The organism is Bradyrhizobium sp. CCGUVB1N3, assembly GCF_024199925.1.
Lineage (GTDB): Bacteria > Pseudomonadota > Alphaproteobacteria > Rhizobiales > Xanthobacteraceae > Bradyrhizobium.
Window position 1 is genome coordinate 4,489,173 of record NZ_JANADR010000001.1, and the last position, 56,528, is coordinate 4,545,700.

Genomic DNA, 56,528 nt, shown 5'->3' on the forward strand with positions numbered 1-56,528 from the left:
CCATGTTCCAGTCGGAAATCACGAGCCCGTACTTCTTGCCGCGCATCTTGTTCAGCGCCGCCGAGCCGTCGCTGGCGTCGTCGATATTCTCGAAGCCAAGCTGCTTCAGCAGATTCCGAATGATACGGATCATGGTGCTGTAGTCATCCACCACCAGAACCGGCATCGACAAATCAACCGCCATCTCGACTCCCCCAAACGCAACAGGAAAATATTAACGATCGAACTGCCGGGCCCGACGCCCCACAGTTCCATGTCAAAGGACTAGCACCAAGGCGTTAAACAGCGCGTTAATTGGGTCTTGCCGGAAACCCCGGAAATGCCGAGCAATGCGGCCGCATCCCCCGCTTGACTTCGCCTGGCGCGTCACGTCACGGTCCCGGGCCGACCCGCCCGCCCCAGAGAATTCCCCTGATGGCTCCGCATTTTACTGTTATCCGCGATTCCACGCCGGCTCATGCAATCCCAAGGGGTGCCGTGGTCGCCATGGGAAATTTCGACGGCGTTCATCTCGGCCATCGTGCGGTGATTGCGGCTGCGCTGGAAATGGGCCGGACCCATGACCGGCCGGCTTTTGCGCTGACCTTCGAGCCGCATCCGCGACGGTTTTTCAGCCCCAATACCCCGCAATTCCGCCTCACGGATGAGCGGGCCAAGCTGCGGCTGCTGGCCGGCACCGGACTTGCCGGGGCCGTGGTCATGACCTTCGACAAGACCCGCGCCGGGACATCAGCGCAGGATTTCATTCACCATGACCTGATCGGCCGGCTCGGGGTCAGTGGAATAGCGGTCGGCTACGACTTTCATTTCGGCAAGGGCCGGGTCGGCTCGCCGAGCCTGCTCGTCAATGAGGCGCCCCGGCTCGGTATCGAGGTCGATGTCCAGCCGCATGTCGATATCGACGAGCGGCCGGTCTCCTCCAGCGCGATCCGCACCGCGCTCGCCGAAGGCCAGCTCATTGAGGCCGCGACCATGCTGGGCGCGCCCTGGTTCGTGACCGGCGAGGTCATCCACGGCGAGAAGCGCGGCCGCGACCTCGGCTATCCCACCGCCAATATCCGCCTCGACGCCAATTGCGCCCTCAAGCACGGCATCTACGCAGTTCGGGTCGGCCGTGGGGCTGAGCGGCTGGAGGGGGTGGCGAGCTTCGGCCGGCGTCCGACATTCGATAATGGCGCGCCGCTGCTCGAAATCTTCCTGTTCGACTTCAAAGGCGACCTCTACGGGCACGAGCTCGATTGCGCGTTCGTCGGCTTCATTCGCGAGGAACTGAAGTTCGACGGCATCGAGGCGCTGATCCGCCAGATGGACGAGGATTCCGCCCGTGCGAGGGTCCTGCTGGCGGCCGCCCCCAACGCCTTCCCGAAGCTGGGAAGCATCGACTGAGGTCCAAAACGGCCCCTCCCGGCCCTTTGCGATTTGGCCGCCCGGCTGCTAAGGAGAGCCCATGTTTGCGCGGCGCATCATAGGGATTAGCGGCCCGGCTTCCGTCTGAGCTTTGGCTCGACGCAAGACCGGGATTTTGTCGTTTCACCCCCGCGATTCCAGTCGCCATCTGTTTCCGCGCCCTTCCGAGCCAGTCAGCCTCATGTCCGAAAAGCCCCAAAAGTCCGAAGCCAAAGACTATTCCAAAACCCTGTTCCTGCCGCAGACGGAATTCCCGATGCGCGCCGGCCTGCCGCAGCGCGAGCCGGAGATCCTCAAGCGCTGGTACGAGATCGGCCTCTACGAGAAGCTGCGCGAGACCGCGAAGGGCCGCGACAAGTTCGTGCTGCATGACGGCCCGCCCTACGCCAACGGCAACATCCACATCGGCACGGCGCTCAACAAGATCCTCAAGGATCTCGTCACCAAGAGCGAGCAGATGCTCGGCTTCGATTCCAACTACGTGCCCGGCTGGGACTGCCACGGCCTGCCGATCGAGTGGAAGGTCGAAGAGGAGCACTATCGCAAGAAGGGCAAGCAGAAGCCGGACTTCCGCGACTCTGCGGCGATGGTCGACTTCCGCAAGGAATGCCGCGCCTATGCGACGCACTGGCTCAACGTGCAGCGCGAGGAGTTCAAGCGTCTCGGCGTGATCGGCGACTGGGCCCATCCCTACGCCACCATGAGCTATCCGGCGGAAGCCCAGATCGCACGCGAATTGATGAAGTTCGCCGCCAACGGCACGCTTTATCGCGGCTCCAAGCCGGTGATGTGGAGCGTAGTCGAGAAGACCGCGCTTGCGGAAGCCGAGGTCGAATATGAGGACTACACCTCGGACATGGTCTGGGTGAAGTTTCCGGTCACCTCGCCCGCGCATGGCGCGCTGGCTTCCGCGAGCGTCGTGATCTGGACCACCACGCCGTGGACCATTCCCGGCAACCGCGCCATCTCGTTCTCGCCGAAGATCGCCTACGGCCTCTATGAGGTCACGGACGCGCCGGCGGACAATTGGGCCAAGACCGGCGATCTCCTGATCCTCGCCGATGCGCTCGCCGAAGAGGTATTCAGGCAGGCTCGCGTCACCGCCTTCAAGAAGGTGCGCGACATCCCCGGCGACACGATGGACGCGATCGAGTGTGCCCATCCGTTGAAGGGGCTTAGCGGCGGCTACGGTTTCACCGTACCGCTCTTGCCCGGCGATCACGTCACCGACGACACCGGTACCGGCTTCGTGCACACCGCGCCCAGCCACGGCCGCGAGGATTTTGACGTCTGGACGGCGCACACGCGCGAGCTGGATGCGCGCGGCATTCCGACCGCGATCCCCTACACCGTCGACGAGAACGGTGCCTATACCGACCAGGCACCGGGTCTTGCCGGCAAGCGCGTCATCAACGACAAGGGCGAGAAGGGCGACGCCAACGACGCCGTGATCAAGGCGCTGGTTGACGCCGGCAAGCTGCTCGCGCGCGGCCGGCTGAAGCATCAATATCCGCACTCCTGGCGCTCGAAGAAGCCGGTGATCTTCCGCAACACGCCGCAATGGTTCATCGCGATGGATAAACCTATTGTGGACGCCCCGGGCAGGCCCGGGGCTACGGACATTGCGGTGGGCGGCAAGACCAAGTCCGGCGACACGCTGCGCGCCCGCGCACTGCATGCGATCTCGGTGACTCAATGGGTGCCGCCGTCGGGCGAGAACCGCATCAACGGCATGATCGAGGCGCGCCCCGACTGGGTGATCTCGCGCCAGCGCGCCTGGGGCGTGCCGATCGCCGTGTTCGTGCGCGAGAAGGGTGACGGCTCGGCCGAAATCCTTCAGGACGAGGCCGTCAACACGCGCATCGGCGACGCCTTCGAGAAGGAGGGCGCCGATGCCTGGTATATGGACGGCGCGCGCGAGCGCTTCCTCGGAAGCCGCGCCAATGAGGACTGGAAGAAGGTCGACGACATCCTCGACGTCTGGTTCGATTCCGGCTCGACGCATGCCTTCGTGTTGGAAGACCCCGTGCACTTCCCGGGCCTTGCCGGCATCAAGCGCAAGGTCGACGGCGGCACCGACACGGTGATGTATCTGGAGGGCTCGGACCAGCATCGCGGCTGGTTCCATTCCTCGCTGCTGGAGAGCTGCGGCACCCGCGGACGGGCGCCCTACGACATCGTGCTGACCCACGGCTTCACCCAGGCCGAGGACGGCCGCAAGATGTCGAAGTCGCTCGGCAACACCATCGAGCCGCAGGCCGTCATCAAGGAATCCGGCGCCGACATCCTCCGACTCTGGGTCGCGGCCTCCGACTACACCGACGACCAGCGCATCGGCCCGGAGATCCTGAAGAACACGGTCGAGACCTATCGCAAGCTGCGCAACACCGTCCGCTGGATGCTCGGCACGCTGCATCACCACAAGCCGGCCGACGCGATCGCGCCCGCCGACATGCCCGAGCTCGAGCGGCTGATGCTGCACGAGCTCGCGGTGCGCGCCGAGATGATCCGCAAGGCTTATGAAGCCTTCGACTTCAAGAACGTGGTCGCGACGCTGTCGGCGTTCCTCAACAGCGAGCTGTCGGCGTTCTACTTCGACATCCGCAAGGACACGCTCTATTGCGATCCGCCCTCCTCGCTGACGCGCAAGGCGGCGCTGACCACGATCGATATGCTCTGCAACGCGATCCTGAAATGGCTGGCGCCGGTGTTGAGCTTCACCGCCGAGGAGGCGTGGCGCATGTACCGGCCGGACGCCGAACCCTCGGTGCATCTGACGCTGTTCCCCGTAGGTCTCGAAAACTTCCGCGACGACAAGCTCGCCGCGAAATGGGACATCATCCGCAACGTGCGCCGCGTCGTCACCGGTGCACTGGAGCTCGAGCGTGCGGCCAAGAACATCGGCTCGTCGCTCGAAGCATCACCGGTGATCTATATCGCTGACCGGAACACGCAGATGACGCTGTTCGACGTGGATCTCGCCGAGGTCTGCATCACCTCGAATTACGAGGTGCGCGAGGGCGAGGCGCCGGCGGCTGCGTTCCGTCTCGATGCCGTTCCGGGCGTCGCCGTCGTGGTCGAGAAGGCGGTGGGCATCAAATGCGCCCGCTCCTGGAAGATCCTGCCGACGGTCGGCGAGGACGCGGACTATCCCGACGTCACCCCGCGCGATGCCAAGGCGCTGCGCGAGTGGAATGCGTTGGGAGTTCGCGTCTAATTTTATGTCGTCCCGGCGAAGGCCGGGACCCATCATCCCCGCCGTCAATTGCAGCGAAGGCAGATGACCACGAGTCTTTCAAACGATAACCGCCTGGGGTTATGGGTCCCGGCCTTCGCCGGGACGACAGCGGAATTCGTTGTGGCGCCGGAGCACATCTCGAAATGACCCCTCTCCGCGCCGGTATTCTGTCTGCCGTGGTTTCGCTCGTGCTCGACCAGGCCTCGAAGCTCTGGCTGCTCAACGTGTTCGACCTCAACCGTCGCGGCGGGCTGAGGTTGACGTCGTTCTTCGACCTGATGCCGGCTTGGAACAAGGGCATCAGCTATGGCTGGCTGCAGACCGAAGGCGCCGCCGGGCAGATCGCGCTGATGGCGGTCAAGGCCGCTGCGGTGGTCCTGCTGGCGGTTTGGATGACCCGTGCGCAGACCCGACTGGCAACGGTGGCGCTGGGGCTGATCATCGGCGGCGCCATCGGGAATGCCATCGACCGTCTGGCCTATGGCGCCGTGTTCGATTTCGCGCTGTTTCACGTCGAAATCGCCGGAAATACCTACAATTGGTACGTGTTTAACCTCGCTGACGTGGCCATCGTTGCTGGGGTGGCGGCCCTATTGTATGATTCCTTCCTGGGGACACCCGCCGTAAAAGCGCCCTGATCCCGGCCGATAGGGGCCCGGAGGATGGAACCTTGCTTGCGAGGGCAGGCCCGCGCACGGCGCGGCGATCTAGCGAAACAGAACAGGTACAGCGATGCGCGAAAGCGAGCCGAAAGGTTGGATGATGCGAAGCCCGAGGCACGGGCTGTTGCGTTCGCTGAAGCTCACTTCCGTTGCACTCGGCATCGGTCTCGTGATGGTGGCCGGCGCCGCCCGTGCCGGCGATGACGACGAAGAAGACGACCGGACGTTCGAGGAAAAGATCATCGACAATCTGATGTCCGGCCTCGGCGCCCAAGGCGGCAGGAGCCTGGAGAGGCCCGGTATCGAATACCGCGAACGTTCGCCGCTGGTGGTCCCGCCGAAGCTCGACCTGCCTCCGCCTGCGTCGTCTGCCGAGGCGGCCGCGCCGAACTGGCCGAAGGATCCGGACGAAAGGCGCCGCAAGGAGCTTGCTGCAGCAAGAAAGAAATCCGGCACCAAGCTCCAGCAGCCGTGGGAAGCCGCCCGGCCGCTGACGCCAGCCGAGCTGAACGCTGGCAAGACGAACGGCCCCAGCCGTACCACCAGCAACGAACCGGGCCAGCCCACTCAGAACAATCCGACCTTGAGTCCGGCCCAGCTCGGCTACACCGGCGGCCTGTTCAAACTCTTCAAGGGCGGCAGCAACGAAACCGCGGAATTCAAGTCCGAGCCGCCGCGGGGATCCCTGACCGAGCCGCCGGCCGGTTACCAGACGCCCTCGCCGAACTACGCCTATGGCTCGGGGGGGCCGGACAAAACCAAGAAGACGTATTACGACGTGCAGAGCGGCAAGGAAAAAGAGCAATAGCGCTCCTGCCGGCCTTTCCTGCTCATTGAGGAACTGCCGCAATCGTCCGGTGTAGGCCTGCTGCGGCACATGACCTATCTTTAACTTCACGATGACGACGTTCTCTGCTTCGTGACGCAAAGCGCTAGGCCGCACGGTGTATCATGCCGTGCTTTCGCGCCCGGACATTTGGGTCCGGGCTTCCACAAGGATTGTGATGTCCTCATACCGATCGGCTGCCTGCCTCCTCGCCGCGTTGCTCTCGACTTGTGCTCTTTCAACCGGCGGCGCATTCGCCCAGACAACGGTAACATCCGCACCACCCAGCAGCTTCACGCTCGGTAACGGCCTCCAGGTCGTGGTGATCCCCGACCACCGCACGCCCGTGGTCACGGAGATGATCTGGTACAAGGTCGGCTCGGCCGACGAGACGCCCGGCAAATCGGGGCTCGCCCATTTCCTCGAGCACCTGATGTTCAAGGGCACGGAGAAACATCCGGTCGGCGAATTCTCCCAGACCGTGCTGCGCGTCGGCGGCAACGAGAACGCCTCCACCTCGGTCGACTACACCAACTACTATCAGCGCGTGCCGCGCGAGCAACTGCCGACCATGATGGAGTTCGAAGCTGATCGCATGACCGGGCTCGTGCTCAAGGACGAGAACGTACTGCCCGAGCGCGACGTCGTGCTCGAGGAATACAACATGCGCGTCGCCAACAGTCCCGAGGCGCGGCTGAACGAGCAGGTCATGGCCGCGCTCTATCTCAACCACCCCTACGGCCGGCCGGTGATCGGCTGGCACCAGGAGATCGAGAAGCTCAATCGCGAGGATGCGCTGGCGTTCTACCGCCGCTTCTATGCGCCGAACAACGCGATCCTGGTGATCGCCGGCGACGTCGAGGTCGCCGACGTGCGCCCGCTGGTCGAGCGCAATTTCGGCCCGATTCCGGCACAGCCGGCGATCCCCGCGCAACGCATCCGTCCGCAGGAGCCGGAGCCGGCCGCTCCGCGCACCGTCACGCTGTCCGATCCGCGCGTCGAGCAGCCCGGCGTGCGCCGCTATTACCTCGTACCGTCGGCAACCACGGCGGCGGCCGGCGAGAGCGCTGCGCTCGACGTGCTCGCGCAACTGATGGGCAGCGGCAGCAACTCCTATCTCTACCGCGCGCTCGTCGTCGACAAGCCGCTCGCGGTCTCCGCCAGTGCGAGCTATTCGAGCACCTCGCTCGACCCGAGCCAGTTCGCGATCTCGGCCTCGCCAAAGCAGGGCGTCAGCTTCGCCGAGGTCGAGCAGGTCATCGACGGCGTGATCGCCGACATCGTGCAGAATCCGATCCGCGCCGAGGATCTCGAGCGGGTCAAGACCCAGCTCATCGCCGAAGCAATCTACGCCCAGGACAATCAGGCCGTGCTGGCGCGCTGGTATGGCGGCGCGCTGACGACGGGCCTGTCCATCGAGGACATCCGTAGCTGGCCCGATCGCATCCGCGCCGTCACCGCCGAACAGGTGCGCGCCGCCGCGCAGAAATGGCTCGAGAAGAAGCGCTCGGTCACCGGCTACCTGATCAAGGACACCACCACCGCCAAGCGCGAGGAGAAGCGTTCGTGACCTATCCTTTCCTCCGCATACGCGACATCGCGCTCTCCGTCGTCACCTCGGTGACGCTCTCTTTGGCGTCCATCTCGCCATCGCAGGCCGCGGCCAAGATCCAGCACCTGACCTCGCCCGGCGGCATCGAAGCCTGGTTCGTGCAGGACGCGACCGTGCCGCTGATCGCGATGGAGTATTCCTTTGCCGGTGGCGCATCGCAGGACCCCAAGGACAAGCCGGGCGTCGCCAACCTCGTCGGCGACCTCCTCGACGAAGGCTCCGGCGATCTCGATTCCAAGACCTTCCACGAGCGGCTCGATCGCCGCGCCATCGAGCTCTCCTTCAGCGCTGGCCGCGACACGTTCCGCGGCAGCCTGCGTATGCTCCGCGACAACAAGGACGAGGCTTTCGACCTGTTGCGGATGGCGCTGACCTCGCCGCATTTCGACACCGCCGACGTCGAGCGCATCCGTTCCCAGGTCATCTCGGGGCTGCGCCGCGACACCACCAATCCGACCGCGCTTGCCAGCCGCAAGTTCCTGGAGATCGCCTACGGCGATCATCCCTACGGGCGGCAGACCAGCGGGACGCTGGAAAGCGTGCCGACCATCACGGTCGCCGACATGAAGGATTATGTCGGCCGCATCCTCGCCAGGGACACGCTGAAGGTCGCTGTCGTCGGCGACGTCGACCCGGCAACCCTCGGCAAGCTGCTCGACAAGACCTTTGGCAGCCTGCCGGCCAAGGCGAACCTCACCCCGGTCGCCGACGTCGAGGCAGCCGCGCCGCCGCAGCGCGCCTTCGTGCCGCTCGACGTGCCGCAGACCGTGATCACCTTCGGCGGCCCCGGCGTGAAGCGCAGCGATCCGACCTTCATGGCCGCCTACGTCGTCAACCACATCCTGGGCGGCGGCGGATTATCCTCGCGGCTCTATCGCGAGGTGCGCGAGAAGCGCGGGCTCGCCTATTCGGTGTTTGAATCGCTGTTGTGGATGGAGCATTCGGCCGTCTTCATCGGCAACACCGGCACGCGCGCCGACCGCGCCGGTGACACCATCGATGCGATCGAGAAGGAGGTGCGCCGCATCGCCGAGGACGGACCGACGCAGAAGGAGCTCGACGAGGCGAAGTCCTACCTCAAGGGCTCGCAGATGCTCGCCCTCGACACCTCCTCCAAGCTCGCGCAGGCGCTGCTGCAATATCAGCAGGACAAGCTGCCGATCGACTACATCGAGAGGCGCAACGCGATCGTCGATGCGGTGACGCTGGACGATGCCAAGCAGGCCGCGAAGCGCCTCTGGGGCCAGGGCCTTCTGACCGTCATCGTCGGCCGCGCCCCCCAGGCGGCCGCGCAGCCCGCCGCAGCGGCCGCGCCGAAGTCGAACTGAACTTTCCGTTCTCCGCATTGAATGGCCGGGCTTGCCCCGGCCATTCGCATTTTCCATCATGCAGCATTGCCAAATGAGGGTGCCCGCGATAGGTCGAGGCATCACGAATGGTGCCATCATGCTGCGGATTTCCCGCGATCTCGTCATCGACGAAGACGACATCGAGATCGGCTTCGTCCGCGCCTCCGGCCCGGGCGGACAGAACGTCAACAAGGTCGCGACCTCGGCGCAACTGCGCTTCGACACGCGCAAGCTGACCCTGCCGGAGGACGCTGCCCTGCGCCTTGCGCGCCTCGCCGGCCAGCGCATGACCAAGGACGGTGTCATCGTGATCCAGGCGCAGCGTTTCCGTACCCAGGAGCGCAACCGCCAGGATGCGATCGACCGTCTGCTCGAGATGCTGCGCGAAGCCATGGTGCGGCCGACGCCACGCCGCGCGACGCGGCCGACCTTCGCCTCCAAGCAGCGCCGGCTCGACAGCAAGAAGCGCCGCGGTGACGTCAAGGCCAGGCGCGGTAGCGGTTTCGACGATTGAGCCATCAAAAAACCTCCGGCCGCAGGGCGACCGGAGGTTTGCCGTTTCGCGTCTCTGCGTTAGTAGCGCTTGCCGGTGGCCGCACCGCCCGACGTGGAATCGTCGACCTTCCCTTTATGCGTCGCGCTCCCGGTGGTGCCGACCGTGCCCTTCGTCCCCTTGGTCGACTTCATGCCCACCTTCTCGCCCGCAGCTCCCCCCTGCGCACCCAAATCCTCATCTTCGCTGCCGGACAGGCCGCCCTGCATGGGCTTGCTTTGCACGGTGCCGCGCGTCTTGGCGTCGGTTGACGCACCTTGTGCAAGAACGGGCGTCGCAATCAGGGCCGAGAGGGCACATGCGATCACGGAGGTCTTCACCAACTTCATCCATTTCTCCTGGATCTTGTTTCGCGATGAACGTCCCGGCGCTTCTCCACGCCGTTCGCCAGCACCGAGCCATGTCATCGCGGAAAGAGCGCGAACGGCGCGGTGGCCATGCAATCCACCTCGTGTGGTCATCGTTGAGGGATTTCGGGGCCATTTCGCGGAATTGATCACCGCATATGCGGCAGCTCGGAAGCCCACGACCCGCGCCGATCTCGATCTGGTATGTGGAAGCTTGGACTTAGCCCATGCATTTGCGTTCCGGCGGGGATAAACTGCGACCCTCATCGAGTGAGCCATGCCCGTCCGCCAGCTTCCAGAGCAAGTCGTCAACCGCATCGCCGCCGGCGAGGTGGTCGAGCGTCCGGCGAGCGTGGTCAAGGAACTCGTCGAGAATGCGATCGATGCCGGCGCGAGCCGCATCGATGTCTTCACCGATGGCGGTGGGCGCCGCCGCATCGGCATCACCGACGACGGCAGTGGGATGACCGCGAAGGACCTGTCGCTCGCGGTCGAACGCCACGCCACCTCGAAGCTCGACGATGAAGACCTGCTGCAAATCCGCACGCTCGGGTTCCGCGGCGAGGCGCTGCCTTCGATCGGCTCTGTCGCGCGCCTCTCCATCACCACGCGCCACGCCAGTGAGCCCCATGCCTGGGCGCTGTCGGTCGAAGGCGGCGAGAAGTCCGAGATCATGCCGGCAGCGCTTGCGCATGGCACGCGCGTCGAGGTCAACGACCTCTTCTATGCGACGCCGGCACGGCTGAAATTCCTGAAGACCGACCGCACCGAGGCCGAGGCGATCCGCGAGGTGGTGCGGCGGCTGGCGATGGCGCGACCCGACATCGCCTTCACGCTCGCCGGTGAGGAGCGCGCGCCGGTGACCTGGGCCGCAGCCCTGCCCGGCACCGCTGGCCGGCTGACGCGGCTCGGTGACATCTTGGGAGCGGAATTTCGCAGCCACGCCATCGAGATTCATGCCGAGCGCGACGGCGTCGTTGTCGCGGGTTACGCGGCTGCCCCCGCACTGACAAAGGCGAATGCGCTTGGGCAGTATCTGTTCGTCAACGGGCGGCCCGTGCGCGACAAGCTGATCCTGGGCGCGGTGCGCGCAGCCTATTCCGACTATCTGCCACGCGATCGCCATCCGGTGCTGGCGCTGTTCGTCACGCTCGACCCGCGCGAGGTCGACGCCAACGTGCATCCCGCCAAGACCGAGGTTCGCTTCCGCAATGCGGGCCTCGTGCGTGCGCTGATCGTGCACGGATTGAAGGAAGGTCTTGCGCGCGAGGGCCGGCGTACCGCCGCCAACAGCGGCGGCAACGCGCTGTCGTCATTCCGCCCCGCGTTCACGCCGCGCCCCGGCAACTGGGACTGGCGGCAGTCGCCATCCGCCCCGACGGCACCGCTGCCGTCCTTCGAGGGCACCGCTGCACCCGCATTCGCGGAGCGCGCGCAGGCCGCCTTCGACGTCGGCGCGCCGACCGCCGACGTGCGGATCGAGAGCCAGCCCGTCGGCGATCTCGTCGATCGCCCGCTCGGCGCTGCGCGCACGCAGATCCACGAGACCTACATCGTGTCGCAGACCCGGGACGGCCTCATCATCGTCGATCAGCACGCCGCCCATGAGCGCATCGTCTATGAGCGGCTGAAGGCATCGCTGGCGAAGAACGGCGTGCAGCGGCAGATCCTCTTGATCCCCGAGATCGTCGAGATGGACGAGGCGACGGTGGAGCGACTGCTCGCGCGCGGCGACGAGCTGGCTTCGTTCGGTCTCGCGATCGAATCCTTCGGCCCCGGCGCCGTCGCGGTGCGCGAGACGCCGTCGCTGCTCGGAAAGACCAATGCAGGCGGCCTCTTGCGCGATCTCGCCGAGCATATGGCCGAGTGGGACGAGGCGCTGCCGCTTGAGCGCCGTCTGATGCACGTCGCCGCCACCATGGCCTGCCACGGCTCGGTGCGCGCGGGCCGCCGGCTCAGACCTGAGGAGATGAACGCACTGCTCCGCGAGATGGAGGAGACGCCGAACTCCGGCCAGTGCAATCACGGCCGGCCGACGTATGTCGAATTGAAGCTTGCGGATGTGGAGAAGCTGTTCGGGAGACGGTGATCTCGTAGTCGTAGGGTGGGCAAAGGCGCAACGCGCCGTGCCCACCATCTTTCCATGATAGCGGTAGAAGTGGTGGGCACGCTTCGCTTTGCCCACCCTACGACAGCGAAGCTATGGCAGCTTCAAAAACACGAATTCCGTGTCGTCATAGGCGCGCCGCTCCAATTCCTCGAAGCCTTCAGGCGCGGCGAATTGCGCGGCCTTCGCCTCCTCGACGACGAGCAGCGCACCGGACGTCAGCCAGCCGCCATCGCGCAATGAGGCCAACGCCATGTCTGCGAGGCCCTTGCCATAGGGCGGATCGAGGAACACCAGCGAGAACGGCTCGACCGGATGCGCGGGTCCAAGATCGGTTGCGTCGCGACGATAGACCTTCGTCACACCGCCCAAGCCCAGCGCCTCGACATTGTTACGGAGTAGCGCACGCGCCTCGGCGCCGTTGTCGACGAACAGCGTGAATTTCGCGCCGCGCGAGGCCGCCTCGATGCCAAGCGCGCCGGTTCCGGCGAAAAGATCGAGCACGCGCGCGTCCTCAATCGGATCGTCATAGGCGTGCACGAGGATGTTGAACACGGACTCGCGTAAACGATCCGCCGTGGGACGGATGTCGCGCGAGGACGGCGAGGCGAGATTGCGCCCCTTCAATCGTCCGCCGACGACGCGCATTTACTCGTCTTTCGGCCTGAGATCGCGCTTGCCGTGATAGCCGCGCTTGGGACGGCGCGGCGGGCCGTAGCCGGCAGCTTCCATCTCGTTGCGCTCGCGCGCCTCCTCGCTGCCGGTGCGCTGCACCAGCACGCGGCGGCCCTTGCGGTCGTTGATCACGGCGCGCTTCATCGGCTTCTGCTCGTGCGCAGCATCGTCGTCACGGGAGGCGGATTTCGAGGGCACATCGAACTGCGCGCCCGACTTCTCGATCACCTTGTCGCCGAGCTGCTCGCGCAGCACGCGTGACTTGATCTCGTCGACCTGGCCTTCGGGGACCTCGCCGAGCTGGAACGGGCCGTAGGACACGCGGATCAGCCGGTTCACCTCGAGCCCGAGATGGGCGCAGACGTTGCGGACCTCGCGGTTCTTGCCTTCGCGGATTGCGAACACCAGCCAGACATTGGCGCCCTGGTCGCGCTCGAGCGTGGCATCGATCGGGCCGTATTTGACGCCCTCAACCTCGATGCCGTTCTTGAGCTCGTCGAGCTGAGCCTGCGTGACGTCGCCATGGGCGCGGACACGGTAGCGGCGGAGCCAACCGGTGTCGGGCAATTCGAGCGTACGCGCGAGGCCGCCATCGTTGGTGAGCAGCAACAGGCCTTCGGTGTTGAAGTCGAGCCGGCCGACACTGATCAGCCGCGGCAGACCTTCCGGCAGGTTGTCGAACACGGTCGGACGCCCCTCGGGGTCGTCATGCGTCGTCATCAACCCGCGCGGCTTGTGATAGAGGAACAGCCGCGTGCGCTCGCGCGGCGGCAAAGGCTTGCCGTCGACGGCAACGACGTCGTTCTGTGTCACGTCGAGCGCGGGCGAGTTGATGACGCGGCCGTTGACGGTGACGCGCCCCTGCGTGACCATTTCCTCAGCGTCGCGGCGAGAGGCAAGCCCCGCACGCGCCAGTACCTTGGCGATGCGCTCGCCGGCCTTCTTCGGCTTCGGCTCTTCCTCACGACGCGGCCGCCGGTCGAAATCACGATCGCGCTCGCGATAGGCGCCGCGGCCGCCGAAGGCCGGACGCCTGGTGAATATCTGGCTGTCGTCCTCATTGTCACGGCGCGGCCGGTCGCCAAACCGACCTTCGCTGCGCGGATGCTCGTGCCAATCGGAACGTCCTTCCGAGCGCTGGCGCGGACGATCGAATTTCGGGCGGTCGCCGCCGCGCCCACCGCGTTCGCCATCGCTGTCGCGACGGGGCCGATCGAATTTTGGACGATCCTCGCGCGGGCGATCGAACTTGGGCCGATCAGATTTGGGCCGCTCGCGGAACGGACGATCACCCGATGCACGATCGTCGCGCGAACGCGAGAACCGCGGACGGTCCTCGCCGCCGCGGCCGCCCTCACGCTTCTGCCAAGGCTTCTCGTCGCCGCGGTCGCGGCCGCCAAAATCCTTGTCGAAATTCTTGCGCGGACGATCGCCGCGCGGTCCCGCGTCACGCTTCTGCCAGGGCTTGGAATCGCCGCGCTCGCCATGATCGCGCGGGCGGTCGTCAAAATTGCGCTTGCGATCGCCGAAATCGCGCGGACGATCCCCGCGGTCAGAGCCGCCCCGCGAAAACTTCCTTTCACCGTCGAACTTGCGTTCCGGACGCTCGCCACGCGGCGCGTAGGGTCGCTTGTCGCCAAACTTCCTGTCGCCCGACCGACCGGCAGGGCGGGAGTCGTCACGATCGAATTTCGGGCGATCGCCACGCGGCTTGAACGGGCGGTCGCCACGCGGCTTGAAGCTGCGCTCGCCGCGGTCCTCGCCACCGCGATCGTCGCGCTTGAAGCGCGGCCGGTCGCCATAGTCGCGGCGCGGTGCATCGCCGTCCTCGCGGCGGCGGAACGGGCGACTGTCGCGGTCGCCGCGGGAGGGCCGCTCGTCGCGATCGCCCTTGCCGGCAAAGCCGCGCTTGGCGAACTTCTTCTCGGGGCCGCGCGGCTTGCCGGTGCGGCCCTTAGGCGGGCCTCGATCACGCCGGCCGCGGGAATCGTTGTCTTTGTCGCTGTCGCGGGGCATGAATAATCTCGCTTAGGGGTGGCCAGAAAGCATTGTGCGCGCTCGTTCCGAGCCGCATGCTCAGGCAAAATCGGTATCCACTCTTGCTGAAGGCGGAGCTAGTAGCAGGTTTCTGGCAATGATACGAGGCATGAAAGCCCCTTCTTTCATGGATTTGGCGCTCAAAACGGCCGAAAATGCCGGAAAGTCGGGCGAAGTTCCGATCGGATGCGTCGTGGTGCGCAATTACGAGGTCATCGCGACCGCCGCCAACCGGACGCTGACCGACCATGACCCCACGGCCCATGCCGAGATCATCGCGCTGCGCGAAGCCGCCAGGAAGATCGGCAGCGAGCGGCTGGTTGATTGCGACCTCTACGTGACGCTCGAACCCTGCACCATGTGTGCGGGCGCGATCTCCTTTGCAAGGGTCAGGCGGCTCTATTACGGCGCGGCCGACCCCAAGGGTGGCGCGGTCGAGTCCGGGGTACGGTTCTTCGCCTCCCCGACCTGCCATCACGTCCCGGATGTCTATTCCGGGGTCGGCGAAAGCGAGGCGGCGCGGCTCTTGCGCGAGTTCTTTCGGGAGCGGCGCTAGCTCGCCAGGAAAAATTCGCGTAGCGCCTTTGCGGTCACGTCGGGGTTTTCCTCAGTGAGGAAGTGCCCGGAATCCACCGGCATACCCTCGACATTGGTCGCCCATTGCTTCCAGGTGTCGAACGGCGTGGCGGCGGCCTGGGCGACGCCGGCATTGCCCCAGAGCGCCAGCATCGGGATCGTGATCCTCTTGCCGGCCGCAAAATCGGCCTTGTCGAGCTCGTAGTCGAAATAGGCACCGGCGCGATAGTCCTCGCACATCGCATGCACGCGGGCGGGGTCGCGGAACGGGGCGATGTAATGCTCGAGCGCGCGCTTGTCGATCGCGTCCAGCGTCTTCGACTTGGTCTGGCTCGCCATCTTGAAGCGCAGGAAGAACTCGCCATTGCTCGCGATCAGCGTTTCCGGCAGCGGCGCGGGCTGCGCCAGGAAGGTCCAGTGATAGATCTGCAGCGCATACTGCCGGTTCATCCGCTCCCAGTAGTCATAGGTCGGCAGGATATCGAGCACGGCGAGCCGCGACAGCCGGCCGGGATGATCGAGCGCGAGGCGATAGGAGACGCGCCCGCCGCGGTCGTGGCCGGCGAGCGCAAAATGTACATGGCCCAGCTGCTCCATCGCCTCGACCATGCTCTTGGCCATCGCGCGTTTGCTGTAGGGCGTATGTTGCGCATCGCTGTCGGGCATGTCCGACCAGCCATAGCCCGGCAGGTCGGCGATGATCAGTGTGAAGCGGTCGGCAAGCTGCGGTGCGACGCGGTGCCACATCACATGGGTCTCGGAGAAGCCGTGCAGCAGCAGGAGCGGCGGCCCCTTGCCGCCGACACGCGCGAAGATGCGGCCCGAGGAAGTGTTGATCCATTCGGAGGCGAAGCCGGGGTAGAGGTCGGCGAGATCGGACATGAGTTCCATCCCCTCGAACGTCTTTTCTGGCCCCCTTTTGGGAGCGGCCACGGCGCCCCAAACCAAAATGACGAAAACAACCCCATGCAAAGTAGCACGGCAGTCGCCCGCAAGCGCGCTTCCGATGCGTGCGTTCCGGAAAAATGCCAGTTAGATCTTGGCCTTCTCCGCCTCCACCGCCTGCCAGCCGATGTCGCGGCGGCAAAAGCCGTCCGGCCAGCGGATGCGGTCGACGGCCTGGTAGGCGCGCGCCTGCGCCTCGGTCACAGTCTTGCCGAGCGCACAGACGTTGAGCACGCGGCCGCCATTGGCGAGGATCGCGCCGTCCTTCGAAACCGTGCCGGCGTGGAAGATCTCGACGGTGTCGATCGCAGCGGCCTCGTCGAGCCCCTCGATACGCGTGCCCTTCTGGTAGTCGCCGGGATAGCCGTTCGCGGCCATCACGACGGTGAGCGCCGATTCCGGATACCAGCGCAGATCGAAGTTCTTGAGCTGCCCGTCGCAGGAGGCGAGCAGCGCCGGCACGATGTCCGACATCATGCGCAGCATCAGCACCTGGCACTCGGGGTCGCCGAAACGGACGTTGAACTCGAACAGCTTCGGGCCCTGCGTCGTCAGCATGATCCCGGCATAGAGCACACCGCTGAACGGCGTGCCGCGCTGCTTCATGCCGGCGACTGTCGGCAGGATAATTCTTGCCATGATCGCGTCGTGGATCGCCGGCGTGACCAGCGGCGTCGGCGAATAGGCGCCCATGCCGCCGGTGTTCGGGCCGACGTCATGGTCGAACACGCGCTTGTGGTCCTGCGCGGAGGCCAGCGGAATAGCGGTCTCGCCGTCGCACAGCGCAAAGAAGCTGATCTCGCGGCCCGGCAAGAACTCCTCGATCACCACCTCGGCGCCAGCCTCGCCAAACGCGCCGTCGAACATCATGGCGATGGCGTCCTCGGCCTCGCGCAGGGTCTTGGCGACCACGACGCCCTTTCCGGCGGCAAGGCCGTCGGCCTTGACCACGATCGGCGCGCCCTGGGTGTGGATGTAGGCGAGTGCGTCGGCTGCCTTGGTGAAGCGCTTGTAGGCGCCAGTGGGAATGCCGAACTCGGAGCACAGCGCCTTGGTAAAACCCTTGGAGCTTTCAAGCTGGGCGGCAGCCTTGCTCGGTCCGAACGCCTTGATGCCGGCGGCTGCGAGATCATCGACGATGCCGGCCGCAAGCGGCGTCTCCGGGCCGACCACGACGAGCTCGACAGCATTCTTCCTGCAGAACTCGATGACCGCGGCGTGGTTGGCGACATCGAGCGCCACGCACTCCGCCTCGCGGGCGATCCCGGCATTGCCCGGTGCGCACCAGAATTTGGTCACCAGAGGAGACGCCGCGATCTTCCATGCGAGAGCATGTTCGCGGCCGCCGGAACCGAGCAGGAGAATGTGCATGCGAGTCTCAAAACGGGGATGTGCTGGGCGCGTCGGTCGCACGAATCCGCGCTGGCCTCAAGGGGGTGCCAGCCCCAACTCCCCCGTCATTCCGGGGCGGGCTTGCTCCGCTGCCGTCCCTTCTCCCCTTGCGGGAGAAGGTGGCGTAGGCGGCCTTCGGCCGCCGTCTCTAAGAGACGCCGATGCTTCGCATCGGCTACGGCGCCGGATGAGGGGTCTCCATCCGCGGAGACAGACCCCTCACCCGAACGAGTCCGAGGCTGTCAGCGATCATGCCCTCTCCCGCAAGGGGAGAGGGGACGACAATCAGCAGCGCGATGTGCGGCAAGCCTCTCTTGGTGCGAGCCCGGAATGACGACTTGGCTAGCCCTGCCTCCCCGCAATGATCTCCTGCAACGTCGCCACATGCCTTGCGAACGCGCCGCGCCCTGCGGCGGTAGCGGTGACGGTGGTCTGCGGCTTCTTGCCGACAAAGGCCTTGTCCACCGAGACGTAGCCAGCTTTGGCCAATGTTTCGATATGCGCGCCCAAATTACCGTCGGTGGCGCCGGTCAGCTTCTTGAGGCGGGAGAATTCCAGGCCTGTCGCCCCCGGCAGCGCGTTCAGCGCCGCCATGATCTTGAGCCGCAGCGGCTGGTGGATGATGTCGTCAAGCTCGGCCATGGCATTAGCTCCGCCGCATCCAGAGGCCGCCGAGGATCAGGCCGCCGCCGTTGACGAAGGCCATCCACAGCGGAAAGGCCTCGCCGATGTAGAAATAGCCGATCAGCGTCAGCGCGGTGATACCGACTCCGATCGCGACGAAGGCGTTGCCGAACCAGAGGCCCGCCAGCGCGTAGAACAGCATGAAATAGATCGTCCAGAACGCGCCCTGTTGGCGCGGCGTAAAGTGCCCGAGCACCAGCGAGCAAAAATAGCCGAAGGCGACGAGCAGCAGGAAGGCAATGAACGTCCTGAAATTGAAGCTGCGGACGCCTGTCCTGGCCCTATTGGACGCGCTGATGGCAACCGATCCGGCGATGCCGAGAACATAGACCGCGAACCAGATGTAATAGCCCTGGCGCGGCCAGAGGAAGGTTGCGACGTTCGCCGCGAACACAAGCCCTCCCCAGAGGATCATCATCAGGCTGGCGAGATCGTAGATCCGCGACTGCCGCACGCGCTGGACGATGTCGTCGATCTCGGCCAGTGCCTCAGAAGCCTGCTTGCTGTCGATCATGACTGGCCGGCTCCGCGTGTTGCCACATCTTCGGCGATCACCGAGACCGCCTTCGGATTGGTGACGATGCCCATGTGGTTGATGCCTTCGAGGACCTTGACGTCGACCGAGGGCTTCACCGCCTGCACGGCGTCAGCATATTTGTCCGAGATCATCATCTCATCGTCGGCGGCGCCAAAGATCGTCAGCGGGTGCGTCGCGTTGGGCAGGTCGATGCGATAGCCGCGAGTGGCGAAGTTGCGCATCAGGCGGTCGGAATAGGTAGAGACGAGGATCTTCTCGTAATTCGGTGGCACAGCGAAGGCGAGCACCGGAAGCTGCGAGCAGCAGTCGATGCCAAGCTTGCGCAGAGCCGCGAGTCCGAAGAAGCGCGGCCGGTCGGCATTGGCCCAGCCACCGGAATGCGGCTTGTTGGTGGGTGCGTCATAGCCGAGGTAGGGCGCCAGCAGCACCGTGCGCACGAACATGTCCTGCATGATCGGCGTCGCGGCGACGCGCAGCGAGAAGCCGCCGCCGGCGGAATGGCCGATCAAAGTGAGCGGCAGGTCCGGCGCGGTCTTGCGAACGAGTGCGACGAAATCGACGAGGTCGTCCTCGAGCTGGCCGACATAGCCGATATCGCCGCGTGTGCCGGAGCCGCCGTGACCGCGCATGTCGAGCGCCCACGTCTCCACTCCGCGCGCGGCGAGCGCCGCCGTCAGCGCGTGATTGACGGTGCCGCTTGAGCCGGAGGAGCCGTGGATGAAGACCGCGCCGCGGCCCGTCGCCTGCCCCTTCGGCACGTAATGCCGGTAGCCCAGCCAGGTACCGTCGCGGGCCTGAAAGCGCTCCAGCGCCGGCATCGTGGACCAGTCGATACCCTTGGCGGAGTCCGAGACGGAGCGCATCTCGGGCGGCCGCTCCAGCGGGTTCGCAATCATCGCGGTCAGCAGCAGCGCGAGGGCGCCGACCGCACACAGGCTCCATTTCAGCAGGCTCAAAGCACCTCGCAGCACCGGATCGTCATGGCCGAAACTCCGTCGACTTTACCATTGATAGAGAACTCTATATTCCAGAGTACTCTTTCAGTCAATTCCCCGATTGGCGCTGGGATGCGAAAATCCCTAGTTTGAGTTTCGATCCCCAAATGCCGAATCGTTTGCCGATGCCTTCAGCGGAACCCCTGCTCAACACACCCGAATTCACCGTCTCCGAGCTCTCGCTGTCCCTGAAGCGGACGGTGGAGGACACCTATGGCCACGTCCGGGTCCGCGGCGAGATCTCCGGCTTTCGCGGCGCGCATTCCTCCGGGCACTGCTATTTCGCGCTCAAGGACGAGAGCGCCAAGATCGAGGCGGTGATCTGGAAGGGCGTCCACGGGCGGATGCGCTTCAAGCCGCAGGAGGGGCTCGAGGTCATCGCGACCGGCAAGCTCACCACCTATCCCGGCTCCTCGAAGTACCAGATCGTGATCGAGGCGCTGGAGCCGGCCGGCATCGGCGCGCTGATGGCGCTGATGGAGGAGCGCAAGAAGAAGCTCGCCGCCGAAGGCCTGTTCGACGAGGCGCGCAAGCAGCTGCTGCCCTGGCTGCCGGAGGTGATCGGCGTCGTCACATCGCCGACCGGCGCCGTGATCCGCGACATCCTGCATCGCCTCGAGGACCGCTTTCCCCGCCGCGTGCTGGTGTGGCCGGTCAAGGTGCAGGGCGAAGGCTCGGCCGAGCAGATCGCGGCTGCGATCCGCGGCTTCAACGCGCTGCCGGAGGGCGGCAAGATTCCGCGGCCGGACGTCTTGATCGTGGCGCGCGGCGGCGGCTCGCTCGAGGATCTCTGGTCGTTCAACGAGGAGATCGTGGTGCGGGCGGCCGCCGAGAGCATGATCCCGCTGATCTCGGCCGTCGGCCACGAGACCGACATCACGCTGATCGATTTCGCCGCCGACAAGCGCGCGCCGACACCGACGGCGGCGGCCGAGATGGCCGTGCCGGTGCGCAGCGATCTGTTCGTCGAGGTCGCCGATCTCGCCCGCCGCACCCGCGCCTGCTGGCAACGCGGCCAGGAAAGCCGCCGCAACGAGCTGCGCGCCGCGGCGCGCGCCCTGCCCGCGGCAAGCGACCTCCTGGCGATCCCGCGGCAGCGACTGGACTCCGCAGGCGCCGCGCTGCCCCGCGGGCTCAAGGCCAACACGCATGCGCATTTCCGCCGTTTCGCCGCGGCCGGCGCGCGACTGACATTGCGGGTGCTACATGGCCAGATCGCACAGGCCGATCATCGCCTCACGGTGTGCGGCGAACGGCTCGGCCTGTCCGCGCGATCCTTGTTACGACGGCGGCGCGACCGCTTTGCCGGGCTCGAGGTTCGCTTGCGTGCCTCAAAGCTCTCCAACGCGCAGGCGCAGCGCAATGCGATTGCCCGCCAGCGCGAGCGCACCCATCGCCTTTCCGAGCGCGCGAGCCGCGCGCTGACGACGCTGTTGCAGCGGCTCGATGCGCGTGTGGAAAACAGCGGCAAGCTGCTCTCCGCGCTGTCCTACCGCGGCGTGCTCGCCCGCGGCTTTGCGCTGGTGCGCGATGAGGCCGGACATCCCGTGCACGCCGCGGATGCGATCGGCCCGGCGGCGCGGCTCGAGATCGAGTTCGCGGATGGACGGGTTGGTGCGACGGCGGATGAAGATCGGCCGGCGCCTGAGGCACACGCCCAGCCCAAGGCGGCGCCGCGTGAGGCGAAGCCCGCGCCGAAGCGCGTGGCCAAGCCGGTGGATCAGGGCAGTTTGTTTTAGCAGTGGGCTCCGTATGGCCCCGTCATCCTGAGGTGCGAGCAGCGCAGTGCTCATGCACTGCGCTGAGAGCCTCGAAGGATGAACGGCCCGGGATGCAGCCGGGCCGTCGCCCTTCGAGGCCTCCGCTGCGCTCCGGCACCTCAGGGTGACGGTGATGGTTGGTCGCGCGTGGCTGCTTCCGCGTCGTGCGCGTAGCCTCGGCGCAGCCCCGCCTACCGGCAGGACAGGCCCGCATCCATCGTGGTCCAGAAGCCGCAATGTTCCGGTGCGGCCGTCGGTGCGCCGGCGTGGGCCTCAAAGAGCAGGATCGCGATGCTGAAGACGACCAGTGCGGAGGAGAACAGGAAGAAGCGGTTCATCATGATGAATGGCGTTCAGCTGACATCATGGTCGAACTATGACCGGCGGCGCTGAATGAAGCCTGAAACCGGCGCCTTGCGCGAATCGTAGCTCTTGCTGTCGGCCATCACGACCTGTGCAGGGCGGTGGTCGATGCGGGGCTGTCTGCTCCTTGTTCCTCGGGCGGCCCCGCTTGGGAACCAGCACGCACCCTCACCGCGCCAGCCACTCCGCGACCTGCTTCTGCGAATCCTCGCGGGCCTCGGTGTCGGTGCCGACATGGCCGCGATCGGGCGTTGCCACGTCGGGGGTCGTGGCCGGCGCATGCAGTGGCAGGTTGGCGCGGTCGAAATCGTGATAGGCGCCGGGATAGACCACGATGCGCGCCAGCGCGCTGCGGCCGTAGGCCCCGTCCACCATCTGGCGGCAGGCCGGCGGCGAGGAGATGTCGTCCTTGCCGCCGATCAGGAGCAGCGTCGGTACGCGCGTGCTCCAGCCGAGCCCCGCCGAGATGCGGCAGTCCGGATAGAACGCAATCGCGGCGCGAAAGTCCGGCGCGCCGTCGCGGCCGGCGTTCTGCGGACGCACGGCCCAGAGCAGCGCGCTGGCACCATTGGCCCAGCCGATCAGGCTGACGCGATCACGCGCCACCCAAGGCTGCTTCATCAGCCAGGTGCGCGCCGCAGCGATGTCGGCGACGCGCTCGCGCCGCGCCTTGACGCGCACGTCCTTGACGCGACATTGCGGTCCCGCTTCGCGCGAGCCGTAGCTGTCGGGCCACAGCACTGCATTGCCGGCCTTGAGCAGTTGCTCGGCCCAGTCGCGGTAACGCGGCAGCACGGGATCGGAATGGCTGCCGAGACCGCCGCAGCCATGCAGCGCGATCACGGTCGGAAACGGGCCCTCGCCGTCAGGCTTGTAGAGCTGCGCGTGCAGTGTCCCTGAGCCAAGCGGAATCTCGATCGCCTGCGGCGCGGGCGCGGCGCGCGCGGCCGACATCAGGAGCATTGCGAAGAGAACGGTGAATCGAAGGCGCATCGGATACTGCCAGGTCATGAGCGGACCGGGACCAACGATCCTTCGCCGCAGAGTTATCATGCGGAAATGCCCGCAAAACATCACAAATCGGTGGGTTTAACGAGCGGACAAGCGACCCTATCTATGCTAGATCGAAATCCACCAAATCACGCCCTCACGCGGGCTTCCATGGAGACGATCGACCGTGCTGAACAAGTTCGGCCCCTCGGGCCATGGCGAAGCGCAGGTGCAATATCTGGACGGCGATTTCCGCGTGATCTCGCCGGGGACTTACGTGCGCTGCGCCGTGACCGACACGCGGATTCCGCTCGACGAGCTGAAATACTGGAGCGTCGACCTGCAAGAGGCCTACGCCCAACCGACCGCCGTGCTGCAACGGCATTTTCCGCGCGCGCTGAAATCGCAAACTTGATCCTGCCGTAGGGTGGGCAAAGGCGCGCAGCGCCGTGCCCACCATGTCTCCACGACCGCGACAAAAGTGGTGGGCACGCTTCGCTTTGCCCACCCTACAGCACCGACGTCGCGGCGCAGCCGTTCTGGATCTGCGCTTACTGCTCCGCACTTTCCATCCCCACGCAACTCTTCACGAAATTCTTCCTGGGCTCGCCGACGACCTTCTGATCGATCGCCTGCTTGAGGCAGTCGAGGCGCGCCTGCGCCATGCAAAGCTGCATCTGGTCGCGCTTGTCCTGGCCCTTCAGGCTCTGCGTCGTGGCGAGGCATGTGACACGCTTGGTCGCCGGAACCGGCACCGTGCTCGTCTGGCTGCTCGGCGCAGCCGCCTGCGGCGATGACGTCTGCGCGGATACGGACGCAACGATCAGACATGCAAGACCGGCGGCAACGGTGACGGACGACGGTTTCACGCGAATTCTCCTGTTCGAGCGCAAACCGATAGGAGCCCCGCGATGAATGTCGCGTGAATGGTCCTCTTGCGGGTGGGCGCGGCGCAAGGGCGCCTTTGACCACCCTGCGGCATCTCCCCCTGTGACAGCGTCTTCGCGCATGACGGGCGGCGGCGGCTCGGCTAGATTAATCGAACAAGAACAAGACGGATTGTCCGGGAGGACAGGCGTGCATCAAGGGCGTGTCGTTTTCGGCGCGATCGAGGAGGTCGTGTTCGGCCATCCGGCCGCGGGCGCCATCCTGGCGCAGATGGATCGGTTGAAGGCGAACCGCGCCTTCCTGATGGTCTCGGGCACGCTCAACCGGCAGACCGACGAAATCCAGAAGATTGCGCAGGCGCTGGGCGCGCGCTGTGCGGGCCTGTTCGACGCCATGCCGGCGCACACGCCGCGCGAGGCGGTGATCGCGGCCGCCAATGCGGCGCGAGACGTGAGGGCGGACCTGATCGTGACCGTCGGCGGCGGCTCGATCACCGACGGCGCCAAGGCGGTGCAGCTCTGCCTTGCCAACGACATCGACAGCACCGCTGACATCGAGCGCATCCGCGTCCGCAAGGGCGTCGCGCCGGAGATGAACGCCCCGACGGTGCGCCAGGTCAGCGTGCCGACCACGATCGCCGGCGGCGAGTTCAGCGCGATCGCGGGGGTCACCGATCGCAGCACCCATGTGAAGCAGATGCTGCGCCATCCGCTGGTGGTGCCGCGCGCAACCATCCTCGATCCCGCCATCACCGTGCATACACCGGAATGGCTATTCCTCTCGACCGGCATCCGTGCCGTCGACCATTGCGTCGAGGCGATCTGCTCGCGCGAGACGCATCCCTATGCCGACGCGCAATCGGTGAAGGGGCTTGCGATGCTCGCGGACGCGCTGCCGCGGGTGAAGGCCAATCCTTCAGATCTCGACGCGCGGATGGATGCGCAGATCGGTACCTGGCTGTCGATGGGCGCGCTTGCGGCCGGCGTTCCCATGGGCGCGAGCCACGGCATCGGTTACGTGCTGGGCGCGGCCTACGACGTGCCTCATGGCTACACCTCCTGCATCATGCTGCCGGCAGTGATGCGCTGGAACGCGCCTGATAATGCCGAGCGCCAGATGATCGTCGCAGCCGCCATGGGCTTTCCCGGCAGAGATGCCGCCGACGTGCTGGATGCCTTCATCCGCTCGCTGGGCATGCCGCGCAGCCTTTCCGAGATGCGCGTCTTGCCGGAGCATTTTGAGGCCATCGCCGAGCAGGCGATGCGCACGCCCTGGGTGCCGCGCAACCCGCGCAAGATCGATACACCCGCGCAAGTGCGCGAAATCCTGCTTCTCGCCGCATAATCCCGATCGGAGGACTGATGTACACAGGTACGCATGCCCGCCTACGCCCGCTGCAGCCCGCCTTCATCATGGCCGGCACGGGCGAGACCGTCACCTATCGCGAGCTCGATGCGCGCAGCAACCGGCTGGCGCATCTGTTTCGCAAGCAAGGCTTGAAGCGGCTCGACCACTACGCGATCTTCATGGAGAACAATGCGCGCTATCTCGAAGCCTGCAGCGCGGGCGAGCGGTCGGGACTTTATTTTACTTGCGTCAATTCGTTCCTCACGCCGAGCGAGCTCGCCTACATCCTCACCAACAGCCAGTCGCGCATTCTCATCACCTCGGCGGCCAAGCTCGACATCGCGCGCGAAGCGCTGAAGGACTGCCCGAAGGTCGAGCTCTGCGTCGTCGCCGATGGACCCGGCGAGAGCGACCGTATCGTTGGGCTGGAGCAGGCGACGGCAGGCCTGCCGAAGACGCCGATCGCCGACGAATGGCTGGGCACGGCGATGCTCTATTCGTCAGGCACGACGGGACGGCCGAAGGGCATCTTGCGGCCACTGGCGGAGGAGCCGCCGCGGCACAATATGCCGCTGTTCGATTTTCTCACGAAGCTTTGGCACTACCGCGAGGGCATGGTCTATCTGTCGCCGGCGCCGCTCTATCACTCGGCGCCGCAGGCCGCGGTCAATCTCACGATCCGCATGGGCGGCACCGTGATCATCATGGAGAGTTTTGACCCCGAGCGTTACCTCCAGCTCGTGGAGCAATGGGGCATCACCCATACCCAGCTCGTGCCGACGATGTTCTCGCGCCTGCTGAAGCTGCCGGAGGAGGTGCGCGCCCGCCACGACCTGTCCTCGCTCGAGATCGCGATCCATGCCGCGGCGCCCTGCCCGGCGCTGGTGAAGGACGACATGATCAAATGGTGGGGCCCGATCATCCACGAATATTACGGCGCGACCGAAGGTCTCGGCTTCACCGCCTGCAATACCGAAGAGTGGCTCGCCCATCGCGGCACCGTCGGCAAGGTGCTCCTCGGCGACCTGCATATTCTCGACGAGAACATGAAGGAGTGCCCGACCGGAACTGCCGGCACGGTGTGGTTCAAGACGGCCTCGGCCTTTGAATATTTCAACGATCCCGAGAAGACAAAGGAAGCGCGCTCGGCCGATGGTAGCATGAGCACGGTCGGCGACGTCGGCTATGTCGACGAGGACCGCTTCCTCTATCTCACCGACCGCGCCACCTTCATGATCATCTCGGGCGGCGTGAACATCTATCCGCAGGAATGCGAGAATCTGCTGATCACCCATCCGAAGGTCGCGGACGCCGCGGTGTTCGGCGTCCCCCATGCCGATCTTGGCGAAGAGGTGAAGGCGGTGGTGCAGCCGATGCCCGGCGTGGTGCCAGGGCCTGCGCTCTCCGAGGAACTGATCACGTTCTGCGCCAAATCGCTGTCGCGGCAAAAGGTGCCGCGCTCGGTCGATTTCGAAAAGGAATTGCCGCGCCTGCCGACCGGAAAACTCTACAAGCGGCTGCTGCGGGACCGGTACTGGGGAAACAAGACGTCGCGGATTGTGTGAGGGCTTCGCCTCCGCGCCGTGCCTAGATTCTGACAAGCGCACACCACAAACCCGGTGTCGTCCCGGCGAAGGCCGGGACCCATAACCCCAGGGAGTAGTTGTGGCGCGAGCTGGCAATTCCGAGTCTTCGCCAAACCCCTTCCTGGGGTTATGGGTCCCGGGCTCGCGCTTCGCGCGCCCCGGGACGACGGCTGAATGTGTTGATGCGACCTACCCCAGCATCTGCGTGTCGCCGCAGATCGAGATCGCCTGGCCCGAGATCGTGCGGCCGCGCGGGCTCGCCATGAACAGGATCTGGTCGGCGATCTGCTCAGGCGTCACGTAGTCCTTGATCGAGGTGTAGGAGAACGCGATGCGCTCCATCTCGGCGTAGGAGATGCCGCGCTGCTGTGCCTTCGCTTCCAGCACGCGGCGCTGGCGGTCGCCGGCGACGAGACCAGGCAGGATCGCGTTGACGCGGATCTTGTCGGGGCCGAGCTCGATCGCGAGCGATTTGGTCAGGCCGATGACGCCCCACTTCGCCGCCGCATATGGCGTGCGCATGGCGAAGCCGACCTTTCCGGCAGCGGACGAGATGTTGACGATCGAGGCGTTCCTGCTCTCGCGCAGCAGCGGCACCGCGAGCCGCGTGCAGTTGAACTGGCCGGTGAGGCAGACCTCGACGCAGCGGTCCCAGTCCTCCGGGTTCATCTCCTCGACCTTCGCGGTCGGGCCGGCGATGCCGGCGTTGTTGACGAGCACATCCAGCCCGCCGAGCGCGCGGACCGCCTCGTCGAACATCGCCTTCACCGCGGCGCGATCAGAGACGTCGCATTGCGAGCGCGTGATGGCGGGATCGCTGTTCGCAAGCGCGGCAAGCGCCATCTCGTCGACATCGCAGACATGCACCTTTGCGCCTTCGGCGAGGAAGCGACGGGCAATTGCAAGCCCTATGCCGCCCGCTCCCGCGGTCACCAATACGCGCAACCCCTTGATGTCGAGATCCATGATGGCTCCGGTCGTGTCTTGATGCTAAGCGTGACGGTAGATCACAGCCGCCTCGGAGTTGCAAACCCATGGCTAGCAAAGTATTGGGCCGCAAAGTCATCATCACCTGCGCCGTCACCGGCGCGATCCACACACCGTCGATGTCCCCTGCCCTGCCGGTGACGCCGCAGGAGATCGCGGACGCGGCGGTGGAAGCCGCCGAAGCGGGTGCGGCGATCGTGCATCTGCACGCGCGCAACCCCGAGACGGGCCAGCCGGACCAATCGCCGGAGGCCTTTGCGCCGTTCCTCAAGATCATCAAGCAGCGCTCCAACGCCGTGATCAACCTCACCACCGGCGGCTCGCCGACCATGACGGTGGACGAGCGCGTGCGGCCCGCCGCGGTCTACAAGCCGGAAGTGGCCTCGCTGAACATGGGCTCGATGAATTTCGGCTTCTTCGGCATGCTCAACCGCTTCAAGACCTTCAAGCATGAATGGGAACGCAAGCATGTCGAGAACAAGGACATCGTGTTCCGCAACACCTTCCAGGACATCGAGTTCGTGCTGAAGACGCTGTCGGAGACCGGAACCCGCTTCGAGTTCGAATGCTACGACACCGCGCACCTTTATAATCTCCAGTACTTCCTCGATCAGGGCCTGGTGAAGCCGCCGCTGTTCGTTCAGACCGTGTTCGGCCTGCAGGGCGGCATCGGCCCGCATCCCGAGGACGTGCTGCACATGAAGCGCACCGCGGAGCGGCTGTTCGGCGACAAGTTCATCTGGTCGGTGCTGGGCGCCGGACGGCATCAGCTTCCGATCGCGGCGATGGCCGCCGCCATGGGCGGCAACATCCGCGTCGGCCTCGAGGACTCGCTGTGGGCCGCGCCCGGCCGCATGGCCTCGTCGAATGCCGAGCAGGTCCGCCTCGCCCGCAAGATCATCGAGGGCCTCGGCCTCGAGGTCGCCAGCTCCGACGAGGCACGCGAGATGCTGCATCTGAAGGGCGGCGACACGCTGCAGGTGTGATCCGCCGCTCTCCGAGTTTTGATTTCACCAGGATGTTGTCACCCGTCGTCCCCGCGACCGCGGTCCTGTATGCTCGGCACAAGGCGTTGACAGGAGCCTCCATGCTCGCCGCGTTTCTCTTCGTTGCCGGCCTTCTTGCCATCCTGGTCCTGTGCGGCCGCTGCACTGCGAAATTCGCGGCGGAGAAGGGACGTTCGTGGGGGGTCTGGTTCGTCCTTGGTGCGCTGTTCTTTCCGCTGCCCTCGATCGCCCTGGCGCTGCTGCCATCCCGCGCGCAGGCGCAGCCGTAGCGCCAATCCGGTTCCGATCACCGAAAGGATGACATCGGCTCCTCTCACATCGTGGGAGAACGAGGCGACGTGCGGCTTTACGTCATCCGAATTGCCAAGGCCGCAACAGGCCTTGGCCGTTGCCTGCCCTCGCGTGCATGGCTATCGTCGCCATCAAACAGGCTGCTGAAGGCCTTGAGGCTCGAGGGAGAGAAGCATGCGGAGCGTGATTGCGCTCGCCGCGATGGCGGCGCTATCTGTGCTGACGATCTCAACCACCACCTTTGCCGACGAGGGCAAGCAGGGCGGCATCCTGCGGATCTATCACCGCGACAGTCCCGCCAACGCCTCGATCCACGAAGGCGCGACCTATTCGGTCAACATTCCCTTCATGCCGGTCTTCAACAATCTCGTCATCTACAAGCAGGACGTACCGCAGAACAGCATGGACGATATCGTCCCCGAGCTCGCCGAGAGCTGGGCCTGGGCGAGCGACAACAAGACGCTGACCTTCAAGCTGCGCCAGGGCGTCAAATGGCACGACGGCAAGCCGTTCACCTCGGCCGACGTCAAATGCACCTTCGACATGCTGATGGGCAAGTCGCAGCAGAAGTTCCGACAAAATCCGCGCAAGGCCTGGTACAACGAGGTCAATGATGTCTCGACCAATGGCGATTTCGAGGTCTCGTTCAACCTGAAGCGGCCTCAGCCCTCGCTGCTGGCGCTGCTCGCCTCCGGCTATACGCCGGTCTATCCCTGCCACGTCTCGCCGGGTGACATGCGCACCCATCCGATCGGCACCGGGCCGTTCAAGTTCGTCGAGTTCAAGGCCAATGAATCGATCAAGCTGACCCGCAATCCCGACTATTGGAAGAAGGGCCGGCCCTATCTCGACGGCATCGAGTTCACCATCATCCCGAACCGCTCGACCGCGATCCTCGCTTTCGTCGCCGGCAAGTTCGACATGACCTTCCCGACGCACGTCTCGATCCCGCTGGTGAAGGACGTCAAGTCGCAGGCGCCGAATGCAGTCTGCGAGGTCGCGTCGACCAACGTCTCGACCAACATTATCGTCAATTCGACGGCGCCGCCGTTCGACAACATCGACATCCGCCGTGCCATGGCGCTTGCGCTGGATCGCAAGGCCTTCATCTCCATCATGTTCGAGGGACAGGGCGACATCGGCGGCACCATGCTGCCTCCGCCGGCAGGCGTCTGGGGCATGCCCAAGGAGATGCTCGAGACCATTCCCGGCTACGGCCCCGACGTGAACGCCAATCGCGAGGAAGCGAAGAAGCTGATGCAGAAGGCGGGCTATGGTCCGGACAAGCACCTCCCGGTCAAGGTCTCGACCCGCAACATCAATGACTATCGTGACCCTGCCGTTATCCTCATCGATCAGCTCAAGAGCATCTACATCGACGGCGAACTCGATGTGGTGGAGACCGCCAACTGGTTTCCGAAGGTCGCGCGCAAGGACTACATGCTCGGACTCAATCTCACCGGCAATGCCGTCGACGACCCCGACCAGGCCTTCTACGAAAACTATTCCTGCGGGTCGGAGCGCAACTACACCAACTACTGCAACAAGGAGATCGAAAAGCTGTTCGACGAGCAGTCGGTGGAGACCGACCTGAACAAGCGCAAGAAGCTGGTCTGGAACATCGACAAGAAGCTGCAGGAGGACGTCGCCCGGCCCATCATCTACCACAGCCGCTTGGGCACCTGCTGGCAGCCTTACGTCAAGGGCGTTACCATCATGGTGAATAGCTCCTATAATGGCTATCGCTACGAAGACGTATGGCTGGACAAATAGCGCGACAGGAGACGGCTCGGCGGGAGGGCGAAGATGTTTGCCTATCTGGTGCAGCGCCTGTTCCTGATGCTCGTGACCCTGTTCGGGATCTCGGTCGTCATCTTCTTCCTGCTGCGCATCGTGCCCGGCAACATCGTCGACATCCTCTTTGCCGCAGCCGGTTACGTCGATCCCGCCGACAAGGCCAATCTGGAAAAGGAGCTCGGCATCGACCAGCCGCTGGTCGTGCAGTATCTGCACTGGATCGGCGGCCTTCTGCGCGGCGATTTTGGTTACTCCTATGTCTCGGAGAAGCCGGCGCTTCAGGAGATCCTGCCGCGCATTCCGATCACGGCGCGGCTTGCCGGACTTGCACTATTGTTCTCTGCCTCGATCGGCATTCCCTTGGGCGTGATCAGCGCGGTGAAGCAGGGAACGAAGCTCGACTACGCGTTGCGTGTCGTCAGCCTCAGCGGACTGTCGCTGCCCTCGTTCTGGCTCGGGCTTTTGATCCTGACCGCATCGGTCGCGATGTTCGGCCAGATGCCGATCTTCAATCCCAATCCGCAGACCTATTTGGAAGCGTTTGCGACCTATGCGGTGCCGGCTGCCGCGGTCGGCTTCCGCAGCGCCGCGCTCACCATGCGCATCACGCGCTCCTCGATGCTGGAGGTGCTGCGGCAGGACTACATCCGCACCGCGCGCGCCAAGGGCGCCTCCGACGCCGCCGTGAACTATCAGCACGCGCTGAAGAACGCGATCTTGCCCGTGATTACCGTGATCGGCATCGAGGCCGCGTTCCTGATCGGCGGCCTCATCGTCACCGAGACCGTGTTCAACATCCCCGGCGTCGCGCGCTTCCTGGTCGAGGCGATCCGCTGGCGGGATTATCCGATCGTGCAGAACCTCGTGATGTTCATCGCGGTCGTGGTGGTGTTCGCGAACTTCACCGTCGACATGCTCTACGCCGTGTTCGACCCCCGCATCCGGTTTACAGATTGACGGCATGAACTCAACATCGCTCCAGCGCGTTCCTCTTCACCTCGCCCCGCTTGCGGGGAGAGGTCGAAATTCGCGCGAAGCGGGAATTTCGGGTGAGGGGGACTCTCCGCGGACTCCTCTCTCACCGTCCTCGCTGAAACAGCCCCTCACCCCGCCCCTCTCCCCGCGAAGAGCGGGGAGAGGGAGAAGATAGGAGATCTGCTTGGCCGCGATCGACTATGACCTCGAACTGAAGCGTGCCGGCGCCGGCGCGACGGGGGGCTGGCGGCATGTGCTGTTCCTGGCGCAGCGGCATGTGCTGGGCGCGGCCGGGCTGATCATCATGACCCTGTTCGTGTTCACCGCGATCTTCGCCAACGTCCTCGCCCGCTTCGACCCCCTCACCGTCGATGCCGCACATGCGCTCGCGCGCCCGAGCGCGCTGCACTTGATGGGCACGGATTCGTTCGGCCGCGACGTCTTCAGCCGCATCATCCACGGCGCGCGGATTTCGCTTGCGGTCGGGCTCGGCTCGACCGCGCTTGGCGCGTCGATCGGCGTCATCGTCGGCCTCACCTCGGGTTATCTCTCCGGCTGGGTCGATCTCGTGTTTCAGCGCGTCTCCGACATCCTCCAGGCGTTGCCGCTTCTGGTGCTGGCACTGGTCATGACGGCCGCGCTCGGGCCGTCGCTGCCGAACGTCATCATCGCGATCGCCATTCCGCTGATCCCGACGGTGGCGCGCGTCATCCGCGCCAACACGCTGGCGCTGCGCGAGCAGCCGTTCGTCGAAGCCGCCAAGTCGATCGGCATGAGCGAGGTGCGGATCGCGCTCCGCCACGTGCTGCCGAACACGCTGGCGCCGCTGATCGTGCTCGCCACCGCACAGCTCGGCTCGACCATTTTGACCGAAGCCTCGCTCTCCTTCCTCGGCCTCGGCATTCCCGAGCCCTACCCGTCCTGGGGACGCATGCTGTCAGAATCCGCGGCCGAATATGTCCGCACCGCGCCGTGGCTGGTCATCTTCCCGGGCATTGCCATCAGCCTCGCCGTGTTCGGCACCAATCTGTTCGGCGACGCGCTGCGCGACATCCTCGATCCGAGGCAGCGCGGCTGATGAGCGATGCTCCCGATCTCGTGCTCGATGTCAAAAACCTGAAAACGGTATTCTTCACCAATTCAGGGCTCTTCAAGGCGGTCGACGACGTCTCATTCCATGTGCGGCGCGGCGAGACACTGGCGATCGTCGGCGAATCCGGCTGCGGCAAGAGCGTGACCGCGCTCTCCCTGATGCGGCTTGTACCCGATCCTCCCGGCCGCATCGTCGGCGGCGCCGTCATGCTCGAAGGCACCGATTTGCTCGCGCTGGATGATGCAAAGATGCGCGCGATCCGCGGCAACCGCATCTCCATGATTTTCCAGGAGCCGATGACCTCGCTCAATCCCGTGATGCGGATCGGCGACCAGATCACGGAGGCGGTGCGGCTGCACAGGAGGATCTCCACCAGGGAGGCCCACGACATCGCGGTCGAGATGCTGCGGCTGGTACGTATTCCGGAACCGGCGCGGCGAGCAAAAGAATATCCGCATCAGCTCTCCGGCGGCATGCGACAGCGCGCGATGATCGCGATGGCGCTGGCGTGCCGGCCGGCGCTGCTGATCGCGGACGAGCCAACCACCGCCCTCGACGTCACCATCCAGGCGCAGATCCTGGCGCTGATCCTCGACCTTCAGAAGGAGCTCGGCACCGGCCTCGTGCTGATCACGCATGATCTCGGCGTCGTCGCGCAGACCGCGCAGCGCGTCATCGTGATGTATGCGGGCAAGAAGGTCGAGGAAGCCAGTGTCGAGGCGTTGTTCGCAGCGCCAAAGCATCCCTATACGCGCGGGTTGATGGCTTCGATCCCGGCCGTGCCGGCGCCCGGTGTCGCGGCGCAGGCGCGACTGAACGAAATTCCCGGCACCGTGCCGTCGCTGGTGCGGCTGCCGAAAGGTTGCGCTTTCGCACCGCGCTGCAAGCTCGCGGTCAAGCGCTGCGAGGCAGAATATCCGCCGCTTCAGGATTGGGGCGGCGGCCATCTCGCGGCGTGCTGGCGCGCGGCCGAAGTCGCGGAGGAGGTGGCATGAGCGAGGCGCTGCTCGAGGTCACCGAGCTGACCAAGCACTATCCGGTGCGGGCCGGCGTGCTGCGGCGGCAGGTCGGCACCGTGCATGCGGTCGATGGCGTCAGCTTCTCGCTCGGCACGGGCGAGACGCTGGGCCTCGTTGGCGAATCCGGCTGTGGCAAGTCGACGGTGGCGCGCAGCGTGCTGCGGCTGGTCGAGCCGACCTCGGGCCAGATTCGCCTTGACGGCGAGGACATCACGCATCTCTCCAAGTCCGAGCTGCGGCCGCATCGCCGTTCGATGCAGATCGTGTTCCAGGACCCGTTTGCATCGCTCAATCCGCGCATGACCGCGGGCGACATCGTCGGCGAGCCGCTCGCGGTGCATGGCCTCGCCAGAGGCAAAGCGCTGGAGGCGCGCGTCGCAAGACTGTTCGAGCAGGTTGGCCTGCGGCCCGACCAGATGCGCAATTTCCCGCACCAGTTCTCCGGCGGCCAGCGCCAGCGCATCTGCATCGCGCGGGCGCTGGCGCTTGAGCCGCGGCTGATCGTCTGCGACGAGCCGGTCTCGGCGCTCGACGTCTCGATCCAGGCGCAGGTGATCAACCTTTTGATCGACCTGCAACGCCAGCACGGCTTCTCCTATCTCTTCATCGCGCATGATCTGGCCGTGGTCGCCCATATCAGCCACCGCGTTGCGGTGATGTATCTCGGCCGCATCGTCGAGATCGCCGACAAGGACGAGCTGTTCAGGAATCCGCGCCATCCCTACACGCAAGCCCTGCTCGCCTCGGTCCCGATCGCCAACCCGCATGCGAAGCGGCTCGCGCCGCTGGTCGACGGCGACGTGCCAAGCCCCGTCAATCCGCCGTCGGGATGCGCCTTCCACACCCGCTGCCGCTTTGCGATGGAGCGGTGCAAGGCGGAGCGGCCGGCGCTGGTGGACGCCGGCGACGGACATCAGGTGGCGTGTTTGCTCAATGAGGGGACGGGGCGAGCCCAGTAGGATCGTAGGGTGGGTTAGCGAAGCGTAACCCACCTCTTTTTGTTTCCACGTCGGGAGAAGTGGTGGGTTACGCCTTCGGCTAACCCACCCTACGATTGCGGCGTTTGCCGCGCTAATCCGCCCCAATCTCCACCACGATCTTCCCCGTCGTCACCTGCTCACCCTCGGCGACGTCGATCGCCGCGACCACGCCGTCGATGCCGGCCTTGTGGACGTGCTCCATCTTCATCGCTTCCAGCGTCATCACCGGCTGGCCGGCGGTGACGCGGTCGCCCGGCTTGACCAGAACGGCGACGACGCGGCCGTTCATGGCGGCACGCACCTTGCCGTCGCCGCCATTGCTTGCGGCGGCCTTCGGCGCGGCGTGGGTGAGATCGGTCGCCGCGAGCGGGATACCGCGGTGCTGGAGGTAGAGTCGATCGCCATCACGCAGGAATTTTGTAGTGTCCATGAGGCTGTTGTGGCGGAAGCGAATGGCGTCGGGATCGAGTTGATCGATCTCGAACTTGTGGCTTTGGCTATCGAGCACGACCATGTACCCGCCACCGCGTTCGCGCGTGACCTCGAGCTCGTGCGTGTGACCGTCCACCTCGATCTTCGCAGGGAGCGGAAACGTTGCCGCCAGACTCCGTCCGGCCCGCCATGGTGGGGCATGCGGGTTGGTGACGTAGAGCAACAGGCCCGCCAGCGCCGTCTCGAACGCACCGTCCTTGCGCGGCGCCAGCAATTCGTCGTGATGCGCGCCGATGAAGGCCGTCGTCGCCTCGCCTCTGGCGAAGCCGGGATGACGCAGGCACGACATCAGGAACGCCTGGTTGGTAATGACGCCGAAAGCGGTGAGCTGCTCCAGGCCGCAGATCAGGCGACCGCGCGCTTCCTCGCGGCTCGCGCCGCGGCTGATGACCTTGGCGATCATGGAATCGTAGAATGGCGGGATTTCCGTGCCCGATTGCAGCGCGTGCTCGACACGCAAGCCGTCCGGCACCTGCCAGCACGCCATGCGGCCGGACTGCGGCATGAAGTCGTGCGCGGCATCCTCCGAGCACAGCCGAACCTCAATGGCGTGGCCCGAAAACCTGATGTCCTGCTGCTTCACCGGCAGCGGCTCGCCGCGGGCGACGCGCAGTTGCAGCTCGACGAGGTCGAGCCCGGTGATCGCCTCGGTGACGGGATGCTCGACCTGAAGACGGGTGTTCATCTCCATGAAGTAGAAGGCGCCGCTTGCGTCGAGCAAAAACTCCAGCGTGCCGGCGCCCTCGTAGCGCAGCGCCCTCACTGCGGCGACCGCGACCTCGCCCATTTTCGCACGCAGCTCCGGCGTCACCGCCGGCGAGGGCGCCTCCTCGATCAGCTTCTGGTGTCGGCGCTGCACCGAGCAGTCGCGCTCGCCGAGATGGATGGCATTTCCGTAGGAGTCGCCGAATACCTGAATCTCGATATGCCGTGGATTCTGGATCGCGCGCTCGAGGATGACTGTGGGATCGCCGAAGGCGGCCTTGGCCTCGGAGCGCGCGCTGCGCAGCGCATCGGGAAAGGATGCGGCCTCGGTCACGAGCCGCATACCGCGGCCGCCGCCGCCGGCGACCGCCTTGATCATCACGGGGAAGCCGATGTTGTTGGCCTCCGCGAGCATGGCCTCGTCACTCTGATCGGCACCCTGATAGCCCGGCACGATAGGCACGCCGGCCTTCTTCATGATCTCCTTGGCGCCAGCCTTGTTGCCCATCGCCTCGATCGCCTGCGGCGACGGGCCGATGAAGACGAGGCCGGCATCCTTGCAGGCTTGCGCAAACGCCTCGTTCTCGGCGAGGAAGCCGTAGCCGGGATGCACGGCGTCCGCGCCGCTCGCTTTCGCAGCGGCGATGATGGCGGGGATGTTGAGATAGGATTGCGCGGGCAAGGCTTCGCCGATCCGCACTGCCTGGTCGGCCTGCCGCACGTGCAACGCGTCTCGATCCGCATCCGAATAGACCGCGACGACGCCCAAACCCAGCCGCCGCGCGCTGCGCATCACCCGCAGCGCGATCTCGCCGCGGTTGGCGACCAGGACCTTGAAGAACGTCTGGTGCGGCACTGATCCGTTCCTCATGGGCGGGCCACCGAGAATTGCATGCGCTGCGGCACGCGTGCGTCACCCTCGCGGCAGATCGCGAGCACTTCCGAGAGAACCGCGCGGGTGTCGCGCGGATCGATCACGCCGTCGTCGAGCACGCGGGCGCTGGTCGAGAACACATCCATTTGGCCGTCGAACACGCCGATGATCTGCGCCTTCATGGCCTCGAGCTTGTCCTTCTCTATCGCTTTGCCGCGCCGCGCAGCAGCCGCTTCCGTCACGATCGCCATGGTCTCGGCGGCCTGCTCGCCGCCCATCACCGCGGTCTTGGCATTGGGCCAGGAAAAGCAGAAGCGCGGATGGAAGCCGCGGCCGCACATGCCGTAATTGCCGGCGCCGAAGGAGGCGCCGCAATAGATCGTGATCTGCGGCACCGTCGCCGACGTCACCGCCTGGATCATCTTCGAGCCGTGCTTGATCATGCCGGCCTCTTCGTAGGACTTGCCGACCATGTACCCGGTGGTGTTGTTCAGATACAGCAGAGGCGTGCGGGTCTGGCAGCAGGCCTGGATGAAGTGCGTCGCCTTGTTGGCGCCGGCCGGGTCGAGCGGGCCGTTGTTGGTGATGATGCCGATCGCCTGGCCCTCGATGCGGGCATGGCCGCAGAGGGTGGCCGGGCCATAGTTCGGTGCCATCTCGGTGAAATCGGAATCGTCGACGATGCGTGCGATGACCTGCTTCATGTCGACCGGGCGCTTGTGGTCCATCGGCATGATGCCGAGCAGCTCGTCCTGGTCGTAGCGCGGCGGCTTGTACTGCGCGGCAGCGCGACCCGGCCGCTCCCATTCCAGCACCGCCATGATCTCGCGCGCGATGCGCAGGGCGTCGCGGTCGTCCTCGGCGAGGTAGTCGCCGAGACCGGAGATCTGGGTATGCATCTCGGCGCCGCCGAGCTCTTCTTCGGTCGCGATCTCGCCGGTTGCAGCCTTGAGCAGCGGCGGCCCCGCGAGAAACGCACGCGTGCGGCCACGCACCATGACGATGTAGTCGGACAGACCCGTCTGATAGGCCCCACCCGCGGTCGATGAGCCATGCGTCACGGTGACGACGGGAAGGCCTGCCGCCGAGAGCCGCGCGAGGTTGCGAAAGATGTTGCCGCCGCGAACGAAGTCCTCGACGCGATAGCGCAAGAGGTTGGCGCCGGCGCTTTCGACAAGCTGCACGTAAGGCAGCTTGTTCTCCAGCGCGAGCTCCTGCACGCGCAGCGTCTTGTCGAGACCATAAGGTTGCAGCGCGCCGGCATCGATGCCGGCGTCGCTGGCGCTGACCATGCAGCGGATGCCCGAGACGAAGCCGATCCCGGCGATGACGCCGCCGCCCGGCACGCTCTTGTTGGGATCTGATACGTCGAACATGTAGCCCGCGAGCGTGGAGAGCTCGATGAAGGGCGCGCCGGGATCGAGCACCAGCGCGACGCGCTCGCGCGGCAGCAGCTGACCGCGCTTGTGGAAGCGGTCCTTCGCGGCGGCGGACGCCGCGCGCGTGCGCTCTTCCAGCGCACGCATGCGGTCGATCAGCGCCAACATGCCGTCACGATTGGCGTGGTAGGCGGCGCTGCCGGGGGAAATGGTGTTTTCGATGATGGACACAGTTCAACTTGCTCCGTCATTCCGGGGCGATGCGTCAGCATCGAACCCGGAATCTCGAGATTCCACAATTCGCAATTGCGAATTGGGGTTCACGCTTCGCGTGCCCCGGAATGACAGGGTAGATACCTATCGATTCGTCCCAAAAATCTTCCGCGCCTCGGCCGGGCTCGCGATCTCGCGGCCGGCGCGACGCGCGCAGGCGGCCACCGCCTCGATCAACTGCCCATTCGACGTCACCTTCCTGCCGTCGGCGAGATAGAAGGTGTCCTCGAGGCCGGTCCTCAGGTGCCCACCGAGATCGGCGCAGCGCTGGTGCAGCGGCCAGATTTCCTCGCGGCCGATTGCCGTGACCTGCCAATGCGCCTCGGGGCGCTTCAGCTTGAGCAGGATCGGAAGCAGTTCGGGATCGGCGGGCATGCCGGAGGCAACGCCCATGACGAAATTGTATTCGAGCGGTCCCTTGTACATGCCGACTTCGGCATACATGCCGACGCAGCGGACGATGCCGACGTCAAAGCATTCGAACTCGGGGATGGTGCCCGCCGCGTTCATGACGTCGAGATAGTCCTTCACTTTCTCGACCGCGTTGTCGAACATCATCGGGGGCCAGGCCCAGGTATGATCGGCCTTCACCTTCAGATAGTTCAGCGAGCCGGCGTTGCACGCGGCGATCTCCGGCTTGGTCTCGCGGATGCAATCGAGCGCGCCGCTGTAGTTCGGCCCCGACACGCCCGATGTGTGATTGATGATCGCGCCGGGACAGGCCTCGCGGATCGCCTGCTGGATCTCGCGCGAAACGCTGACATCCCAGGATGGCAGGTGCCCCTTGTTCGGCGCCTGCTGGCGCAGATGGATGTGCATGATGCTGGCGCCGGCATCGAACGCAGCCCTGGCCTCGCGCGCCATCTCTTCGGGCGTCACCGGCACGTGGTGCTGCCGGGGATCGGTGAGCACGCCATTCAGCGCGCAGGTGATGACGGCCTTGTCGCTCATGCCTTGGACATCCCGCAGGTTGAGAATGCAACGCTGCGATCATGTGACGCGGGAAGTCTGGCTTCTTGCGCGGAGAAGCTAGGCGAAGCCGCTGTAACAACCATTAAACGCCGAGGGGCTCTTCAGTCCACGGCGTTTCCCGTTGCACGACGGTGTTGGCGTATGTTCATCGCACGGCGAACCGGCTCTCGCGCGCCTTGAACAGGCGCTCGCTGACGAAACGGCGCAGGCTTGCCGGATCATCGAATTCCAGCGTGACGGCGAACGGCACGATGTCGGCGGCAAGGCCCGCCATGCCACGCAGGCGCGCGAGATCCTTCTCGGTGGTGACGAGCGTGAGCTGCTCGCGTCCTGCCTCATCGACCATCGCATCGATCTCGGCCTTCGAGAACATGTGATGATCGGCGAAAGGACGCGTGCGTGCGACGTCGATGCCGCTGGCGCGCAGCGTGCGGAAGAAGCGTTCGGGATCGCCGATGCCGGCAAAGGCCAGCACCGATTTGCCGAACAGCTGCGCGACCGACGCGGCCTCAGGCTTCAGGCGCGCGCGCAGCACCGGTTTGCCGCGCGCCGTGATCTCGGCGGCGATGCCGTCCGCGGCCTGTCCGTCGCCGATCAGAACAAGCGCGTCGGTGCGCGACATCTGCATTGTCAGCGGCGCGCGTAGGGGACCTGCGGGAAACACCCTGCCGTTGCCGATGCCGCGCGCGCCGTCGATCACGATGAGCGAGGCATCCTTCTGGAGGCGCGGGTTCTGAAAGCCGTCATCCATCAGGATCACGGTCGCGCCCTGCGACCTCGCAAGCGCGACGCCACTGATGCGGTCGCGCGCCACCGCAACCGGGACCTCGCGCACCATCATCAGCGGCTCGTCGCCGACATCGGCCGCGCTGTGACGCTCGCGATCGACCATCACGGGGCCCTGCAAGTGCCCGCCATAGCCGCGGCTGAGCACGACCGGGGTCTCGCCGAGCGAGCGCAGCAATTTGGTCAGGGCCAGCACGGTCGGCGTCTTGCCGGCGCCGCCGACATGATAATTGCCGACGCAGAGCACGGGAATGCCGGCATCAAGGCCCTTGCGCATCATGCGGCGCTCGGCGATCGCGCCGTAGAGCGCGCCGAGCGGCCGTAAAAGATGCGACTTGAACGAACGTGGCCGGTACCAGAAGGCCGGCTCACGCATTGGCGGCTCCCATTTCGAGCCGGAGCTGAAGCAGATAGGGCTCGAGCGCCACGAGCGTGCGATCCAGCGCGCCGCCGAGCTGCTCGACCACGCCATGGCCGGCGCGCTGCATCTTGTCGCGCACGGCGGGATCGGCGAGCAACTGGCCGAGCTGCTTCACCAGCGCCTCCTGGCTGTCAGCGGTGCGCGCGCCGCCGCTCTGGTCGAGTGCCTCGTAGAGTTCGCTGAAGTTGGAGACGTTCGGCCCGTGCACGATCGCAGCGCCGAGCTTGATCGCCTCGATCGGATTCTGGCCGCCATGCCCGACCAAGGATTTGCCCATGAACACGATCGGCGACAGGCGGTAGAACAGGCCGAGCTCGCCCATGGTGTCGGCGACATAGATGTCGGTCGCAGCCGTCGGCAGCTCCTCGCGCGAGCGCTGGCCCGGCTTCAGGCCCGAGGCCGAGATCAGTCCCGATATCGACGAGCCGCGATCCGGATGACGCGGCACGATCACGGTCAGCAGCGAGGGAAAGAAGCCGGTGAGCGTGCGATGCGCCGAGATCAGCATCTCGTCCTCGCCCGGATGGGTCGAGGCCGCGACGATGATGGGACGCCCCCGCGTCACCGCCATCAGCCGCTCGAGTTTCGCGGGATCGGCGGGCGGGGCCGGCACGTCGAGCTTGAGGTTGCCCGTGATCGCGACGTTCTGGCTGCCGAGCGCGGAAAAGCGCTCGGCGTCGGTCTTCGACTGCGCGAGGCAAATGTCGAACCTGGAGAGCAGCGCCGAGATCGTGCCCTGCACCCGCCGCCAGCGCGGGAAGGAGCGCGGCGACATCCGCCCGTTGATCAGGACCATCGGCACGCGCCGCGCGGCGCCCGCCAAGATCAGGTTCGGCCACAGATCGGATTCGATGAACAGCGCGAGCGACGGCTGCCAGTGATCGAGGAAGCGCGCGACATAACGCGGCGAGTCGTACGGCACGTATTGATGGATGACATCGGGCGGAAAGCGCTTTGCCACCATCGCGGCCGAGGTCACCGTGCCTGAGGTCAGCAGGATGCGCAAATTGAGGTCGCGCAGCCGTTCGACGAGCGCGGCTGCGGCCAGCACCTCGCCGACGCTTGCGCCGTGGATCCAGACCAGCGGGCCGTGCGGCCGCACGTCATCGCTGAGGCCGCGCCGCTCGCCGACGCGGGCCGGATCTTCCTTGCCCTGCTTGAGCCGGCGCTTGATCAGCGCAGGCGCGAGCGGCACCAGGCCGGACGACAGCCGCTGGTACATCCGCAGCGTCATCGGCAGCGAATTAGGCATGGTCCGGTTCCGGGCGGCCGAGTTGGGCATAGGCGCGGCGGGTCGCTTCGTTCAACGTCTCCTCCAGCTCCTGTCGCAGCGCCTCCATGGTGGCGGCGTCGGCATCCGGCGGGACGTTGATTTCCTTGATGCCCACCAATGCGCCTCGTCCAAATGGCAAATTGATGGTGGTGCGATCCCAGTTCTTCAGCCGGATGAAGCGGCTGGTCGCCATCGCGAAAGGCATGATCGGCCGCCCCGATTCCCGTGCCAGCATGATGATGCCGAGCCCGACTATGCGCGCGCGCTTCGGGACATCCGCGGTGAGAGCCACATTATAGTTGTCCTGGAGCGCCTGCACCATTTCCCTGAAGGCCCCGACGCCACCTTTACGGTGGAAGGCGCCGCCATGGTCACCGGAGCCGCGGATGGTGCCGATGCCGAGCCGCTCCACCGCGATGGCGTTGAACTCGCCGTCGCGATGCCGGGAGATCAGGACCTTGGCCCGGTAGGACTCCTTGTTCTTGATGAACGGGGTCAGGAAATGCTGGCCGTGCCAAAAGGCGAATATCGCCGGGATCCGCGGCTCGACCTGGCCGTAGACGTCCGGCGGATCGAACGTGAACTTGTTGGTCCGCCAGACCAGACGCAGATATTCGGCCGCCAGGAAACCGACGGCACGCTGAACGAAGCTGCTTCGCAGCGTATTGCGAAGCAGTCTTTTCAACGCGCCGGCTTCGGTTCTTGACCCGGGTCGAGCAGCCGGTGGAGATGGACGATGAAATAGCGCATCTGGGCGTTGTCGACGGTCATCTGCGCCTTGGCGCGCCAGGCGGCGTGAGCGGTCGCATAATTCGGATAGAGGCCGACGATCTCGACGTCGTCCAGGTTCTTGAAGGTGTTGTGCTCGAGATCGAGCAGCTCACCGCCGATGACGAGATGGAGCAGTTGTTGCGGGGCATTATCTGGCATGAGTTCTCTTCCTAACGGACTGCCCGGCAAGCAGTGATCGATAAGCACAACGGACGCGCTCAGGGCAAGGGGCGCTTTCGGAAATGCGCGACAATGTTCGCATGACGATCGCGGCCCGCGGCCACCAGCACCCCGTGAGCCACTTCCCGGCGATTATAGAGGAGGGGATCTCCGGAGAGGTCGCTCATCCTACCACCCGCTTCCTGCACGATCAAATCGGCCGCCGCAAGATCCCAATCATGGCTGTTGCCCCCCGCAAAAGCCGCATCGAGCTCGCCATGGGCGACCCGGCAGAGGCGGAGCGCCAGCGAGCCGATTCGCGGATGCAGCGTGATCTCGCCCAGTGACGGCTTGAGGCGCTCGACCAGCGGCTTCGGTCCGGCAACCCGGGAGAAATCGAGCTCTGCCCCTTCCGTCGCCCGCACCGGCACATCGTTCAAGGTCGTGCCCTGCCCGCGCGCGGCGAAGAAGAACTCGCCGGTCGTCGGCGCAAAGACTGCAGCGAGAACAGGCGATGCATTCTCGACCAGCGCCACGCTGACGCACCAGTCGTCATGGCCATTGAGATAGTTACGCGTGCCGTCGATGGGATCGACGACCCAGGCCCGCCGCCGCTCCAGCCGCGTTTCGTCGTCGGCGCTCTCCTCCGATAGCCAGCCATAGTCCGGTGTCGCACCGCGCAGGCGCGCTTCGAGGAGATCGTTGACGGCGATGTCGGCTTCGGAGACCGGCGAGGAGGCGCCCTTGATCCACTTCTTCAGTTCGGTGCGGAACATCGCATGAGCGAGGTTGCCTGCTTCCCGCACCGTATCCTTCAGCAACGCCGCGTCGCGTGTCAGGATGGTCTGGTCGATCGAGCTCGCGTCAGCGTCCGCCAAGCGTCAAACCCTCGATGCGCACCGTGGGCGCATTGATGCCGTAGCGGAACTGGAGATCGTTCGCCGGCTGCATCGACTTGAAGATCTCGAACAGATGGCCCGCGATCGTGACCTCGCTGACGGGATAGGTGGTCTTGCCGTTCTCGATCCAGAAGCCCGAGGCGCCGCGGCTGTAGTCGCCGGTGACGCCGTTGACGCCGGAGCCGATCAGGTCGGTGACGTAGAAGCCCTGGGCGATGTCCGAGATCAGCTCGGCCGGCGTTGGCGTTCCGGCTTCGAGATGCAGATTGTACGGCCCCGGCGAAGGCGACGAGGAGACGCCGCGATGGGCGTGGCCGGTGGTCTGAAGCCCGAGTTCGCGCGCGGTTGCGCAATCGAGCAGCCACGTCGTCAGCACGCCCTCGTCGACCAGCGCCTGGCTCTTTGCCGCGACGCCTTCGGCGTCGAAGGCCTGCGAGCGTAGGCCGCGCTTGCGCAGGGGATCGTCGATGATGCGGATGTTCCTGGCAAAGAGCTGCTGGCCGAGCTTGTCCTTCAGAAAGCTGGTCTTGCGCGCGATCGAGGCACCGTTGATGGCGCCGACGAGATGGCCGACCAGCGAGCCGGCGACGCGCGGATCGAACACGACGGGCACCTTGCAGGTCTCGACCTTGCGCGGGTTGAAGCGTGCCACGGTGCGCTCGCCCGCAGAGCGACCGACGGTTTCCGGCGACAACAGGTCGGCGGCATGCGGCGCCGAGGTGAAATCGTAGTCGCGCTCCATGCTCGTGCCTTCGCCGGTAATCGCGGTGGCCGAGATGCCCTGGCTGGAACGCAGGTAGGAGCCGTGGAAACCGGTGCTCGTCACCAGCACCATGCCGCCGATGCCGGCGGAAGCGGACGCGCCACCGGATTTCGTCACGCCTTTCACGGCAAGGGCGGCGGCTTCGGCTTCCAGCGCGCGCCGCTCGAGCTCGGCGGTGGCAGGCACGTCGGGATCGAGCAGATCGAGATCGGGGAAGTCGCGCGCCAGCAGCGCGGGATCGGCGAGCCCGACATATTTGTCGAGCGGGGCGACCTTCGCCATCGCAACCGCGCGTTCCGCGAGCTTGGTCACGGCGTCGCCGCTGACGTCGTTGGTCGAGACCACCGCCTGGCGCTGACCGACCAGCACGCGCAGGCCGACATCATCGCCCTCGGAACGCTCCGATTCCTCGACGCGGCCGTCGCGGACCTCGACGCCCTGCGAGATGCCGCGCACGGCGACCGCATCGGCCGCGTCCGCGCCGGCACGCCTGGCCGCCTCAACCAGCCGCTGCGCGAGATCTGACAGTGCGGACTGATCGAACAGGTCGCGGTTGGCTTTGGACGAAAGCGTCGAGCTTGCGGATGGTGAAGCGTTCACGAACGAAATCCTGTCGGGATTGGCGGTTTCGAAGCCGGTTGCAGCCAAGCCCACCAGATGTGCCCAATTGGAGCGGACTTCAAGCAGTTTCAGGCCATGAAAGGCTCAGATTCTCGCCTTTCGCGCAACGTCTCGTCAATCATGCGCGCCAAGGTCTTGTCAATCATGCCGGACGGTGACGCCTCCTTAACCAGCCTTTTTAAGCCGTTTCCGCAACCTGCCGCGCTAAGGTCCTCGCATCGACCGGGAACATAATCCCGGCGGGGAGACTAAGAGCCGTGAGGCGTCAAACAGCAACAAGCGGGGCCAATCCCGCCGGGTCGAGCCGCTCCTTGCGGCTCGACCCTCTTTCTCTGCCGGTCCGTTTCGATGCGCATGATCCGCGCGCCGACGGCCATGTCAGGCAGATCGAGCTTCATCGCGAACGCGTCGTGCTTCGCCGTGCCGTGCGCGGCATGCAGATGGCCGTCAACGTCCGCGTCAGCGATTTCACCGGCATCGCACTGCGCGGCATCGACGACACGCAGATGCTCATCCTCGTGCATCGCGATCCTTCGCTTGCCGTTCCGCTTCTCGTCAGTGCCGATGCCGAGGAGATCGCGAAGGCGTGGACGATGTGGAGCGAGATCTTCGCCCTGCCCCAGCTCGACGAAAAACGGCGCGATCCCGCAGCCCGGCGCCGCCGACGCAACGCGATCCGCGATCGCCGTCCGAAATTCCTGGTGCGCCGGCGCGCCGGCGTCGCGCGAGATCTGCCGGTTCATCGCAGCGAACGCGAAATCATCGCGCGGAACTGAGTCGCATTCGCGGAACTGTAGCCGTAGGGTGGGCAAAGGCGCGTACGCGCCGTGCCCACCACTTCCTCACACGATGAAGAAAAGCGGTGGGCACGCTTCGCTTTGCCCACCCTACAAAACTACGAGCTTCGCATCACCGCATCTGTGAGCAAGCCCGCAAACAGCAGCAATCCCGCTTCGCGGTTCGACTTGAACAGGCGCAGGCAGAGCGCGGGGTCACTGATGTTCAGCCGCGCGATTTGCCACGCCAGATGCGCGGCAAAGGCGGCCAGGGCGAGCCAGGCCGGCCAGTGCACGTCGGCGGAGGCGAGCGCGATACCGATCAGCATCACCGCGAGCCCGTAGAACATGATCAGCGCCTGATGCGTGTGCGCACCGAACAGGCGCGCGGTGGACTTGACGCCGATCAGCGCGTCGTCCTCGGCGTCCTGATGCGCATAGATCGTGTCGTAGCCGATCACCCAGGCGATCGAGCCGGCATAGAGCACGAGCGCGGTCAGATCGATGCGTGCGAAGATGACGGCGAAGCCCATCAGCGCGCCCCAGGAGAAGGCGAGGCCGAGGAAGACCTGCGGCCACCAGGTGACGCGCTTCATGAAGGGATAGATCGCGACGACCACGAGCGAGGCGATGCCGGTTGCCACCGCGAAGCGGTTGAATTGCAGGAGCACGACGAGGCCGATCAGCGCCTGCGCGACCAGAAAGGCAAGCGCCTGCTTCACCGTCATCTGCCCCGCCGGCAGCGGTCGCGAGCGCGTGCGCTCGACCCTGGCATCGAGGTCGCGGTCGGTGATGTCGTTCCAGGCACACCCCGCCCCGCGCATGACGAAGGCGCCGATCAAGAACAGGATGATGGTGAGCGGGAGATGGCTGATGTCGTGGGCCATGCCGGCTGCGAGCGCCGCCGACCACCAGCACGGCATCAAGAGAAGCCAGGAGCCGATCGGGCGATCGTAGCGGGACAACCGCAGATATGGTCGCGCCCATTGCGGCGCGAGCGTATCGACCCAGTTGCCGGTGGAATCGGCAACGCGGGCGGACGTATCACTCATCGGGTCAGGACGTTGCCGTTGAGCGTGTCGAAGGTGTTGCCGCCCTTCTTGGCGACGTTGGCTTCGGGCGCCGACGCAGTGCCAACCACGTCGCTCAGGGACGGGCCGGCCGGCCCGCGCTGCTTCATCTGCTGCGCCACCTGGCAGACCTTGGCCTGCATGGCCTCGCTGTTCTTGTGCCCGGCCTTCAACTGCTCGCCGATCTGCGGGGGAATTCCGCATTTGGCGGAATTGGCCTCGACATATTTCATCATCTTCACTTCGGCCTGGACGAAATTGCGGATCAGGCTGCACGCCTCATCCGGCGGCGCATGGCGATCGCTTGCGGCCTTGATCAGCTTGCCGCGCTTCTCCGTCTCCTCACGCAGCGGCATGAAGCCCTTCATGCACTGCTCGGCGCCGGCACTGGGCTGGCTCGGCGGCGCGGCGCCGAAGCCGGCGCCGACCGGCGGGGCGCCGCTGGTGGGGAACGAGGCCTGCGGCGGTGGCGCCCCGATTCTGGCGACCGGCGCGGAGCCGTTGACCGGCGGAAAGGCGGAATCGTTCGCGGGAGCCGCAGCCTGGCCGGGCAGCGGCGCGGGGAACGCGCTCTGCGCCTGGACGCTGGCTGCGCCCATCGCCACCATGGCGGTAGTGATCGGGACCATCAAACGACGGATCATCAAGGCTGTATCTCCGGCAGGATCCACAAGGGGGGTCGGCGCCTTCCCAATTGAAGCGCAACCGGCGTTTTCGCGCTTTTACGATTCCTGCCGGCCCTTAACAACCCGTCGAATAGGGCAAGAGCGCGGCGCGGGGACGCACGCGAGGGGCAATATTTACCCCCAGATCCCCGCTTTCGGTTAAGAACGGCCGCAAACCGGACCCTCAACGCATGCCTTCCCACGACTTCCGCGGCCCCCGCCTGTTCGTCGAGGCCGACCTCATCCAGGACACCAAGGTGGCGCTCGACCGCGACCAGAGCAATTACCTCGGCAACGTGTTGCGGCTTGGCGCCGGCGATCCCATCCTGGCGTTCAACGGCCGCGACGGCGAATGGCAGGCGGCGATCGAGGGCCGCAAGCGCCCCGATACCCTCGTAATCCTGAAGCAGACCCGCACGCAGGATGGCCTGCCCGATCTCACCTACGTCTTCGCGCCGCTGAAGCATGCGCGGCTGGATTACGTGGTCCAGAAGGCGGTGGAGATGGGCGCCTCCACCCTCCAGCCGGTGCTGACCCGCTTCACCCAGGCCTCGCGTGTCAATGGCGAGCGCATGCGCGCCAATGTCATCGAGGCGGCCGAGCAATGCGGCATCCTGAGCCTTGCGACCGTGGCCGATCCGGTTCCGCTCGAGCGCTACCTCAGCCAGCGCGCCGCACAGCGGCTCCTGGTGTTTTGCGACGAGGCCGCGGAGACCGAGGACCCGCTCAAAGCCCTGCAAACCGCGCGCGATCCGGCCCGGGGCATCGACGTGCTGATCGGCCCCGAGGGCGGCTTTGCCGAGGAGGAGCGCGCCCTGCTCCTGCGCCAGCCCCATATCCTGCGCCTGGCCCTGGGTCCGCGGATCCTGCGGGCAGACACGGCAGCCGTAGCCGCCCTCGCGCTGGTGCAGTCCGTGCTCGGCGACTGGGGCGGCCGGCCGGGCTAGGCTGCGTTAAGACATTGAGCCATTGGAGGTCGAAACCGTCATCCGGCCATGCTAAGGGGCTGCGCCAACACGTGACCGTCACCTTTGCCCGCCCCGGTCCCGCCGGGACAAACGGACCCCATCATGACCGCGACTGCCACCTCAAATGCTGCCGACTCCGCCGCCTGGGCGGATACGCTGCTGTTGTCGTTTGCGCAGGCCGGTTACGTCCACGCCGAGCCCGCCATCCTCCAACCGGCCGAGCCGTTCCTCGACCTCTCCGGCGAGGACATCCGCAAGAGCCTGTACCTGACCACCGACGCGACCGGCGAAGAGCTCTGCCTGCGCCCGGACCTGACGATTCCCGTGGCCCGCGACTACCTCGCCTCGGGGCGCGCCGGCGAGCCCGCGGGTTTCAGCTATCTCGGCCCGGTGTTTCGCTACCGCAGCGGGCGGCCGAGCGAGTTCCTTCAGGCCGGCATCGAATCGTTCGGCCGCCAGGACCGCGCCGCGGCCGATGCCGAGATGCTGGCGCTGGCGCTGGAGGCGACCGCGGCCTTCGGCGTCCGCGACGTCGAAATCCGCACCGGGGACGTGGCGCTGTTCAATGCCGTGATCGACGCGCTCGACCTGTTCCCGGTCTGGCGGCGCCGGCTGATCAAGGATTTCAACCGCAAGATCAGCCTCGAGCAGGATCTGGAACGACTCTCGATCGCGACCGCCACCACCCGCAACGAGTATGAGGGCGTGCTGGCGGCGCTCGCAGGCTCCGACCGCAAGGCGGCGCTCGCACTGGTCACCGACCTGATGTCGATCGCCGGCACCACCAATGTCGGTGGCCGCACCACGGCCGAAATCGCCGACCGCTTCCTCGAGCAATCCACCCTCAAGAGCGGCGCCCTGCCGCGCGAGGCGCTGACCGTGCTGAAGCGCTTCCTGTCGATCGCAGGCAATCCGGACCAGGCGGTCGCCGAGCTGCGCGCACTCGCCGCGGATACCAGGCTCGATATTTCGGCGGCGATCGACCTGTTCGAGAACCGCGTCGGCTTCATGGCCGCGCGCGGCATCGACGTGAAGGAGACGCGCTTCTCGACCTCGTTCGGACGCGGTCTCGACTACTACACCGGCTTCGAGTTCGAAGTGCATCACAGGGGCAACGGCGTCGAGCCGCTGGTCGCGGGCGGCCGCTACGACGGCCTGATGACCCAGCTCGGATCGCAGACGCCGATCGCCGCAGTCGGCTTCTCGGTCTGGGTCGATGCGCTCGCCAAGATCGGCCGCAAGGGAGCTTAAGTCATGAGCGCGCCGTTCGTTCTGGCCGTTCCGTCCAAGGGCCGCCTGCAGGAAAACGCCGAAGCCTTCTTCGCGCGCGCAGGGCTGACGCTGTCGAAGGCCGGCGGTGCGCGCGATTATCGCGGCACCATCGCAGGGCTCGACAATGTCGAGATCGCCTATCTCTCGGCGAGCGAGATCGCCTCGCAGCTCGCCCGCGGCATGGCGCATCTCGGCGTCACCGGCGAGGATCTGGTGCACGAGAACATCGCGGATGCCGACAAGCGCGTGGCGCTGATCGAGCGGCTCGGCTTCGGCTATGCCGACGTCGTGGTCGCCGTGCCGCAGGCCTGGATCGACGTCCGCACCATGGCCGATCTCGACGACGTCACCACCGGCTTCCGCGAGCAGCACCACCGGCGGATGCGGGTCGCGACCAAATTCATCAATCTCACGAGGGCCTTCTTTTCGAGCCATGGCATCGTCGACTACCGGATCGTCGAGAGCACCGGCGCGACCGAAGGCGCGCCTGCGGCCGGCACCGCCGAGCTGATCGTCGACATCACCACGACCGGCGCCACGCTTGCCGCCAATGGCCTGAAGATCCTCGACGACGGTGTCATGCTGCGCAGCCAGGCCAATCTGGTCGCCTCCAGGGACGCCGACTGGTCGCCGGAGGCGCGGGAGACGGCGCGCGTGATCCTCGATCACATTGCGGCCCGGGCGCGGGCAAACCAATACCGCGAGGTCCGCACCCGTTTCCGGCAGTGCGATGCGGCATTGCTGAGCGAGGCGCATCGGAATTTCGGCGTGGAGGCACCATTCGGCGGGCCGACCTCGTCGGGCATGTTGACGCTGCACTGCCCGCCCACAAAACTCTATGCGCTGGCGAGCTTTCTGCGCGATCATGGCGCTGAGACGGTCTCGGTGGTCTCGCTCGACTACGTCTTCGACCGCGAGAACCCGCTGTTTGCCAAGCTCGAAGCGTTCCTGCGGCGGTGAGGCGCAGGAGGAATCGGTAGGAAATCTCCGGGGGCATCCCTTGTGACATCCCTGGGCGCGTTCAGCGTAGCGACAGCAAACGACAGCTACCATATGCCGTTCGAATGAGTTTTGAGTGCTTCTGGAACCTTGATCGATGACGCTGGGCTCTGACGTTTCCGCCCTGACCACCGCCGCGACGAGCGCCGCGGCCAAAGGGCTGTCGATTGTCGTGCCGGTTTATAACGAGGCGGCGGGGCTTGCCTCGCTGCACCAGCGGATCTGCGATCTCGCCAGGACGCTGCGGGACCGCTATCGCCTCGCCTGCGAGGTCGTCTATGTCGACGATGGCAGCGCGGATTCGACGCTTGCGATCGCCCGCGCCCTGCCGGCCGATGCGATCGACGTGCAGGTGGTGTCGCTGTCGCGCAATTTCGGCAAGGAGGCGGCGCTGATGGCCGGCCTCGACCATGCAAGGCGCGGCGCCGTGATGTTCATGGACGGCGACGGCCAGCACCCGCCCGCGCTGGTGGAACAGCTCGTCGGACACTGGATCGTTGACGGCTACGACGTCGTCTATACCGCCAAGGCGCATCGCGACAACGAGCCGTTCCTGCGGCGGCTCGCCGTGCACGGCTTCTACGCGCTGATCAATTGGGGCGCGCGGCAGAAGATCCCCGAAGACGCCGGCGACTTCCGCCTGCTCTCGCCGCGCGCGGTCACAGCGCTGCGGCAACTGCCCGAGCGCAACCGCTTCTTCAAGGGGCTGGCGAGCTGGATCGGCTTCCGCCAGATCCGCGTCGACTACGAGCCCGCGGCACGCGCCCATGGCGTGACCACCTTCAATGCGGCGCGGCTGCTCGGCCTCTCGATCGAGGGCCTGACCTCGTTCTCGGTGGCCCCCTTGCGCTTTGCCAGCCTGCTCGGCGTGGTGCTCGCGGGCGTCGCCTTCCTGTTCGGCCTCTCCATCCTCTGGGAGGTCTTCACCACCGGCAAGCAGGTGCCCGGCTATCCCTCGCTCGTGGTCGGCCTGATGACGATCGGCGGCGTGCAGCTCATCATGATCGGCATCGTCGGCGAATATATCGGCAAGATCCTCTCCGAGCTCAAGGCGCGCCCGATCTACTTCGTCGCCGAGCACAGCGAGAAGCATGTCGAGACCGACAAGGCCGACGACGCCTCGAGCCGGACGGCGGCGGAATGAACGAAGCGGCGAAGCCGCGGCGTATCTGGCTCTGCGCCGACGATTACGGAATCAGCGCGGGCGTCAACCGCGCCATCCGCGACCTCATCGAACGCGGCCGTCTCAATGCGACATCGGTGATGATGCCGGGACCGGCAATCGGCCGCGGCGAGATCGACGCGCTGGAAGCGTCCCGGACAAAGAGCCCGCGCTGCGCGATCGGATTGCATGTCACGCTGTCGGCGCCGTTCCGCCCGCTGACAATGCATTTCCGCCCGCTCGAGGGCGACATGTTCCTAGCCTTTCCAAAGCTGCTGCGTGCGGGACTGTTGCGGCGCCTCGACCGCGAGATCATTTACGCAGAGGTCAAGGCGCAGCTTGCGGCGTTCGCGCAGGCGTTCGGACGCGCACCTGATTTCGTCGACGGCCATCAGCACGTGCAGCTCTATCCGCAGGTGCGCGACGCCTTCGTCGCCGCTGTCCGCGAGGCCGCGCCAAAAGCCTGGGTGCGGCAGGGCGGCCGCGAGCAGCCCTTGATGCAACGGCTCGGCTCGCCGAAAGCGCTGGTGCTGGATGTCCTGAGCGCGCAATTCCGCCGCCGCGCGCGGCAGGCCGGGCTCGCCTTCAATCCTGCCTTCGCCGGCGCCTATGACTTCACGCGGGACGAGGCCGATTTCGGCAAGCTGATGGGCGAATTCATCGCGGGCCTGCCGGAGGGGGGGCTCGTGATGTGCCATCCCGGCTTCGTCGACGAGACGTTGCGGAGCCTCGATCCAATGACCGATGTCCGCGAGCGCGAGCATAGATACCTCGCAAGCGAGGCTTTCCCTCGGCTACTGGCGGCGAACAACGTGACATTGGCATGAAACCGCTCGCCGCAAGGGACCGGTCAGCTTGTCGCATACGGAAATTTAATCCGCGCCCCACTGTTGGCGCCACAATGGAACCCTACATCTTCGGCGCGCTTGGTTCGCGCAAGGGAGATCGATCATGACGCCGCAAGAACGCCAGCTCGTCGACGAGCTTTTCGACCGGCTTTCCAAGCTTGAGACTGCACCGCGCGATCCGAACGCGATCGCCGCCATCAATGACGGCCTGAACAAGGCCCCCAACGCCATGTATGCGCTGGTGCAAACCGTGCTGTTGCAGGACGAGGCGCTGAAGCGCGCCAATGCCCGCATCCAGGAACTGGAGGCCGCACATGCGCCGGAGCCGGCGCAGTCCGGCGGTTTCCTTGATTCCATGCGCGATACCCTGTTCGGCGGCAGCCAATCGCGCGGCTCGGTTCCGAACGTGCCGCAGCGCGAGCAGCGGCCGGTCTGGAACTCCGGCCAGGCGATGCAGCAGGCGCAGCCGCCCGGCTACGGCCAGCCACCTTACGGGCAGCAGCAGGGATACGGCGCTCCGCCCATCGGCGGTGGCGGCGGCTCCTTCCTCGGCACGGCAGCAGCAGCAGCCGCCGGCGTCGTCGGTGGCTCGCTGTTGCTCTCCGGCATCCGCAACATGATGGGCGGGATGGGCGGATCGCATCAGGCTTTTGGCGACACCACGATCATCGAGGAGCGCGGTGGCGGCGGCAGCCCGTGGGGCGGCAGCAGCGACCAATCCGGCGGCTCGCTGGCGCGCGACGCCGGCCTCAACGACATCGGATCCGGTCGCGACCGCGACGAGTCCCGCCAGGGTCTCTTCGACCAGGCGTCGAACGATCAGAACGACGATGATCAGAACGACGACACCGACAACATGGACATGGCCGACGACAGCGATTTCGGCGGCGGCGACGACGGCGGCAGCGACTACGCCTAAGCAACGTCAGCATCAAATGCAAAACGGCCGCCCTTCCGGCGGCCGTTCTCGTTTCGCCGCTCTCGCCGCGTTCACATCACCACAACCCTGGTGCCGACATTGACGCGACCGTAGAGGTCGATGACGTCCTCGTTGCGCATGCGGATGCAGCCGGAGGAGACGTTGGTGCCGATGGTCCAGGGCTCGTTGGAGCCGTGGATGCGGTAGAGCGAAGAGCCCAGATACATCGCGCGCGCGCCGAGCGGATTTTCAGGGCCGCCTTCCATATGCCGCGGCAGGTCGGGACGGCGTGCGATCATTTCCGACGGCGGCGTCCAGTCCGGCCATTCGCGCTTGGCCGTGATCGCCTTCACCCCCGACCAGGTGAAGCCGGGACGGCCGACGCCGATGCCGTAGCGCAGCGCCCTGCCATTGCCCTCGACCAGATAGAGGAACTTGTTGGGCGTATCGACGACGATGGTGCCGGCGCCTTCCTTGCCCTCGTACGCGACGAGCTGCTTCTCGAACCTCGGATCAAAGGGTCGCGAGCGCGGATCGGCGGCCTCCTGCTGCGGCACGGCGCCCTGCATCTGCGGCTCGGCCATCGGCGGCAAACGGCGCTGGTCGTAATAGGCCGGCTGCTGCTGATATGTCGGCTGCTGCTGCGGATAATAACGCTGGCCGCGCTCCTCGCCGCCGAACAGGAATTCGATGAAGCCGCCGCCCATGTTGGCATTGGAGGCGACGCGCACCGGCTGCGGCGGAACCTGCGGCGCGTAGAGCACGGCGGGCGGATCGGATGGCACGGTGTTGTCGAAGGCGGCGGCGCGGTCGATCCCGGCAACAAAGGTGCATGCGCTGCCGAGCAGCGCGACAGACATTTTCTTGAACATCGACGTACTCTGTACTGTTTCGTCTGGTGCGTTCATCGCGACGGGCGCGGACTGCCCTTCGCGATGCGGCCCACTTAAAATCAAAAGCCGTTTGGTTTGGTAAACGGAAACCGCGTTTTGATTCACCACGTCGCGAACGGCTGCGGCTTTTGTCCGCTAGCGTTTATTTTCGGTGAACGGCTGATACGCATGGTTAATCGCCGGTGAGCGTGCAAATTGCGCGCGATCGCAAAGCAGTTCCCGCCGTGAACGTCGTGTTAAATCCCTTCTGTCTACAAAGACCGCGTGAGTGAGGTGGGGGGAGTTCCAATATGGCTGTTCACCGCAAACGTTTTCGCGCCGAGGAAGCAATCGTCGGCGAGATGCCTATTCCCGAGATGATTGACGAGACTGCTCCGATGCACAGCGAGATCATGGCCGAGCTGCGCGCGATCCGCGCCCAGATGGCGCGCAACAGCCACGCAGCGAACGCCGCGCCGCCCTCGACCGACGCCGTCGTCGCGCAGGAAGTCGCTGACACGCGCGCGATGCTGGAGACTTACCGCGCCCAGATCGAGCAGTGCGAGAAGCTGAAGGTCGAGCTCGACCTGATCCATGATGCCATCAACCGCACCAAGCGCGAGATCGCAACGCTGCACGGCAAGAGCTTCGACGGCGGCGAAATGGCCAAGGTCAATGGCGAGCTCGGCGCGGTGGTCGGCGGCACCGAGCAGGCCACCCAGCAGATCCTCGAGGCGGCCGAGTCGATCGACCAGGCGGCGAGCGCGCTCGCCAAGGTGGATTCGATCGACCAGCAGAAGCGACTTTCCGACGACATCCAGGAACGCGTCATCTCGATCTTTGAGGCCTGCAACTTCCAGGACCTGACCGGTCAGCGCATCAGCAAGGTGATGGGCACGATGAAATTCATCGAGCAGCACATCAATGCGATGATGGAGATCTGGGGCGGCGTCGACGCGATCAAGGCCCACGCGGCGCCGATCGTCGACACCCGCGACGAAGACTCCAAGCTCCTCAACGGCCCGAAGCTCGCCGGCGATGTCGGCCACGCCTCGCAGGACGACATCGACGCCCTGTTCGACTGAGCGGGCGGGACAAAGGGAAAAGCAAAACGCCGGCGAGAGCCGGCGTTTTTGTTTTTTGGTCTATGACGTCATTCCGGGGCGGCTCGATAGAGCCGAACCCGGAATCCAGAGGTTTAAGGCAAGGAGCTCACCATATCGAGATTCCGGGTTCGCGCTTCGCGCGCCCCGGAATGACGGAGAGAAAATCACGCCCGCGGCGCGCAGCGGACGTAGACCATGTTGCCGTAGCGGGTGGAGGCGTCCTTGTCGATGAAGCGGGTGACCATGACGCGGCCGTCGAAGGAGACGATCTCGCGGTCCTGCTCGCCGGGGGTCGGGCCGGACGGTCCGATGTAGTTCTTGCCGCTCGGTGAGCCCTTCAGCCGCAGCTCCTGCGGCGTCGCCTGGTCGGCCAGGTGCATGATCACGCCGCCGCTGGAGCCGGCGCCGATCACATAGGGGTTCTTGCACTGCGCGCGGGCAGCAGCTTCGGTGCGGG

General features: G+C 65.7%; 54 protein-coding genes (2 of these 54 cut by a window edge). 28 read left to right on the plus strand and 26 right to left on the minus strand.

Annotation, left to right across the window (positions count from 1 at the left end):
- A protein-coding gene (locus tag NLM33_RS21490; RefSeq protein ID WP_008567674.1) for a response regulator crosses the window boundary here: on the minus strand, positions 1 to 184 show its 5' portion. 212 nt of this gene lie to the left of the window's left edge; only the first 184 of its 396 coding nucleotides appear in the window; the start codon lies at positions 182 to 184; the stop codon falls past the left edge of the window.
- A 230-nt stretch (positions 185 to 414) separates the two neighbouring features.
- On the opposite strand from NLM33_RS21490, the gene NLM33_RS21495 reads away from it, so the two are divergent.
- The 7 genes from NLM33_RS21495 to arfB all read left to right on the plus strand — a co-directional run bounded on the left by NLM33_RS21495 (position 415) and on the right by arfB (position 9,608).
- Positions 415 to 1,386, plus strand: coding sequence for a bifunctional riboflavin kinase/FAD synthetase (locus NLM33_RS21495; protein ID WP_254098445.1), 972 nt, complete (start codon positions 415 to 417; stop codon positions 1,384 to 1,386).
- 202 nt (positions 1,387 to 1,588) lie between these two features.
- Positions 1,589 to 4,624, plus strand: a complete 3,036-nt coding sequence (gene ileS / locus NLM33_RS21500; RefSeq protein WP_254098447.1) for an isoleucine--tRNA ligase — start codon at positions 1,589 to 1,591, stop codon at positions 4,622 to 4,624.
- A 164-nt stretch (positions 4,625 to 4,788) separates the two neighbouring features.
- The gene (gene lspA / locus NLM33_RS21505) at positions 4,789 to 5,283 is read left to right on the plus strand and encodes a signal peptidase II (RefSeq protein WP_254098449.1); all 495 of its coding nucleotides are present in this window, start codon (positions 4,789 to 4,791) and stop codon (positions 5,281 to 5,283) included.
- A 94-nt stretch (positions 5,284 to 5,377) separates the two neighbouring features.
- On the plus strand, positions 5,378 to 6,115 hold the full coding sequence (locus NLM33_RS21510) for a hypothetical protein (RefSeq protein WP_254098451.1): 738 nt from the start codon (positions 5,378 to 5,380) through the stop codon (positions 6,113 to 6,115).
- 196 nt (positions 6,116 to 6,311) lie between these two features.
- Positions 6,312 to 7,703: a pitrilysin family protein gene (locus NLM33_RS21515; protein WP_254098453.1), complete on the plus strand. Its 1,392-nt coding sequence runs from the start codon at positions 6,312 to 6,314 to the stop codon at positions 7,701 to 7,703.
- Complete coding sequence (locus NLM33_RS21520; protein WP_254098455.1) at positions 7,700 to 9,073, plus strand: pitrilysin family protein; 1,374 nt, start codon at positions 7,700 to 7,702, stop codon at positions 9,071 to 9,073. The genes NLM33_RS21515 and NLM33_RS21520 overlap by 4 nt, the downstream gene beginning before the upstream one ends.
- A 118-nt stretch (positions 9,074 to 9,191) precedes the next feature.
- A complete protein-coding gene (gene arfB, locus NLM33_RS21525; RefSeq protein WP_254098457.1) occupies positions 9,192 to 9,608 on the plus strand; it encodes an alternative ribosome rescue aminoacyl-tRNA hydrolase ArfB in 417 nt (138 codons plus the stop codon).
- A gap of 59 nt (positions 9,609 to 9,667) precedes the next feature.
- On the opposite strand, the gene NLM33_RS21530 is transcribed toward arfB, so the two are convergent.
- Positions 9,668 to 9,976 carry a hypothetical protein gene (locus NLM33_RS21530; protein ID WP_254098458.1) on the minus strand — a complete coding sequence of 103 codons (309 nt, stop codon included), beginning with the start codon at positions 9,974 to 9,976 and terminating at the stop codon, positions 9,668 to 9,670.
- A 295-nt stretch (positions 9,977 to 10,271) separates the two neighbouring features.
- On the opposite strand from NLM33_RS21530, the gene mutL reads away from it, so the two are divergent.
- Positions 10,272 to 12,083 (plus strand): DNA mismatch repair endonuclease MutL, encoded by a 1,812-nt coding sequence (gene mutL, locus NLM33_RS21535; RefSeq protein WP_254098459.1) that lies wholly within the window; start codon positions 10,272 to 10,274, stop codon positions 12,081 to 12,083.
- Between the two features lie 111 nt (positions 12,084 to 12,194).
- Here the strand turns inward: mutL and rsmD are convergent, their stop codons facing one another.
- Positions 12,195 to 12,749 (minus strand): 16S rRNA (guanine(966)-N(2))-methyltransferase RsmD, encoded by a 555-nt coding sequence (gene rsmD, locus NLM33_RS21540; protein ID WP_254098460.1) that lies wholly within the window; start codon positions 12,747 to 12,749, stop codon positions 12,195 to 12,197.
- A complete protein-coding gene (locus tag NLM33_RS21545; protein WP_254098462.1) occupies positions 12,750 to 14,792 on the minus strand; it encodes a pseudouridine synthase in 2,043 nt (680 codons plus the stop codon).
- A gap of 118 nt (positions 14,793 to 14,910) precedes the next feature.
- Here NLM33_RS21545 and NLM33_RS21550 point away from each other — a divergent pair, with 118 nt between their 5' ends.
- Positions 14,911 to 15,369: a nucleoside deaminase gene (locus NLM33_RS21550; RefSeq protein ID WP_254098464.1), complete on the plus strand. Its 459-nt coding sequence runs from the start codon at positions 14,911 to 14,913 to the stop codon at positions 15,367 to 15,369.
- Here the strand turns inward: NLM33_RS21550 and NLM33_RS21555 are convergent.
- From NLM33_RS21555 to NLM33_RS21575, 5 genes are all read right to left on the minus strand, one after another.
- A complete protein-coding gene (locus tag NLM33_RS21555) occupies positions 15,366 to 16,271 on the minus strand; it encodes an alpha/beta fold hydrolase (protein ID WP_254098466.1) in 906 nt (301 codons plus the stop codon). The two genes, NLM33_RS21550 and NLM33_RS21555, sit on opposite strands and share 4 nt — an antisense overlap.
- Before the next feature lie 150 nt (positions 16,272 to 16,421).
- Positions 16,422 to 17,705: a phosphoribosylamine--glycine ligase gene (gene purD, locus NLM33_RS21560; RefSeq protein WP_254098468.1), complete on the minus strand. Its 1,284-nt coding sequence runs from the start codon at positions 17,703 to 17,705 to the stop codon at positions 16,422 to 16,424.
- 363 nt (positions 17,706 to 18,068) lie between these two features.
- A complete protein-coding gene (locus NLM33_RS21565) occupies positions 18,069 to 18,368 on the minus strand; it encodes a transcriptional regulator (protein ID WP_254098471.1) in 300 nt (99 codons plus the stop codon).
- Between the two features lie 4 nt (positions 18,369 to 18,372).
- Complete coding sequence (locus NLM33_RS21570) at positions 18,373 to 18,924, minus strand: hypothetical protein (protein WP_254098474.1); 552 nt, start codon at positions 18,922 to 18,924, stop codon at positions 18,373 to 18,375.
- Positions 18,921 to 19,904, minus strand: coding sequence for an alpha/beta hydrolase (locus NLM33_RS21575; protein ID WP_254098476.1), 984 nt, complete (start codon positions 19,902 to 19,904; stop codon positions 18,921 to 18,923). Before NLM33_RS21575 ends, NLM33_RS21570 begins: the two co-directional genes overlap by 4 nt.
- Before the next feature lie 164 nt (positions 19,905 to 20,068).
- On the opposite strand from NLM33_RS21575, the gene xseA reads away from it, so the two are divergent.
- Entirely contained in the window at positions 20,069 to 21,682 is a 1,614-nt protein-coding gene (gene xseA / locus NLM33_RS21580) for an exodeoxyribonuclease VII large subunit (RefSeq protein WP_254105850.1), read from the plus strand.
- A gap of 212 nt (positions 21,683 to 21,894) precedes the next feature.
- On the opposite strand, the gene NLM33_RS21585 is transcribed toward xseA, so the two are convergent.
- Together NLM33_RS21585 and NLM33_RS21590 are read right to left on the minus strand one after the other, a co-directional pair.
- Positions 21,895 to 22,044 (minus strand): hypothetical protein, encoded by a 150-nt coding sequence (locus NLM33_RS21585; protein WP_254098478.1) that lies wholly within the window; start codon positions 22,042 to 22,044, stop codon positions 21,895 to 21,897.
- 190 nt (positions 22,045 to 22,234) lie between these two features.
- Complete coding sequence (locus tag NLM33_RS21590; protein ID WP_254098480.1) at positions 22,235 to 23,059, minus strand: dienelactone hydrolase family protein; 825 nt, start codon at positions 23,057 to 23,059, stop codon at positions 22,235 to 22,237.
- Between the two features lie 184 nt (positions 23,060 to 23,243).
- On the opposite strand from NLM33_RS21590, the gene NLM33_RS21595 reads away from it, so the two are divergent.
- Positions 23,244 to 23,471 carry a DUF2093 domain-containing protein gene (locus tag NLM33_RS21595; protein WP_254098482.1) on the plus strand — a complete coding sequence of 76 codons (228 nt, stop codon included), beginning with the start codon at positions 23,244 to 23,246 and terminating at the stop codon, positions 23,469 to 23,471.
- 136 nt (positions 23,472 to 23,607) lie between these two features.
- On the opposite strand, the gene NLM33_RS21600 is transcribed toward NLM33_RS21595, so the two are convergent.
- Positions 23,608 to 23,925, minus strand: coding sequence for a hypothetical protein (locus NLM33_RS21600; RefSeq protein WP_254098484.1), 318 nt, complete (start codon positions 23,923 to 23,925; stop codon positions 23,608 to 23,610).
- A 208-nt stretch (positions 23,926 to 24,133) separates the two neighbouring features.
- On the opposite strand from NLM33_RS21600, the gene NLM33_RS21605 reads away from it, so the two are divergent.
- Both NLM33_RS21605 and NLM33_RS21610 read left to right on the plus strand, forming a co-directional pair.
- Positions 24,134 to 25,288, plus strand: coding sequence for an iron-containing alcohol dehydrogenase (locus NLM33_RS21605; protein ID WP_254098486.1), 1,155 nt, complete (start codon positions 24,134 to 24,136; stop codon positions 25,286 to 25,288).
- Positions 25,289 to 25,305: 17 nt separating this feature from the next.
- Complete coding sequence (locus tag NLM33_RS21610; RefSeq protein ID WP_254098488.1) at positions 25,306 to 26,856, plus strand: AMP-binding protein; 1,551 nt, start codon at positions 25,306 to 25,308, stop codon at positions 26,854 to 26,856.
- A gap of 210 nt (positions 26,857 to 27,066) precedes the next feature.
- Here the strand turns inward: NLM33_RS21610 and NLM33_RS21615 are convergent, their stop codons facing one another.
- On the minus strand, positions 27,067 to 27,843 hold the full coding sequence (locus NLM33_RS21615; RefSeq protein WP_254098490.1) for an SDR family oxidoreductase: 777 nt from the start codon (positions 27,841 to 27,843) through the stop codon (positions 27,067 to 27,069).
- A 68-nt stretch (positions 27,844 to 27,911) separates the two neighbouring features.
- Between NLM33_RS21615 and NLM33_RS21620 the strand changes: the two genes are divergently transcribed.
- From NLM33_RS21620 to NLM33_RS21650, 7 genes are all read left to right on the plus strand, one after another.
- Positions 27,912 to 28,850, plus strand: a complete 939-nt coding sequence (locus NLM33_RS21620) for a 3-keto-5-aminohexanoate cleavage protein (protein ID WP_254098492.1) — start codon at positions 27,912 to 27,914, stop codon at positions 28,848 to 28,850.
- A gap of 101 nt (positions 28,851 to 28,951) precedes the next feature.
- A complete protein-coding gene (locus tag NLM33_RS21625) occupies positions 28,952 to 29,140 on the plus strand; it encodes a hypothetical protein (RefSeq protein ID WP_254098494.1) in 189 nt (62 codons plus the stop codon).
- Between the two features lie 196 nt (positions 29,141 to 29,336).
- Complete coding sequence (locus NLM33_RS21630) at positions 29,337 to 30,935, plus strand: ABC transporter substrate-binding protein (RefSeq protein ID WP_254098496.1); 1,599 nt, start codon at positions 29,337 to 29,339, stop codon at positions 30,933 to 30,935.
- A 33-nt stretch (positions 30,936 to 30,968) separates the two neighbouring features.
- Positions 30,969 to 31,916 (plus strand): ABC transporter permease, encoded by a 948-nt coding sequence (locus tag NLM33_RS21635; RefSeq protein ID WP_254098505.1) that lies wholly within the window; start codon positions 30,969 to 30,971, stop codon positions 31,914 to 31,916.
- Positions 31,917 to 32,118: 202 nt separating this feature from the next.
- Entirely contained in the window at positions 32,119 to 33,012 is an 894-nt protein-coding gene (locus NLM33_RS21640; protein ID WP_254098507.1) for an ABC transporter permease, read from the plus strand.
- Entirely contained in the window at positions 33,012 to 34,022 is a 1,011-nt protein-coding gene (locus tag NLM33_RS21645) for an ABC transporter ATP-binding protein (RefSeq protein ID WP_254098509.1), read from the plus strand. The genes NLM33_RS21640 and NLM33_RS21645 overlap by 1 nt, the downstream gene beginning before the upstream one ends.
- Positions 34,019 to 35,005, plus strand: a complete 987-nt coding sequence (locus NLM33_RS21650; protein ID WP_254098511.1) for an ABC transporter ATP-binding protein — start codon at positions 34,019 to 34,021, stop codon at positions 35,003 to 35,005. The genes NLM33_RS21645 and NLM33_RS21650 overlap by 4 nt, the downstream gene beginning before the upstream one ends.
- 112 nt (positions 35,006 to 35,117) lie before the next feature.
- Here the strand turns inward: NLM33_RS21650 and NLM33_RS21655 are convergent, their stop codons facing one another.
- The 9 genes from NLM33_RS21655 to NLM33_RS21695 all read right to left on the minus strand — a co-directional run bounded on the left by NLM33_RS21655 (position 35,118) and on the right by NLM33_RS21695 (position 45,393).
- Positions 35,118 to 37,094 carry an acetyl-CoA carboxylase biotin carboxylase subunit gene (locus NLM33_RS21655; protein WP_254098513.1) on the minus strand — a complete coding sequence of 659 codons (1,977 nt, stop codon included), beginning with the start codon at positions 37,092 to 37,094 and terminating at the stop codon, positions 35,118 to 35,120.
- A complete protein-coding gene (locus NLM33_RS21660; protein WP_254098515.1) occupies positions 37,091 to 38,707 on the minus strand; it encodes an acyl-CoA carboxylase subunit beta in 1,617 nt (538 codons plus the stop codon). Before NLM33_RS21660 ends, NLM33_RS21655 begins: the two co-directional genes overlap by 4 nt.
- A 126-nt stretch (positions 38,708 to 38,833) precedes the next feature.
- A complete protein-coding gene (locus NLM33_RS21665; protein WP_254098517.1) occupies positions 38,834 to 39,700 on the minus strand; it encodes a 3-keto-5-aminohexanoate cleavage protein in 867 nt (288 codons plus the stop codon).
- Positions 39,701 to 39,866: 166 nt separating this feature from the next.
- Complete coding sequence (lpxK, locus tag NLM33_RS21670) at positions 39,867 to 40,883, minus strand: tetraacyldisaccharide 4'-kinase (protein ID WP_254098519.1); 1,017 nt, start codon at positions 40,881 to 40,883, stop codon at positions 39,867 to 39,869.
- Positions 40,876 to 42,210 carry a 3-deoxy-D-manno-octulosonic acid transferase gene (locus tag NLM33_RS21675; protein WP_254098521.1) on the minus strand — a complete coding sequence of 445 codons (1,335 nt, stop codon included), beginning with the start codon at positions 42,208 to 42,210 and terminating at the stop codon, positions 40,876 to 40,878. Before NLM33_RS21675 ends, lpxK begins: the two co-directional genes overlap by 8 nt.
- A complete protein-coding gene (locus NLM33_RS21680; RefSeq protein ID WP_254098523.1) occupies positions 42,173 to 42,886 on the minus strand; it encodes a lysophospholipid acyltransferase family protein in 714 nt (237 codons plus the stop codon). Before NLM33_RS21680 ends, NLM33_RS21675 begins: the two co-directional genes overlap by 38 nt.
- Positions 42,883 to 43,131: a DUF4170 domain-containing protein gene (locus NLM33_RS21685; RefSeq protein WP_254098525.1), complete on the minus strand. Its 249-nt coding sequence runs from the start codon at positions 43,129 to 43,131 to the stop codon at positions 42,883 to 42,885. The genes NLM33_RS21680 and NLM33_RS21685 overlap by 4 nt, the downstream gene beginning before the upstream one ends.
- Before the next feature lie 59 nt (positions 43,132 to 43,190).
- Positions 43,191 to 44,009: a 3'(2'),5'-bisphosphate nucleotidase CysQ gene (locus tag NLM33_RS21690; RefSeq protein WP_254098527.1), complete on the minus strand. Its 819-nt coding sequence runs from the start codon at positions 44,007 to 44,009 to the stop codon at positions 43,191 to 43,193.
- Complete coding sequence (locus NLM33_RS21695; protein ID WP_254098529.1) at positions 43,996 to 45,393, minus strand: TldD/PmbA family protein; 1,398 nt, start codon at positions 45,391 to 45,393, stop codon at positions 43,996 to 43,998. The genes NLM33_RS21690 and NLM33_RS21695 overlap by 14 nt, the downstream gene beginning before the upstream one ends.
- 278 nt (positions 45,394 to 45,671) lie before the next feature.
- Here NLM33_RS21695 and NLM33_RS21700 point away from each other — a divergent pair, with 278 nt between their 5' ends.
- Entirely contained in the window at positions 45,672 to 46,190 is a 519-nt protein-coding gene (locus NLM33_RS21700) for a DUF6101 family protein (protein ID WP_254098531.1), read from the plus strand.
- Positions 46,191 to 46,309: 119 nt separating this feature from the next.
- On the opposite strand, the gene ubiA is transcribed toward NLM33_RS21700, so the two are convergent.
- Positions 46,310 to 47,242, minus strand: coding sequence for a 4-hydroxybenzoate octaprenyltransferase (gene ubiA / locus NLM33_RS21705; RefSeq protein WP_254098533.1), 933 nt, complete (start codon positions 47,240 to 47,242; stop codon positions 46,310 to 46,312).
- Positions 47,239 to 47,904 (minus strand): hypothetical protein, encoded by a 666-nt coding sequence (locus NLM33_RS21710; protein WP_254098535.1) that lies wholly within the window; start codon positions 47,902 to 47,904, stop codon positions 47,239 to 47,241. The genes ubiA and NLM33_RS21710 overlap by 4 nt, the downstream gene beginning before the upstream one ends.
- A gap of 212 nt (positions 47,905 to 48,116) precedes the next feature.
- Here NLM33_RS21710 and NLM33_RS21715 point away from each other — a divergent pair, with 212 nt between their 5' ends.
- The 6 genes from NLM33_RS21715 (at position 48,117) to NLM33_RS21740 (ending at position 54,093) form a co-directional block, all read left to right on the plus strand.
- Positions 48,117 to 48,872, plus strand: a complete 756-nt coding sequence (locus NLM33_RS21715) for a 16S rRNA (uracil(1498)-N(3))-methyltransferase (RefSeq protein WP_254098537.1) — start codon at positions 48,117 to 48,119, stop codon at positions 48,870 to 48,872.
- 123 nt (positions 48,873 to 48,995) lie between these two features.
- Positions 48,996 to 50,144 carry an ATP phosphoribosyltransferase regulatory subunit gene (locus tag NLM33_RS21720; protein ID WP_254098539.1) on the plus strand — a complete coding sequence of 383 codons (1,149 nt, stop codon included), beginning with the start codon at positions 48,996 to 48,998 and terminating at the stop codon, positions 50,142 to 50,144.
- Between the two features lie 3 nt (positions 50,145 to 50,147).
- Positions 50,148 to 51,125 (plus strand): ATP phosphoribosyltransferase, encoded by a 978-nt coding sequence (gene hisG / locus NLM33_RS21725; protein ID WP_254098541.1) that lies wholly within the window; start codon positions 50,148 to 50,150, stop codon positions 51,123 to 51,125.
- Between the two features lie 136 nt (positions 51,126 to 51,261).
- The gene (locus NLM33_RS21730) at positions 51,262 to 52,308 is read left to right on the plus strand and encodes a glycosyltransferase family 2 protein (protein WP_254098543.1); all 1,047 of its coding nucleotides are present in this window, start codon (positions 51,262 to 51,264) and stop codon (positions 52,306 to 52,308) included.
- Positions 52,305 to 53,153 (plus strand): ChbG/HpnK family deacetylase, encoded by an 849-nt coding sequence (locus NLM33_RS21735; RefSeq protein ID WP_254098545.1) that lies wholly within the window; start codon positions 52,305 to 52,307, stop codon positions 53,151 to 53,153. Before NLM33_RS21730 ends, NLM33_RS21735 begins: the two co-directional genes overlap by 4 nt.
- A 124-nt stretch (positions 53,154 to 53,277) precedes the next feature.
- The gene (locus tag NLM33_RS21740; RefSeq protein ID WP_254098547.1) at positions 53,278 to 54,093 is read left to right on the plus strand and encodes a DUF2076 domain-containing protein; all 816 of its coding nucleotides are present in this window, start codon (positions 53,278 to 53,280) and stop codon (positions 54,091 to 54,093) included.
- Between the two features lie 71 nt (positions 54,094 to 54,164).
- On the opposite strand, the gene NLM33_RS21745 is transcribed toward NLM33_RS21740, so the two are convergent.
- On the minus strand, positions 54,165 to 54,965 hold the full coding sequence (locus NLM33_RS21745) for a L,D-transpeptidase (protein WP_254098549.1): 801 nt from the start codon (positions 54,963 to 54,965) through the stop codon (positions 54,165 to 54,167).
- A 311-nt stretch (positions 54,966 to 55,276) separates the two neighbouring features.
- Here NLM33_RS21745 and NLM33_RS21750 point away from each other — a divergent pair, with 311 nt between their 5' ends.
- Positions 55,277 to 56,050, plus strand: a complete 774-nt coding sequence (locus NLM33_RS21750) for a protein phosphatase CheZ (RefSeq protein ID WP_254098551.1) — start codon at positions 55,277 to 55,279, stop codon at positions 56,048 to 56,050.
- A 185-nt stretch (positions 56,051 to 56,235) separates the two neighbouring features.
- On the opposite strand, the gene NLM33_RS21755 is transcribed toward NLM33_RS21750, so the two are convergent.
- Positions 56,236 to 56,528, minus strand: partial view of a hypothetical protein gene (locus NLM33_RS21755; RefSeq protein ID WP_254098553.1) — the 3' portion only. The gene runs 229 nt beyond the window's last position; 293 of the gene's 522 nt are visible here — the last part of the coding sequence; its start codon lies beyond the right edge, outside the window — the gene reads right to left on this strand; the stop codon is at positions 56,236 to 56,238.

Bases quoted from the DNA above. Each gene is read 5' to 3' on its own strand.
- NLM33_RS21630 (WP_254098496.1), top strand. From the start codon at position 29,337: ATGCGGAGCGTGATTGCGCTCGCCGCGATGGCGGCGCTATCTGTGCTG.
- NLM33_RS21650 (WP_254098511.1), top strand. From the start codon at position 34,019: ATGAGCGAGGCGCTGCTCGAGGTCACCGAGCTGACCAAGCACTATCCG.
- NLM33_RS21710 (WP_254098535.1), bottom strand. From the start codon at position 47,904: ATGATCCGTCGTTTGATGGTCCCGATCACTACCGCCATGGTGGCGATG.
- NLM33_RS21745 (WP_254098549.1), bottom strand. From the start codon at position 54,965: ATGTTCAAGAAAATGTCTGTCGCGCTGCTCGGCAGCGCATGCACCTTT.
- ileS (WP_254098447.1), top strand. From the start codon at position 1,589: ATGTCCGAAAAGCCCCAAAAGTCCGAAGCCAAAGACTATTCCAAAACC.
- NLM33_RS21720 (WP_254098539.1), top strand. From the start codon at position 48,996: ATGACCGCGACTGCCACCTCAAATGCTGCCGACTCCGCCGCCTGGGCG.
- mutL (WP_254098459.1), top strand. From the start codon at position 10,272: ATGCCCGTCCGCCAGCTTCCAGAGCAAGTCGTCAACCGCATCGCCGCC.
- NLM33_RS21635 (WP_254098505.1), top strand. From the start codon at position 30,969: ATGTTTGCCTATCTGGTGCAGCGCCTGTTCCTGATGCTCGTGACCCTG.
- NLM33_RS21625 (WP_254098494.1), top strand. From the start codon at position 28,952: ATGCTCGCCGCGTTTCTCTTCGTTGCCGGCCTTCTTGCCATCCTGGTC.
- NLM33_RS21750 (WP_254098551.1), top strand. From the start codon at position 55,277: ATGGCTGTTCACCGCAAACGTTTTCGCGCCGAGGAAGCAATCGTCGGC.
- NLM33_RS21585 (WP_254098478.1), bottom strand. From the start codon at position 22,044: ATGATGAACCGCTTCTTCCTGTTCTCCTCCGCACTGGTCGTCTTCAGC.
- NLM33_RS21530 (WP_254098458.1), bottom strand. From the start codon at position 9,976: ATGAAGTTGGTGAAGACCTCCGTGATCGCATGTGCCCTCTCGGCCCTG.
- NLM33_RS21655 (WP_254098513.1), bottom strand. From the start codon at position 37,094: ATGAGGAACGGATCAGTGCCGCACCAGACGTTCTTCAAGGTCCTGGTC.
- NLM33_RS21735 (WP_254098545.1), top strand. From the start codon at position 52,305: ATGAACGAAGCGGCGAAGCCGCGGCGTATCTGGCTCTGCGCCGACGAT.
- NLM33_RS21685 (WP_254098525.1), bottom strand. From the start codon at position 43,131: ATGCCAGATAATGCCCCGCAACAACTGCTCCATCTCGTCATCGGCGGT.
- NLM33_RS21510 (WP_254098451.1), top strand. From the start codon at position 5,378: ATGCGCGAAAGCGAGCCGAAAGGTTGGATGATGCGAAGCCCGAGGCAC.
- NLM33_RS21615 (WP_254098490.1), bottom strand. From the start codon at position 27,843: ATGGATCTCGACATCAAGGGGTTGCGCGTATTGGTGACCGCGGGAGCG.
- purD (WP_254098468.1), bottom strand. From the start codon at position 17,705: ATGCACATTCTCCTGCTCGGTTCCGGCGGCCGCGAACATGCTCTCGCA.
- NLM33_RS21570 (WP_254098474.1), bottom strand. From the start codon at position 18,924: ATGATCGACAGCAAGCAGGCTTCTGAGGCACTGGCCGAGATCGACGAC.
- xseA (WP_254105850.1), top strand. From the start codon at position 20,069: ATGCCTTCAGCGGAACCCCTGCTCAACACACCCGAATTCACCGTCTCC.
- NLM33_RS21740 (WP_254098547.1), top strand. From the start codon at position 53,278: ATGACGCCGCAAGAACGCCAGCTCGTCGACGAGCTTTTCGACCGGCTT.
- NLM33_RS21715 (WP_254098537.1), top strand. From the start codon at position 48,117: ATGCCTTCCCACGACTTCCGCGGCCCCCGCCTGTTCGTCGAGGCCGAC.
- NLM33_RS21620 (WP_254098492.1), top strand. From the start codon at position 27,912: ATGGCTAGCAAAGTATTGGGCCGCAAAGTCATCATCACCTGCGCCGTC.
- NLM33_RS21515 (WP_254098453.1), top strand. From the start codon at position 6,312: ATGTCCTCATACCGATCGGCTGCCTGCCTCCTCGCCGCGTTGCTCTCG.
- lspA (WP_254098449.1), top strand. From the start codon at position 4,789: ATGACCCCTCTCCGCGCCGGTATTCTGTCTGCCGTGGTTTCGCTCGTG.
- lpxK (WP_254098519.1), bottom strand. From the start codon at position 40,883: ATGCGTGAGCCGGCCTTCTGGTACCGGCCACGTTCGTTCAAGTCGCAT.
- arfB (WP_254098457.1), top strand. From the start codon at position 9,192: ATGCTGCGGATTTCCCGCGATCTCGTCATCGACGAAGACGACATCGAG.
- NLM33_RS21675 (WP_254098521.1), bottom strand. From the start codon at position 42,210: ATGCCCAACTCGGCCGCCCGGAACCGGACCATGCCTAATTCGCTGCCG.
- NLM33_RS21565 (WP_254098471.1), bottom strand. From the start codon at position 18,368: ATGGCCGAGCTTGACGACATCATCCACCAGCCGCTGCGGCTCAAGATC.
- NLM33_RS21645 (WP_254098509.1), top strand. From the start codon at position 33,012: ATGAGCGATGCTCCCGATCTCGTGCTCGATGTCAAAAACCTGAAAACG.
- NLM33_RS21555 (WP_254098466.1), bottom strand. From the start codon at position 16,271: ATGTCCGATCTCGCCGACCTCTACCCCGGCTTCGCCTCCGAATGGATC.
- NLM33_RS21495 (WP_254098445.1), top strand. From the start codon at position 415: ATGGCTCCGCATTTTACTGTTATCCGCGATTCCACGCCGGCTCATGCA.
- ubiA (WP_254098533.1), bottom strand. From the start codon at position 47,242: ATGAGTGATACGTCCGCCCGCGTTGCCGATTCCACCGGCAACTGGGTC.
- NLM33_RS21665 (WP_254098517.1), bottom strand. From the start codon at position 39,700: ATGAGCGACAAGGCCGTCATCACCTGCGCGCTGAATGGCGTGCTCACC.
- NLM33_RS21550 (WP_254098464.1), top strand. From the start codon at position 14,911: ATGATACGAGGCATGAAAGCCCCTTCTTTCATGGATTTGGCGCTCAAA.
- NLM33_RS21730 (WP_254098543.1), top strand. From the start codon at position 51,262: ATGACGCTGGGCTCTGACGTTTCCGCCCTGACCACCGCCGCGACGAGC.
- NLM33_RS21545 (WP_254098462.1), bottom strand. From the start codon at position 14,792: ATGCCCCGCGACAGCGACAAAGACAACGATTCCCGCGGCCGGCGTGAT.
- hisG (WP_254098541.1), top strand. From the start codon at position 50,148: ATGAGCGCGCCGTTCGTTCTGGCCGTTCCGTCCAAGGGCCGCCTGCAG.
- NLM33_RS21610 (WP_254098488.1), top strand. From the start codon at position 25,306: ATGTACACAGGTACGCATGCCCGCCTACGCCCGCTGCAGCCCGCCTTC.
- NLM33_RS21590 (WP_254098480.1), bottom strand. From the start codon at position 23,059: ATGCGCCTTCGATTCACCGTTCTCTTCGCAATGCTCCTGATGTCGGCC.
- rsmD (WP_254098460.1), bottom strand. From the start codon at position 12,749: ATGCGCGTCGTCGGCGGACGATTGAAGGGGCGCAATCTCGCCTCGCCG.